The following is a 57,671-nucleotide window of genomic DNA, read 5'->3' on the forward strand; positions in this document are numbered from 1 at the left end:
ACAGAAGTACCCGTTTATTTAGAAGAAAAAGTAAAGTATCAAAGAAAGTATGAATAGGCTTTTTTTTATATAGAAAACACCCTTCATATTTTATAATTTGAAGGGTGTTTTTTTTGAAGCTATTTAATGTAGTCAGTTTTTATCTGTATTCTGGATTTTCAAATTCCCAACGTTCTCCATCATCCCATTCTTTTCGAGAGTTTCCATAATTATTGTAGCCACCATTTTTCTTTAACATCAGTGCTAAGTGAAGTAAATTATAAGTCATAAAAGTTGTGTTTCTATTTGTAAAATCACTATCGAAACCAACAGGTTTATCTAATTTTTCTCCTTTCCACTCTTTATCACCATAACTTGGTCCAGGACCAACTTTTCCAATCCATCCAGAATCTGCTTGTGGCGGTATGGAGTATCCTACGTGTTGAAGCGAATATAATATTCCCATTGCACAATGTTTTACGCCATCTTCATTACCTGTAATTATGCAGCCACCAACTTTACCATAAAAAACATACTGACCTTTATCATTAGTTAAACCACTTAAAGCATAAAGTCTTTCAATTAGCTTTTGGGCTTCAGAAGATTTTTCTCCAAGCCAAATTGGTGTTCCAACGATAAGAATATCTGCGTCTAGAACTCTCTTTGTTAATTCTGGCCACTCATCAATATCCCATCCATGTTCAGTCATATCAGGATAAACACCACTTGCTACTTGATGGTCTATTAGTCTAATTTCGTCTATTTTAACGTTTTCTTTAACCATAATGGCTTTTGAAACTTCCATTAATGTTTTGGTGTGGCTTTCTTGTGGTGATTTTTTAAGAGTACAATTTATGTAAATTACTTTTAAATTACTGAAATCTGTTTTTTGCATAATTTTAGTTTTAATAGGTTACAACGAACTATGATTAAGCTAAAAATAAGCAATTTTTAATAGACCTTATTGATTACAGTAATTTTTAACCTATCCTATTTTTTTTTCGAAGGCTAAGTAGTGAGTTGTATTCTCATTGAATAATGGAATAATCTTAACTTCACAATTATAAGCTGTTCCGTCTTTTTTGTAGTTTACAATAATTTCTTTAAAAGGGTTGACTTGCTCTATTTTTTCCTGAATTCTATTTTTTGTTTTTACAGAAGTTTCTTCTCCTTGTAAGAATTTAGGTGTTTTGTTTATTGCAAATTTTTTAGAATAACCAGTCATTGATGTAAATCCTTCGTTTACCCAAATTATGTTTTGATTTTTGTCAGTTACGATTAATGCTTCATAGTCATTTTCAGAAAAAGCAAGATTTAAGTCATTTTTCCAATTGAACTTTTTAGCAAAAGAAAGTACTTGTTCGATTTCCATTCTCTTTTTAGCTTCAATTAACCTTATATAATAATCATCCATAAAAATATCCCAACTGACTAATGGCGTCGTTTTTACTTTTGAAATTTCAACTTTTGGCTTTATTTCATTATATTCTTCTTTATTAAGACCAGATAGGTAAATATCCAAGCATTTCATTTCAGTAAGATTATTTTTCATAGTGTTATTCCTTAGGTTCAATATTATTGCAACGTGTATGTAAAAGCTTTGTAATGTGTTTTGAGTAGTGAATGCCACAAGTGAGTTAAAAGCCAAACGTCATATTTAAAATTACTCCTTTTTATATTTCTTATGTTCTATTTTCTTTTTCTCTAAAATTGCATAAAATTTTCGTGGCGAGATTTTTAAATCTTTTGTTATTTCACTCACTTTTTTCTTTCCTTTTTTATACAGTTTTAAATTTTTGTTTACTTCTTTGTCAAAATAGTATTTTTCCAATTTTTTAACAATTTGTAATTCAGTCAGATTTGAATCATTCGTATATTTTTCAATTTCCGATTTAATGTCTTTTAAATTACTCATATTTGTCAATTTTAATGGTTCTTCTCAATGAATTCTAAGGTTGTTTTTTTCATTGTTCTCCCAAATAACATCCTCAATTGTTGCTTTTGAATAGCATATTTTTTTCGATAGTTCTATTAAATTTTCTATTTCGTGCTGATTATCATAAGCCATTAATAATTCGTTCATTCTTGATAAAGAAAAAATCATAATAAGTGTGTGAAAATTTTGGCTTGTCGTTTATCTCGTTTTTTTCTATCTCACTTTTGAAATGAACACAAATTCGCTTATTTGTCTTAAGAATATAGTGTCCTCATATTTTTGACTATTCAATCTATCTATTCTTGTATTTCCTCATTTGTCATTGTACTGGTTAATGTTGGATAACTTATTACCCTTAAAGTTTTATTTTTTCTTTCAAATCAACAATCATCTTATCTTCAACTCCCAAATATCGCTGGCTACCTAAATATCTATTTTTATTAAATTCATCATAATTAGCTTCATCAGCGTTCATAGAACTCAAATGCACATTTCCAGCAGAATGGATAAATTCCATTTTATCATTTCCTAACCAAATTCCTACGTGAGTAACACGTTGTTTTGTGTCAGCAGTTGCTTTTTTACCAAAAAACATTAAATCTCCTTTTTCTAAACCTTCAAACTTTAAGTCTTTATCTACCGTTTTACCTGCATTTATTTGTTGAGAAGCATCTCTAGGAATGATAAAACCATTCATTAAATACACCATTTTAGTAAAACCACTACAATCAATTCCTTTGCTAGAAGTTCCTCCCCATAAATAAGGGAAACCAGTCATGGTTTTGGCAGCAGTTTCTATATTCTCTTTTGAAGCAACCACACTTTCTAACCAAGAATTGTATATAACAGCTTCATTTTTTTTAAGAAATGCTATTCTATTATCAGGATATTTTACTTCATAAAAATCATTATCTTCAGAAACATATTGCAATAATGCACCTAAAGTAATATCAGAAACAATTTTAGAATTTTCAGATTTATCAGCATAAGTATATCCATAAGTTTCTGTAAAAATTACTTTTTTAGCATTGTTCCAAGTATTAAATTCACTTTTATTCATTAATTGAATTCCGCCTCTATCTACCCAAGAAATGTATTTATCCGGAGTCTGAATTCTATAGAAATCACCTTTTTTATCCAATACTTTTACAGACATTCCAAGTAAACCTTGCGTGCCTAATTCGGCAGAATGTTTTGCGTTAGAACGAATATTAATAACCGAATTTCTTGCGACTGCATATTGTTGTAAACCAACTACATCATCAGGTAAAATTCTCACATTGTTGGTAAATTTTACATTTCTGTTTTTTAAACTATCTAATAAAATAGAAAAAGCTTCTTTAGAAGTAGTTTCTCCTTCTAAAATAAGTTGGTTGTCTACTTGCTCAAAATTTATATCAAACAATTCTACACGTTTGTCAGGAGCATAGGTTGTTTTTAACGTTGCGTAAATGTTTGTTAATTCGTCTGTAGAGTTGTTCTCCTTTTTACAAGATAAAGAAATAAGAAGTACAATTAAAAATAAGTGCTTTAAAGGTTTCATTCGTGTTGGTTTTGTGTAAAAATACAAAAAATGAGTATTAATTTGGAAGCTTTATAGTTCAATATTATTGAAACTTATTTAGGATTGTTTTATATTTGGAATAAATCAACTTTTATTAGATGCAGTATCAAAATTCGTTAGCGTTTGCCAAACAGCAAGATAAAGAAGATTCACTTTCTTATTTGCGAAATCAATTTCATATTCCGAAAGATAAAAACGGAAACGATTGGTTGTATTTTACAGGGAATTCTTTAGGCTTACAGCCAAAATCTACCAAAGAATACATCAATCAAGAATTAGAAGATTGGGCAAATCTAGGTGTAGAAGGTCATTTTGAAGCAAAAAATCCGTGGTTAAATTACCATGAATTGTTAACCGATAAAATGGCGAAAATTGTTGGGGCAAAACCAATTGAGGTTGTGGTAATGAATACACTAACAACTAATTTGCATTTGTTAATGGTTTCGTTTTACAGACCTACAAAAACCAAGTATAAAATTGTCATAGAAAGTGATGCTTTTCCTTCGGATAGATACGCAGTGCAATCTCAATTAGAGTTTCATGGATTTTCTAAAGAAGATGTAATTGAGTGGAAACCAAGAAAAGGAGAGGAATTATTAAATATTGATGATTTAGAAACGATTGTTGAAGAACAAGGTGATGAAATTGCTTTGTTATTAATTGGTGGTGTAAATTATTATACTGGTCAGTTTTTAGACTTAAAGCGAATCGCAGAAATAGGACACTCAAAAGATTGTGTTGTCGGAATCGATTTGGCACATGGAGCAGGAAACATTCAGCCAGATTTACATGAATCAGGAGTCGATTTTGCAGCTTGGTGTACCTATAAATACTTAAATTCAGGACCGGGAAGTTTAGCAGGCTTATTTGTTCATGAAAAACACGCAAAAAATAAAGACTTACCTCGTTTTTCTGGTTGGTGGAATCATAATAAAACTACGCGTTTTAATATGAGAATGCCTTTTGATGTGATGGAAGGAGCAGAAGGTTGGCAGTTATCCAATCCGCCAATATTATCTATGGCAGCAATTTTGGCTTCATTAGATATTTTTGAAGAAGTTGGTATGGATGCTTTGCGTCAGAAATCAGAAAAATTAACTGGTTATTTCGAGTTTTTAATCAATGAAATTGGTTCTGATGATATTAAAATTATTACACCTTCAAATCCAAAAGAACGTGGTTGTCAATTATCCATTCAAGTTAAAAATGCCGATAAAAGTTTGCATACAAAACTAACAGAAAAACATATTATCACAGATTGGAGAGAGCCCGATGTTATCCGTTGCGCGCCAACACCAATGTATAACACTTTTGAAGATGTGTACAGAATGGTTTCAATTTTAAAAGGATTGTTATAAAATGAGTGCTTTTAATAAATTGATTAAAGGAGAAGATATTTTAGTGAAATTAAAAACTAAAAGTGATATTGGTTTTTGGCAATATCAAGTATTTGGAATTCTAAGTTTGTTTATGGAAAAAGGAAGCGACTATTTTATAATAACCGATAAAAGAATTTTAATCTGTATTAGAGAAGATATAAAAGTTAATTTTATTTATAAAGACTTCTCTAAAATAAAATTTAACACAAAAAATGACTTATTAAATTTTATAAATGAAGATAATGAAATACAAAAAATATCATTATCTAATCTTAAATTGGAATATGATGATTACCAATTTTTAAAAAATAAGTTACATTAGTTTGAAGAATAAATGATGAATAAAACAGATAAAATATTAATAATTGGCGCAGGTTTATGTGGTTCTCTTTTAGCTTTAAGATTAGCACAAAGAGGTTATAAAATTGAATTATACGAAAGCAGGCCAGATTTAAGAACTACAGATATTTCTGCAGGTAGATCTATCAATTTAGCATTGTCAGATAGAGGTTTTAAGGCATTACGTTTATGCGGAGTAGAAGAACAAGCAAGAGAATTTTGCATACCAATGTATGGACGATTAATGCACGACAGAGCTGGGAATACTTTTGCTTCTAATTACTCTGGTAGAGAAAATGAGTATATCAACTCCATTTCTCGTGGCGATTTAAATGCATTGTTATTAAACGAAGCAGAAAAGCATATAAACGTTAACATTCATTTTAATAAAAAATGTAAAAATGTTGATATAGAAAATAATACAGCACATTTTAAAGATTACAAAACCAAGCAAGAATTATCTATAAAAGCAGATGTAATTTTCGGAACAGATGGTGCAGGTTCTTCACTAAGAAAAAGCTATTATTTAGAACGTAAATTTCTGTTTAGCTACTCTCAGAATTATCTAAATCACGGTTATAAAGAATTAGAAATCCCTGCGGATAAAAATGGAAAGCATCAAATAAGTAACCAGCATTTACACATTTGGCCTCGTGGTGATTTTATGTTAATTGCCTTACCAAATTTAGACGGAAGTTTTACGGTTACACTTTTCTTAAGTTATAATGAAGGCGAATTTAATTTCGAAAACTTAATATCAGAAGAAAAAATAACACAGTTTTTTGAGCAAGAGTTTCCAGATGCTTTAGCAATCATTCCTAATATAAAAGACGAATTTATAAACAACCCAACAGGTGCTTTAGGAACCGTAAAATGTTCGCCATGGTCTTATAAAAATAAAACGGTTTTATTAGGCGATTCTGCGCATGCAATTGTACCGTTTTACGGACAAGGTATGAATGCTTCGTTTGAAGATGTTACTGTTTTCGATGAAATTTTGAATCAAGGTTTAGATTCTTGGAAAACTGTTTTTAAGACTTATGAAAAAGCAAGAAAACAAGACACAGATGCTATTGCAGATTTAGCGATTGATAACTTTCATGAAATGAGAGATCATGTGGCAAATGCTATTTTTAAGGAGAAAAGAAAGATAGAAATGGATTTAGAAAAGACGTTTCCAACAGAGTATTTCTCCAAGTATTCCTTAGTCACTTTTAATGCAAATATAGGGTACAATGAAGCCATGAAAAAAGGTAGAGCGCAAGACAAAGCTTTATTGAATTTAATTGCAGGAGATGAAGTTCACACGCATTTAAACATGACAAAAGACGAGTTAAAAGTTATTTTAGAGAAAGTAAAAACAGAAACAAATAACATTTTAGAAGAAGATAAAATTGCAGGGATGTAGTTTTTTTAGAAGCTATTTCCTGCTTTACGCACTCGCTTTTTTTATTCAAAAAAGAATAAAAAAGAGCTCAAACAAATGCTGCAATCAGGGCTAAACCAATTCATAAGAGCTATTAATTGTAGGTAATAAATAGACCATTTATAAAGTAAATGAAAAAATATATAGTTTTATTAAGAGGAATAAATGTATCAGGAAAAAATATTCTTCCATCGGCAGAACTGCGTGATTTATTAAACGATTTAGGTTTTAAAAACGTACAAACATACATTCAGAGTGGAAATATTATTTTAGAATCAGACGAAGGTAAATCTGTAATTTGTAAGAAAATTAATGAAGGAATTCAAACTAAATTTGGTTACGATGTTCCTGTAATTGCAAGAACAATTCCTCAATTTAAAAAAGCATTTGCTAATTACCCTTTTCCAACAGACAACACCAAAATAGTTGCCTTTGTTTTCTTAAACAAAAAAGTATATGAAACAAAAATAGACGTTAAAGGTATTGATAACGATCAATATTTAATCGATAATGATATGGTATTTATTCATTGCGAAACTGGCTTTGCTAAAACAAAACTTTCTAATAAATTATTTGAAAGAAAGTTGAATGTAAGTGCGACAACTAGAAATTATAATACCACATTAAAGTTATTAGAGTTGGTAGAAAGTAATTAAAATCGGTATGAAATATACAATTATTGGAGCAGGGATTGGGGGACTGGCGACAGCTTTGGCTTTTGAACAAAAAGGAATTGAATACCAAGTTTTTGAAAAAGCACCTGTTTTAAATGAAGTTGGTGCCGGAATTTGGTTAGCGCCAAATGCATTACAGGTTTTAGAAAGTTTAGGTACTTTAGAAGACGTAATTGCCAACGGAAATTTTATTGATAGAATTACCATTGGTAAACAAGATTTATCTCCAATTTCAGATAGTAATCAAGATTTTATAAAGGATGTTTTTGGCTGCACAACCGTTGCAATTCATAGAGCAGCGCTTCAAAAATTACTGTTTGATAAAATTCCTAAAGAGAAAATATTTTTAAACAAAGGATTTGAATCTTTTAAAGAAGTAGCAGCTAATAAAATTGAAATTACTTTTAATGATGCATCTAAAACAATAACCGATTTTTTAATAGCTGCAGATGGCATCAACTCTAAAGTTAGGCAACAATTATTTCCGGAAAGCAAGAAAAGATATTCTGGTCAGACTTGTTGGAGAGGTATTACAAATAGGGTTTTAGATGACGATTTATTGCATAGAGGGTTTGAACTTTGGGGCAATAAAATTAGATTTGGAATTTCTAAAGTCTCAAAAGATAAAACCTACTGGTTTGCAGTTGTTTTAGCAACAGAAAATGAGCAAGTTGAGGTTAGTTTGGTAAAAGAGAAGTTGTTGAAAATGTTTTCTGATTTTGTTCCTTTAATAACTGATTTAATTGCTGCAACAGATATTCATCAAATTATAAAAAGTGACATTCACGATTTAAAACCGCTTAAAAAGTGGCATAAAAATAATATTTGTTTAATTGGAGATGCAGGGCATGCCACCACGCCAAATATGGGACAAGGAGGCGCACAAGCAATTGAAGACGCGTTTTATTTAAGTAATTTAATAGCAGATAATAAAGGCAAAAATGTTTTTGAGTTGTTTCAACAAAAAAGACAAAAGAAAGTAGATTTGGTGGTAAATCAATCTTGGATTACCGGTAAAATGGCACATTGGAAATACGGAAGAGGTTTTCGAGATTTTATCTTAAAAAGTGTTCCTAAATCTATTATAAATAAGAAAATGATAGCGTTATATCAGCTAGAAAAATAAGTTATGAATACAGAAATAAAAGAAAAAATAATAGCAGTTTGTGAGGATAAAATAGCTAAAAAAGGAACCAATGTTGGTTTGTCTTTTTATGCATTTTTCAAGAATAAAAATGATAATCCGGTTTTGTTAATGGAAGTTGCAAAATGGTGGATAGAAACGCACAAATTAGATCATTTTGAAAAAGCTATTAAGATTAAACAGATGGTTTTAGATAGTAAATAGGAGATTGGAGACAAGAACAAAGAGGCAAATTGCATAGATAATAAATAGATACCATAAAATGATATAGTTCTCGATTGGGCTCGATCAGACATAACAATAAAATATGAATTTAGGATTACAAAACAAAAAGGCTTTAGTTTGTGGAAGTACGCAAGGAATAGGAAAAGCAACTGCAATTTTATTAGCGGAAGAAGGCGTAAATGTGACGTTAATTGCTAGAAATGAAGAAAAGTTAAAAGCGGTTTTAGCCGAATTACCAAATAAGAATCAAAAGCATAATTATTTGGTGGCAGATTTTTCTAACCCAGAAGAGTTGCAACAAGTTTTAGAAACTACAGATTTAAAGTTTCATATTTTAGTAAATAATACAGGCGGTCCAAAAAGTGGAGATTTAATTTCTGCAACTTCATCAGATTTAATTAATGCGTTTCAAATGCATGTTATTTGCAATCAGATTTTGGTACAAACTTTAGTTCCGTTTATGAAAACAGAAAAATTTGGTAGAATTATTAATGTGATTTCTACGTCTGTAAAAGAGCCTATTCCTGGTTTAGGAGTTTCTAATACGATTAGAAATGCGGTTGGTAATTGGGCAAAAACATTGTCTACAGAGTTGGCGGCGTTCCAAATTACAGTAAATAATGTATTGCCTGGTTTTACCGACACTGCTCGTTTAGATGAGATTATTAAACTAAAAGCTAAAAAAGAAAATACAACTGAAGCTGAAATGGTTGCGATTATGAAGAATTACGTGCCAGCAAAACGCTTTGCAAAATCCGAAGAAACTGCTGCAGCTGTTGTTTTTTTAGCAAGTGAACAAGCAAGTTATATTAATGGAATTAACCTTCCTGTTGATGGAGGTAGAACCAAGAGTTTATAAAATTAACGGATTTTGCGTTAGGGATTAAAACGGCATCCTTTTTGCTTTTTTGCAAAAAGATATAGTGAAAAGCCCGACCTTTAGGGAACGCCATAATAGTAATAAGAATTAAGAATAAAGATTTTAAAACGAAGACATTTTAGACTAACTTTATAAAGTATAGATTTTTGTTTTAAACATCTAAATACCTAAACAATATGAGCAATTTAGTACAGCCTTTAAATTTTAAAAAGTGGATTGATGAACATCGTCATTTATTAAAACCACCAGTTGGTAACAAGCAGGTTTGGGATAATGGCGAGTATATTGTAATGGTTGTTGGTGGGCCAAATAATAGAAAAGATTATCATTATAATGAAACTCCTGAGTTTTTCTATCAGGTAGAAGGAGACATGATTCTAAAGATCATTGATGATAAAGGCAAGCAAATTGACGTAGAAATTAATGAAGGTGATATTTATTTGTTGCCAGCAAAAGTGCCACATTCTCCGCAAAGAAAAGAAAATACGGTTGGTTTGGTTATAGAATATCCGCGTTCTGAAGGGATGTTAGATGCTCTAGAATGGTATTGTGAAAACTGTGGAAACCAGTTGTATAGAGAAGAATTTGCATTGGGAAATATTGAAACAGATATGCCCGTTATTTTTGATAGATATTATTCTGATAAACAAAAATGTACTTGTGATAATTGTGGTACAGTAATGGAAGCTCCGAAAAAAGTTAAATAAATCGTGTTCGTCATTACGAGGAAGAATGACGAAGTAATCTCTTATTAAAAGATTGCCACGGCTTGTGCCTCGCAATGACAAAAAATATGGAAAAAAGAAAACTACGCATAAACGGACATTCACATTTATTACCTTATCCAGAAGAAATTCCTGATTTTATGAAGGAAAAGGAGATTTTTTGGGTAGATGATGAGCGTAAACACATGTTACAAAAAGGGTGGAGAAGACCTGTAACGCATTCTAGTTTTTTCTTAGATGAAAAATTACTTTGGATGGAGAAAAACAAGCTAGATCATGCGGTTGTGTTGAATCTTTCTCAGTTATACGGGAATGGTTTGCGTTTAGAAGAAATGAAGAAAGCGTTGCGTTTTCAGAATGATTTTAATGCAAAAGTGCAGCGAGAACATCCGTCTAAATTTACCTGTGGCTTTGTAGTGCATCCTGGTTTTATTTATGGTGCTTTAGATGAAATAAAACGTTGTGTAGAAGAATTAGGCTTAAAAGTTTTGTGTTTACCAACACATTTTATGGACTCGATAGGGCAATGGCGTTGTGTTTTTGACGAAGAAAATGATGCTATTTTTGAATTAGCTGACAAGTATAAACTGGCTATTGAAATTCACCCGTATGATGGTGATAAAATGATAAAATTAGAAAATACCAATTGGCGTTTTCATTTAATTTGGATGTTGGCACAATGTGGTGATGCCTATCATTTTTATACCTTAAACGGAATGCAAGAGCGTTTTAAAAATATTAGAACGTGTTTTGCACATGGAGGTCAATTGGCACAAATGAATTTAGGAAGAAGAATTCAGGGTTTTGATGGTAGACCTGATTTGTTTGAAGGTAAAACGCATCCTAGAAAAGCCGTTGGTCATAAAAATATCTTTTTTGACACGTTAGTGCACGATACAGATTCTTTAAAATTAATGTTTAAAAGACAAGGCACAAGTCAGGTTTTAATGGGCTTAGACGATCCGTATCCGTTAGGAGAAATGGAAAGTGATGCACAGTCTTCTTATCCTGGTAAAATATTAGATTTAGCAATACGTGAGAATATTATTACTGAAACAGAAAAAGGACAAATTTGGGAAGATAATGTGTTGCAGTGGTTGTTTGGTGATGATGAGGTTGCTAAGCAAGAGTTGATAAAAAAGATACTCTCTTAATAAGTTGACAGTTTACAGTTGCAGTATTCTGTTAATAATTAACTGAAAACTGCAACTGAAAACTGAATACTATTTCTCACACTGTTTTAAAAGGTTTTCAGCTCTTTCTAGCATAAACTTTGGGTAGAATTCAATATCAATTTTTTCTTTTTTACCTAGCTCAATGGCACGTTTAATTTCTGCACAATATGGTTTTGTAGATTTTCCGAAGAAACGAGCAGACCCCATATTCCATTCTGCATTTCCTAAAATAACTCTAGGGTTGTTGGGTGCAATTTGTAATGCTTTTGCATATAGTTGACTGGTTTCTCCTGATAAAGTCATCCCGTACTTTTGTCCATCAAAAGCAATATAACCGAGGTTTAATAGTGCTTGGGTAATTATAATTTCTGGATTATTTTCTGAATTTGATTTGGCGACATCTAAAAATTCTTGAGCCTTTGTTAATTTCGATTTTAAAACAGTTTCATCTGTTAAACCGAAGCTACTTAAAATCTCTACCGTTGCGGTATAATAAGCTGGCATCCATTTTTTGGGTTCAGCCTTAGAGATTCTTTCAAATAATTGAGAAGCTTCCGTCATGTTTCCTTTTTGCCAGAGTCCGAATGCTTTTTGCATTCCTTTTTGATATTTTGTTTGCGCAGAAATTCCTGTCGCAATGAAAATTGCGATCATTAAAATAGATTTTTTCATCTTAAAAAGTTTTAGGTAGTTGGGTTATATTTTAATTTCAATTGTTTTGTTTGCTGTTAATTGAAATTTAGCATCATCGTATTTTGGAGGTCCCATAAAGCCTCTTGCGTTGTTTGAGCAACCATAGTCTTCTTTAGGAATTTTAAACATGTTCGTGTCCATTTTTTTGTTATCATTTTCATCATGAACAAATGAAACGGCATATTCACCTTTTGGTAAATTTTTAAAAATGACTATAGATTTTTTATCTTTAATATTTGCGGTATCTGCTTTATATTGCTTTTTTAAGAAATGGTCTTTCTTGTTGTAAAGACCAACTAATAACATTCCTTTATCAGAATTTAAACCAGCAATGTTAATGGTTAAATCTGCGGTTTCTTCTTGGGCATTAGTAGATAAGATTCCACTAAAAACGATGGCTAGTATTAAAAGTAATTTTTTCATAATTGTTTTTCTTTTTTATTGATATTTCAAATATCTGATGTTTCTACGTAAAATACACAAGAATAATACCGAATTGTTGTTTTTTAATTCTGAGTTGTGGTTTAAGCTTTATTTCAAAGAAGAGAAGTATAAACGATGGGAAATCTTTTTTTATGAAGGGATTCCTTAATAGCCCAAAAAGCTCATTTCGGAATGACAAATTACTACAAATTATCTAACTGATTTGTCTTTTTATTATCACTAATTGTCCAGAAGAAACCTACAAAAAAGAAACTATCAGCATTTGGTATAATGGCTTGTCGCTCAAAATTTCCATTCGGTTCTGCGCTGTTTTTATAGTTGTAACCAAATACATTCTGAGTTCCTAAAACATTGTTTACAGAGAAATATAAAATCTTTTGTTGATCTATTAAATAGGCCCAATTTACACTTAAAGAGTTATAGTTTTTAGTCTGATTATTTAAAAAACCAGTTTCATTTGGGTTGGTGTAATTTCTGCCAGAAGCAAAACTGTAACTAAATCCAACTTGACTTTTCCAATCTGCTATCCAATGTTTAGCCACCACAGATAAATTGTGCTTTGATGCAAAATTAGGAGTTGCAGCAGTTGGATAATTTTTATAATCTCTTTTGGTGTCTAGATAGGAGTAAGAAACCCAATAATCAGTATTTTTTATTTTACCATCTTGTCTCCAGAAAATATCAAATCCTTTTGCGTAACCATTTCCGTTATTGTCAAATTTACTTGTAAATATTGGTCGGTTATCGTCATATTTTACCAAGTCTTTATATTCTTTTAAATAGGCTTCGATTCTAAAAATTTGACCTTGTTTTGTATGTTGATAATTGGCAATTAAATGCGAGGTGTTTTCGGCTTTAAAATCTTGACTAAATTTTAAATATTCATTTTTAGGATTCTGATAAAACTGACCATAAGCCAAGGAAAATTGTGCATTTTTATTCACTTTATAAGCAATAGAGGTTCTAGGAGAAATTGTAGATTCATTTAATAACTCAGAATGTTCTGCACGGACTCCTATTTTTGTTGCTAAATTTTTAGAGAAGAAAATATCTGTTTCTACAAACGAAGCAAAGATGTTATTTTGAAACCCATATTCTATTTCATTGCTATTATTAGCAGTGTAACCTTCGTTAAAATTGGTCATAAAATATTCTGATCCAAAACTTACTTTAAATCGATTAGAAAACTGTTTTTTTAACTTCACTTTTAAGTGCATGGAGTTTTCATTGTCAGTTACTAAATCGTCAATAATTTTAAGGTTAGAATGATCGTTGGTGAAACTAAACCCCGTTTCTATTCTCCAATTATCTCCAAATTTATTCTTGTAAGAAGTATTAAAGTAAAGATTTCTATTTTTTAGCCCGAAACGAAATCCATCCACAAAATTAATATCATCTTGTATGACATCGAAATCTGTATAACTAAATGCGCCGTATAATTTTAATAAAGATTCATTCTTAAATTTATGTCTATACACCATCTCTCCACTTAAGGATTGTACTGGTTTTTTCCATGGATTTCTATCAGGAAAAGCTTCTTGATAGGGTGCTAAATTGATGTAAGAAGTATTTACACTAAATGAATTGTTTCCCCAAATTTGTGTATTACCAACACCCAAGCCTAAAGTCATAAAAGACAAATCTGTTTTTTCTTCTGTAGGTTCATCAATGGTATTTAATTGTAAAACGCTCGATAATGCTTGTCCGTATTCTGCAGAATATCCACCGGTAGAAAAAGAAATTCCTTTAAATAAGAAAGGAGAAAAGCGTCCACGAGTAGGAATGTTTCTTGCGGATGGAGTGTAAGGTGTAAAAACACGAATTCCATCAACAAAAATCTGAGTTTCTTCTGCTTCTCCACCACGCACAAATAACCGTCCATCTTCATCTACTGTAGAAGTTCCGGGAAGTGTCTGTAAAGCGCCCATAACATCGCCTAAAGCACTTGCTGTAGTTACAATGTCTAGTGGTTTTAGAACGGTAACTTTTGCTTTTTCTCCTGCTTCAAACGTTCCAGCGTTTATAACAACAGCGTCTAAAGAATTTACATCATCTCTTAATTTAATTTTTAAATTTTTGAGAGATGAAACATCCGCTGTTTTTATAAAGGGTTCAAAAGAAATAAAAGAAATGATTAAAGTTTGTGTTCCTTTTTCATCGGTTTTGAAAAAGAATTCTCCTAGTTCATTCGTTGAGGTTCCATCATACGTTCCGTCTAAATAAACATTTGCTCCATTGATAGGTTTGCTTTTAGAATCTGTTACTTTTCCGGAAATGGTGGTTTGTGCAGTTAATGAGAATTGGCAGCTTAATAATATTAAAAGTAGAATATGTTTCATCTTGTTTGGTTTGGTGCTACAAAGATGTGGTGTTATTTATGTTAAAAATAAAAACAAATACTGAGTTGTAATTTTTGAATGATGAGTTGTAAAACTTTTATAAAATAAGTATAACTGCTTTTAATTTTCTTAATAAACGCTTTTTAAATGTGATGAATATCTTTTTTCCTAAATTTAGGAAAGCCTTTTAAGGTCTTATTAGTTATGCCGTTTTAGTTTGTTGAAAATGAGTGACCCATCTTAGGTAGGCTTTGTTATGAAAGGATTAGTGCCCATCTTTTCTTTATGTTTACTTAATACTATAGCTTCAATTTCACGTACCCGTTAATATTTAATTAATGTTTTTAACAGTAAGGTTACTCAAGATTAAGGGAACCGTAATGCTTAGTTAATATTTGAGAAGGCTTCAAAAGATATTTTTGTGATCAATTAATTAACCTTTATAAATTAAATGATGAACAAGTACTTTAAATTATTTTTATTCCTTTTTGTTGTAACTTCTGTAAGTACAGTTTTTACGAGTTGTAATCCTGAAGACGGTGTGGATGGTATTGACGGTGTTGATGGCGTTAATGGATCGGACGGTGAAGATGGTGAGGATTTTACACCTTCTCCAGAAATGTTTTCTAACAAATCTTCTTTAGCTCCTTTAGTAACAATAAATTCAGACTTTAGTTCAGTGGAAGCTTTTTCTTTAATAAGTTCTACCGATGTACTTTCTAACGGTTTTCGTTTAGTTGGTGCACAAGACGGTGCAGGGTTTTTAAAAGATGGAGATGAGTATATCTATGTTGTAAATGCAGAAGACGATTACGCAGTTTCTAGAATTCGTTTTGACAAAGACTTGAATCCTATAGAAGGAGATTGGTTATTAAATAGTGGTGTTGCAGATTATGCAAGACAATGTTCTGGAACTATGTGGGAAGCAGCTATACATGGTGGTGATAAAGATATCTTTTTATCGGCTTCAGAGAGTTATGCTTATGACGTAAAGGGTATAGACCCTTGGATTGAAACTCCTACACCTACAGCAGATTTTGGTTTAGATGCATTAGGAGAATTCTCTTGGGAAAATGCAGTGCCTTTGCCACAAGGAGCATATGCTGGTAAAACAGTAATTGTTGGTGGTGATGATGATTCTAGTGGTTCTGAAGGACAAGTTATTATGTATGTTTCTGAAAATGGTGATGCCGATTTAGAAAACGGAAAAGTATATGTTTTAAGATTTAAACAAGTATCTGATGGTGCTGGAGGAACAATGGATGTTGCTGCGAATACTGTTTACAACGAAGGAAGTTTAGATTTTTCTAAATCGTATGATGTAGAATTTGTTGAAATTGTTGATGGTGCTAGTTTAACTAAAAACGAAATGGAAACAGCTTGTACAAATGTGTTTGCTTCTCAGTTTATGAGAGTAGAAGATGTAGATTATAGAAAAGGTAGCGATGCTAACGCAAGAGACGTATTTTTTGCCGTAACAGGAAGAGGTCCAGGAAGAGGAACTTATAATGATTGGGGTACCGTTTATAAAATTGAATTAGATGCAACCAACCCATTAGAAGGTAAATTAACACAAATTATTAGTGGTAATACAGATACTAATAATAAAGACGGTAATGTATCAGAATTACAAAGTCCAGATAATATTTGTGTAACAGAGAACTTTATTTATACGCAAGAAGATCCAAACTCTTTTGCAAGAAATCATGCTGCTCAAATTTATCAAAGTGATTTAAGTGGAAACAATACAAAAGTTGTTTTAGCATTAAAAATTGAAAATAATTTAGCCCCATCTGGTTCATCTGGTTTTTCTGGGGAGTTTGGTGCATTAACAGATATATCTGATAAAGTTGGAGTTCCAGATACTTTTATTTTAAACCTACAACCACATTATTGGCAAAGTGATGATTTCGTTTCAAGCAGTTTACCACATAACCAAGGTGGGCAAATTGTTTTATTAAAAGGATTGGAAAGATAATACACAAACTATATTTTTAATACTAAGAATCTTCATTTTTACAATGAAGATTCTTTCATTTTTTAGAACTTTCAATATGATTAAATATTTTAAATCGTTATTTTTTTTATTAATGGGTGTTCTTTTTATGTCTTGTAATCAAGATAAAAAAGAAATGATTCCTATCGTTAATTGGTCTTTTGCACAAGAGTACTATGCTCAAAATTTAGATGTTGCTTTGCTGTATATCGATAGTTTAGAGGTTTCAGGAATGCATGGAGAAAAATCAAAAAAGTATTTTGAATTATCTAGAGCTGCATTTAAAAAAGCAGAGCCTTATGCATCTTATTTAAACCCAGAAGTTGGCCACAGAGCTAACGGACCAGCCTTACCAATTTATAAGGAAGATACAGGTAAAATAATAAAACCAGTAGGTTACCAAAAAATAGAAGAAAGTATTTTTGATAATGAGACGTCAGAAGCCGATTTTACACAAGAATTGTATGTGCAAAAAGGCTTACTTTCTAATCTTAAAAAAGGGATTATAAAACGACCATTAAATCCGCAACGTTTTTTTATAGCAACACATCAACAACTTTTAAGGATTATAAGTTTAGCTATTTCAGGGTTCGATACACCCGTGAGTCATTTAGGAATTAAAGAAACAATTATTTCTTTAAAAAGTTTGCAAACTGTTTATGAGCAAACAATACAGAGTGTTGTAAAAGAAAAAAATAAGGAATTAGATGCTGCTTTTAACAGTAATATTGAAAGCGCTATTTCGTTTATTAAAAAAAATGAAGATTTTGATACTTTTGATCGTTTTACATTTACAAGAGATTACATGAACTCGATTACTACAAATTGGGTTGAAATAAGAAAAGTGAGTGCGCTTTGGAAGCCCATAAATACAACGCCTTTTAATTTTGATGCGCCTACCTTTTTTGAAGAAAATAGTTTTAGTTTAAATTATTTTACGCCAGCTATCAATCAAAATCCAACCAATAAACAAATAGCTTTAGGTAGAAAATTATTTTCAGACCCTAAACTTTCTAAAAATGGAAAGATGGCTTGTGTAACTTGTCATTTACAAGACAAAGGTTATGCAGATAATGTCGATTTTAATATTGATAATCAAGGGAATCCTTTAGAACGAAATACTCCAACACTTATAAATACCGCTTTTCAACAAAGTTTCTTTTTAGATGGAAGATCAAATACATTATTAGATCAAATTTCAGCTGTTTTTACAAACGATAAAGAGTTTAACTCTAATGTGCATAAATTTTCTAATGCAATTTTAAAAGATTCGACGTACACGCCTCTTTTTAAAGATGCTTTTGGCAAAGTGTCATCTAATAATACAGATGTTATAAAAGCAATTTCATCTTATGTTTCAACTTTAAATGGTTTCAATTCTAAATTTGATAAAAATATGAGAGGAGAAGAAAATAATTTTTCTAATGAAGAAAAACTTGGCTACAATTTATTTATGGGAAAAGCTTTATGTGCCACTTGCCATTTTATGCCATTAACAAATGGTACAGTGCCTCCTTTTTTTACAGAAACAGAGAAAGAAGTTATTGGAGTTCCGGAAACAGCAGAAAATAAAAAATTAGATGATGATTTAGGGTTTTATTGGAGCTTTAAAGAAGAACTGCACAAAGGAATGTTTAAAACACCCTCTATTAGAAATATTGAATTAACTGCTCCGTATATGCACAATGGTGTTTACAATACTTTAGAGCAGGTTGTTGAGTTTTATAACCTTGGCGGTGGCGGCGGATTAGGTTTTGATTTAGAGCATCAAACCTTACCTTTTGATGAATTGAATTTAACTGCAGAAGAACAAAACGCAATCGTTGCTTTTATGAAAACGTTGACGGAAACACTTGATGAAAACCATGAAGAGTCTAAATAGTAATTAAGTGTATTTTATTTCTTTATATCTTCTTTAGAATACTTTTTTTGATTAGTCAAAAGAACTTTCTAAAGAAGATTTTTTTGCAATAGCACTTGTATTAAATGCGCATGTTTTATTTCGAAATTTTATCAGTTTTTATCTTTTGAAGGTAGTAGAATAGAAGTCCGCTTGCAAAATAAAGAAGAATATCTACAATATCTGTGGTATATCTTGCTAAGTATTTAGGGAAAATAAACTCGAATAAAAGACTATATATAAAACAAACGTATAGAATTATAGGGAAACTCAACGTGTAACTTTTATCGTTTTTAGACCATTTTAAAATTTGTAAACTGATGTATAAAACAATCGGAATGATTAAGAAATCATTCACATAAAAACTAATAAATTTAGGTAAAGGAAAGGAAAGATATTGAAGAAGATAGATTGTACTTCCTGTTAATAAAGAAATCAAAAAATAGTAAAAGAGTATTTTTTTCATCTTAACCCGCAGCAACCATTGCAATAAACCAAGCCAAACCAGCACCAATAATACTAACAATTGTAAATGCAGAATACAAAATCCAACCGGTAATTTTATACAAAATATTAGGATGTTTTTTTAATCTTTCTGTTAAATTGGGGTTTTCTCTTTCATGAATAACCTTGTCAATTTCATTTTGTTTTACAACATTGGCTTTGAGTTCTCTTTTCTTTTGATGAGAAATTAGGGTGTTGCAGTTTGTGCAATATTCTTTATTGGTGTTAAAAACCCCACAGTTCGGACACTTTATGATTCTTTTTTCTGCCATTTATTTTCTAAAACTAAAGCTGTTTTTATTTTTATAAGGTCTAATAATTAAACGGGTTTCTCTATCGAAACGAATATAATTATATACCCAATTTAGAAAAACAATCGCTTTGTTTCTAAATCCGATTAAAGAAAACAAATGAACAAACATCCAAACAAACCAAGCAAAAACTCCTTGAAATTTCCAGTTTTTTAAATCTACAACGGCTTTATTACGTCCAATAGTTGCCATAGCTCCTTTGTCTTTATAAATAAATGCCTTCTGTTCTTTGTTGTACAATTTTGCCAATATATTTTTTGAAACTAACCGACCTTGTTGAATAGCAGGTTGTGCCATCATTGGGTGTCCGAAAGGAGTTTTTTCTGAAGACATACAAGCAACATCGCCAATTGCATATACATTTGGGTGCCCTAAAACTTGATTGTATTCATTTACTTTTATTCTAGCAGCTCTTTCAATAATACATTCAGAGTTTAGACCATCAATCATTTGTCCTTTTACGCCAGCAGCCCAAATAACGGTTTCCGCCTTAAAATGATCTTCTCCATTTGTGGTAACTATTTTTCCATTATAATCTAAAACACGTAAGTTTTTCCAAACATTTACACCTAGTTTTATTAGAAAATCTTCTGCTTTTTCAGAAGCCTTAGCACTCATTCCTTTTAACAAACAATCAGAACTTTGAATTAAGTTAATCTGCATTTGTCGAATGTCTAAATCAGGATAATCTTTAGGCAAGATTCCCTTTTTCATCTCTGCTAAAGCACCAGCTAATTCTACACCTGTTGGTCCACCACCAACAATTACAAAATTCATCAAAGCGTTTCTTTCTTTAATATTAGAGGTTAATAAAGCTTCTTCGAAGTTTTCTAAAATTAGACTTCTAATATTTAAAGACTGCGGAATGGACTTCATTTCCATCGTATGTTTTTGGATGTTTGTATTTCCAAAAAAGTTGGTTGTAGAGCCTGTAGCTATAATTAATTCATCATACTCTAAGTTTCCAATAGCAGTTTCAATAGTATTGTTTTCTGGATTTATTTTTTCTACTTCAGTCAATCTAAAATAGAAATTTTCCACATCGTTAAAACGTTTTCTTAAAGGAAAGGCAATAGAATCTGGCTCTAAACCACCTGTTGCAACCTGATATAATAAAGGTTGAAATGTGTGGTAATTGTGTTTGTCAATTAACACAACTTGCAGTTCTTGCTCTTCTAACCCTCTAGCTGCAGCTAAACCGGCAAAACCACCACCAATAATTACAACTCTTGGGAAACTAGTTTGTGGTATGTTCATATAGTATATTTTAACATCAAAAATACAATATGTTTACGTAAAAAAAGAGAACAGCCTAAGACTAATTCTTAAACTGTTCTGTTTTTATTAAACTGTGGTTGCTACTCTTTCTCTCATTAATTTTGCAGAAGCAACTAAATTTTCTAAAGCCAATTTTGTTTCTGGCCAATCTCTTGTTTTTAATCCGCAGTCTGGGTTTACCCAAATGTTTTCTTGAGGTAATAAATTTGTTGCTTTTATGAGTAAGCTTTCTATTTCATTTATGTTAGGTACTCGTGGTGAGTGAATGTCGTAAACTCCTGGTCCAATTTCATTAGGATATTTAAAATTGACAAAAACATCTAGCAGCTCCATTTCAGAACGAGAAGTTTCTATGGTAATTACATCGGCATCCATATCAGCAATATTTGCAATAATATCGTTAAACTCAGAATAACACATGTGTGTGTGAATTTGGGTTTCATCTTTAACAACACTTGCCGATATTTTAAACGCATTTACCGCCCATTTTAAATAGGCTGCCCAGTTATCCTTTCTTAAAGGCAAGCCTTCTCTTATTGCAGGTTCATCAATTTGAATAATTTTTATGCCTGCTTTTTCTAAATCGGCAACTTCGTCTCGTATGGCCAATGCGATTTGATTACACGTTTGTGTTCTTGGTTGATCATCTCTAACAAAAGACCATTGTAAAATTGTTACAGGCCCTGTAAGCATTCCTTTTACGTATTTTTGAGATAAACTCTGCGCATATTCTGTCCATTTTACAGTCATAGGGTTTTCTCTAGACACATCACCAAAAAGAATAGGAGGTTTTACACACCTTGTACCATAACTCTGCACCCAACCAAAACTAGAAAAAGCAAAACCAGCTAATCTTTCTCCGAAATATTCTACCATGTCATTACGCTCAAACTCACCATGAACTAAAACATCTAAGCCAATATTTTCTTGAAATTTGATAGCACTAGTTATTTCTTCTTCTAAAAAGGAGTTGTATTTTTCTTCGGATATTTGCTTTCTTTTATACTGTAACCTTAAAGATCTCACTTCTTTAGTTTGTGGAAAAGAACCAATAGTTGTGGTTGGAAAAAGAGGTAACTGTAATTCTTGTTGCTGTTTTTTCTGTCTTTCTGCAAAAACACTTTTCCTTAAACTATCTGCCTCTGTTAATGCATTTATACGTTGTTTAACTTTGTTGTTATGTATAAGTGTAGATTTTTCTTTGTTGATAAAAGCGAGTCTGTTGGCTTCGATTTCTTTAATGTCTGATGCTTGTAAATTATCTTGAGTTATTTTTTTAAGCAAAACAATTTCTTGTAACTTCTGTTTAGCAAAAGCCAACCATTGTGTTACTTCTTCTAGAATGGAACCATCTTTTTCGTTATCTAAATCATACGGACTGTGCAATAAAGAACATGAAGAAGAAATCCAAAGGTTATCACCTTTAATTGCCTTTGCTTTGTTGATGATTTCTATGGATGTATCAAAATTATTTTTCCAAATATTTCTTCCATCAACAATACCTAGAGAAAGTATTTGCTCTTTATTTTGATGCTTTAAAATAGTATCTAATTCATCTAAACCTCTAACTAAGTCTACATGTAGAACATCAACAGGTAAAGATAATGTTAGATTTAAATTATCGTTTAGATTTCCAAAATAGTTAGCTAAAATTAATGTAATCTTAGGAAATTTAGCTTTTAAAAGAGTGTAAGTTTTAAAATAAGCCTCTTGTTCTTTAAGTGTTAAATCTAAAGATAAGTAAGGTTCATCAAACTGAATATTCGTTACTCCTTCGTTTTGTAATTCTTCAATTAATTGAATATAAGTAGGTAATAAACGATCTAATAACTCTAATCTATGAAAGCCGTTTTCCTTTTCTTTTCCAACCAATAAATAAGTTAAAGGTCCAATTAATACAGGTTTTGTATTGATGCCTATTTGTAAAGCTTCGCGATATTCGCTAATAATTTTACAAGAATTCAATTCAAATTGTTGCTCTTTTTCAAACTCAGGAACCAAATAATGGTAATTAGTATCAAACCATTTAGTCATTTCCATTGCAACAATATCAAAACTATCTTTTTGAAAACCACGCGCCATTGCAAAGTATAAATCGACAAAAGATACCTTATTTTTTAATTCTCTAAATCTTTTAGGAATACAATTTAAGGTTAACGACATATCTAAAACTTGGTCGTATAAAGAAAAATCATTTGAAGGAATAAGGTCTATTCCTATTTCCTTTTGATTCAACCAGTTTTTCTTTTTAATGTCGCTGGCAACTTTTAATAGCGTTGTTTCATCTATATTTTCTTTCCAGTAACTCTCAATTGCTTTTTTTAGTTCTCTTTTTTCTCCAATTCTTGGATGCCCTAAAATAGTAGTTTTCATTGTTATAAGTTTTAATTACTGTACAAACCTATAACTTATAAATAAAAATAATGTATTTTGATTCATATTCAGAATATAAAACTATTTTTGAGTCAAAGACAGTGTAAAATACTTTTATGTACTGTAGTTAAACTTAAAAAAGAAAAATATTCTATGTATCAAGTTGATGAAATTGATTTACAACTACTTCGTTTATTGCAAAAAGACGCAGATATTACTACAAAAGAACTTGCTCAACGTGTAAATCTTACAAATACACCTGTTTTTGATCGCATAAAACGATTAAAAAAAGAAGGTTATATAAAAAAAACAACGGCTGTTTTATGTAGTGAGAAGTTAGATGTTTCTTTAATTGTATTCTGTAATGTGAAGTTAAAGGAACATACCAAAGAAATAGGAAATCAGTTTGTAAAAGATATTATGTTTCTTAAAGAGGTAACAGAATGCTATAATACTTCTGGCGATTTCGATTTTTTATTAAAAGTGATGGTAAAAGATATGAAACATTATCAATCTTTTGTATTACAAAGTTTGGGGTCTGTTAAAGGTATTGGAAGTGCTCATAGTACATTTGTGATGGGAGAAATTAAGAATAACCACGGAATTCCTTTATAATTCTCGTTTTATTTGTTGTAATGTTTTATCAATTTTTTATTTTAGATAAAATTGGGTTGAAATTCTCAATAAAAAGGTTGCTTCTTTTTTCTGTTCCGTTATAAGTTGTATGGTAAGGGTGGTTTAATATTAAACTATCATTAACTACAAATGTTTTCGGGTTTCCAATTAGCTTTAAACCTGTTTTTTTATAAAAATTTATAATATCAGTATTAAACCTATCATCATATTCAGACTCTGCAATAGGAGGGAATGTGATAAATAAATGAGCTCCTTTTTTTTCGATTTCTTTTTTTGCTTTTAAAATATTTTTTTTAAATTCTGTGCTTATTACATGATTGTAATTATATTTTTCATACCTACTTATTTGACTAGCATTCCAAGTTCTTTTTTCATTTTTGTGATGAATATAATCACCTCTTGAATTGTATTTTTTTAAATCGTTGTATAAGTTTGGTTTAAAAAAGGATTTTAATTTTCTGTAAGAAAGTAAAACATTCATTTTAGGAATATTGTAAATAAACTTTATTTTTTGTTTAAAATTTTGATATTTAAAAAAAGAAGAATTATTGTATACCGAAGCTAATTGTGCTGTTGAGATAGAGTTGTCTTGGTCATAATAATTATCAAATTCAGGTCCATAAACAACAATATCTCCTTTTTTTACTTTGTCTGATATATAATTTAAAATAAAGTTAGATTTATGCGATAAAGTAAAAGAGGTATTAAATACTTCTCTATTTAATTTTTTTGAAACTAACTCGGAGTCAAAAGAATTCCCCATGCTAGAACCAGCAATAACGTAAATAGGTTTTTCTATTGTGTTGTTAAAAAAGCTTGCTTTTTTTGTTTCCATTGGAGTAATCCAACTTCCAAGACTCAATAAAATATAAATTATAAGATTAATACTTATAATTATGCTAGATATTAGGAATATTTTGGTTCTAAATTTTTTCATTAAAATTGAAAATATATAAAATCTACTACTTTGTTAGAGACTGTGTAGAATAAGATTGATTGAACAATTATAAAATAGAAAGTATAACGTAAAACTTTATTTTTAATTTTTAAAGTCTCTGTTTTTCTAGAAAACCATTCTAATAATATAAATAGTAAAATTATAAAGTTAAACTTTTCTATTGAACTATTTGTTTGAACAGTATTATAGAAAATTCTAGTTATATAATCTATTGCTGTAGTAACTGTTTCTGCTCTAAAGAATATCCATGCAAATGTTACTAAAATAAATGTTGTTAGCATTTGTAAGAATTCTTTAATAGATGGTAAGTATTTTTCTTGAGCAACAATGCCTGTATTTTTTCTATTTTTATTGGTTAATAATAAAGGTAAAAAAAAGAGTGCATTTAGTCCTCCCCAAAATATAAAAGTCCAATTTGCTCCATGCCAGAAGCCACTAACTAGAAAAATAATAAATACGTTTCTAATTTGTTTAAATTTATTTCCTTTTGAACCTCCTAACGGGATATAAAGATAATCTCTAAACCAAGTAGAAAGAGAAATATGCCAACGCCTCCAAAACTCAGCAATATCTCTAGAGAAATAAGGGTAATTAAAGTTTCTCATTAAGTTAAAACCAAATAGTCTAGAGGTTCCAATAGCGATATCCGAATAACCTGAGAAATCCCCATAAATTTGAAAAGCGAAATAGATGGCGCCTAATATTAATGTTAAACTAGATTGATGTTGATAATCTCCAAAAATTTCATTAGCATACATTGCACAGTTGTCTGCTATTACTATTTTTTTGAATAGTCCCCACAAAATGAGTTTCATTCCAGAAGCTGCTAAATCATAATTAAATGATCTTTTTTGGTAGAACTGAGGTAGTAGATTGGTGGCTCTTTCTATTGGTCCTGCCACGAGTTGTGGGAAAAAAGATACAAAGCTAGCAAAAGCAATAAAATCTTTTGTTGGTTTTAATTTTTTACGATATACATCAATTGAATAACTTAATGTTTGAAAAGTGTAAAAAGAAATACCGACAGGTAATATAACTTGTAAAGAACTTTTATGCATTGTAACACCAAAGTTAGACCATGCATCTACCCAATTGTCAATAAAAAAGTTGAAGTATTTAAAAAAGCCCAGTAAACCTAAATTAAATGCTAAACTTAACCACAAGAGAAGCTTCCTTTTTTGTTGGTTATTTGTTTTGTCTAATCTTACACCAATACTATAATCAACTAAAGTACTTAGTAATATTAAAGATAAAAACCTCCAATCCCACCAGCCATAAAAAATATAGCTAGCTACTAATATTAATAAATTTTGTACTTTTAATTTTTTTAAGACAAACCAATATAGTGTAAAAACAGTAGGTAAAAAGAGTAAAAACTCTAATGAATTAAATAGCATAAGATAGCAGACCTTTATTGCAAAAGTACATTTTTATTATTTTTGTTCTCTTTTTATTTGTTGTAAAGTTTTATTGGTGTTGATGAATTCTGTAATTACTTTATAACGAGTAATGTCTATATCATCTTCAAAATAGCTTGCCCATTTTGTTTCTTTAAATAAAATGGAAATCTGTTTTATTTTTTGTTGCGCTTCTGTTAACGTAAAAAGGGGATTATTTGTTTCATTTTCTTTTTTAGGTTGAATTATCGCTGCTTTCTTATCAAAATCTACATCAATAAAAAATATTTTTTCAGTTGAATTGATAGAGTAGAAGTCTGCCCATTTTGCAAAACCAATTACTATTTGTTGGTTTTTATAATCTTCATTTGCAATTAATTTCCACCTGCAATTGGCAACACGTCCCCAATGATTCGATTTTCTATACACACCTTCTTTGGTATAAAAATACATGCTTTCAGATTTACTTTTATAATTGGTGTCTTCAGGGAATTCAAAGTTTTCTATTTGTTTGAATTCACAAAAAGTATGTTTAAAGAAGTTAGTTTTGTTGTATTGCTTCAAAAGTTTTTTATGATTTAGATCCTTCAGGTTTTTAAAACCTGAAGGATCTCTTTGTTGTTGCAAATTTAACAAAGGAATTTGAATTATCATAGCGATTAAGTAGCCTCACTTGTATATTTTAAAACAAAAAAACGCAATCAAATTAATGATTGCGTTTTAGTATTGTAAGAAAATATGTTTTTCTTTTAGAAGATCCCTCTTTTCATCGGGGTAAGTTCAATAGTGAATTTTGATTTATCAAAATTTTATTTCACTTATTTAACTTCTTCGAAATCTACATCTTCAACATTGTCTCCTTGAGCATCTGCTTCTGGTTGACCTTGTTGTTCAGATCCAGGATTTGCTCCTTCAGCACCACCTTGTGCAGCATACATCTCTTCAGATGCAACTTTCCAAGCTTCATTGATAGTTGCCAATGCAGTATCAATTGATGCTAAATCTTTAGATTCATGTGCAGCTTTTAATTCAACTAAAGCAGCTTCGATTGGTGCTTTTTTATCCGCAGATAATTTATCACCAAATTCTTTTAATTGCTTTTCTGTTTGAAAAATCATAGAATCTGCTTCGTTGATTTTTTCTGCAGTTTCTTTTGCAGCTTTATCAGCATCCGCATTTGCTTCTGCTTCTTCTCTCATTTTCTTGATATCATCTTCAGATAATCCAGAAGACGCTTCAATTCTAATCTCGTGAGATTTGTTTGTTCCTTTGTCTAAAGCAGAAACTTTAATAATACCATTGGCATCAATATCAAAAGTTACTTCTACTTGAGGTACACCTCTCTGTGCTGGTGGTAAACCATCTAAATGGAAACGACCAATTGTGTTGTTATCTGCAGCCATCGCTCTTTCACCTTGTAAAACGTGAATTTCTACTGATGGTTGATTGTCTACAGCTGTAGAGAATACTTGAGATTTTTTTGTAGGAATAGTAGTGTTTGCATCAATTAATTTTGTGAAAACATTCCCCATAGTTTCAATACCTAAAGATAAAGGTGTAACGTCTAATAACAATACATCTTTTACATCTCCAGATAAAACTCCACCTTGAATTGCAGCTCCTAAAGCAACAACTTCATCAGGGTTTACTCCTTTACTTGGTGTTTTTCCGAAGAATTTCTCAACAGCTTCTTGTACCGCAGGTATTCTTGTAGATCCACCAACCAATACGATTTCATCGATATCAGAGATTGTTAAATCTGCATTTCTTAAAGCAGTCTGACAAGGCTCGATAGTTCTTTTTACTAAATCGTCAATTAATTGCTCAAATTTAGATCTAGATAAAGTTCTTACTAAGTGTTTTGGTCCGCTAGCAGTAGCAGTAACATATGGTAAGTTAATTTCAGTAGAAGCAGAAGAAGATAATTCAATCTTCGCTTTTTCTGCAGCTTCTTTTAAACGTTGTAAAGACATTGGATCTTTACGTAAGTCTAAATCTTCATCCGCTTTAAACTCTTCTGCTAACCAGTTAATGATTTTTTCATCAACATCATCACCACCTAAATGTGTATCACCATCTGTAGCTAATACTTCAAAAACTCCGTCTCCTAATTCTAAGATAGAAACATCATGTGTTCCACCACCAAAATCAAAAACAACAATTTTCTTATCATCGTTAGATTTGTCTAAACCATACGCTAAAGCAGCAGCAGTTGGCTCGTTTATAATTCTTTTTACAGCTAAACCTGCAATTTCACCAGCTTCTTTTGTAGCTTGACGTTGTGCATCGTTAAAATATGCTGGTACTGTAATAACTGCTTCAGTAACCTCAGTTCCTAAATAGTCTTCAGCAGTTTTTTTCATTTTTTGTAACACCATTGCAGAAATTTCTTGTGGTGTATATAAACGACCATCAATATCTACTCTAGGTGTATCATTATCTCCTCTTACTACTTTATAAGGAACTCTTCCTGCTTCTTTAGAAGACTCAGAAAATTTGTTACCCATAAAACGTTTAATAGAATAAACAGTTTTTGTTGGGTTTGTTACAGCTTGTCTTTTAGCTGGGTCACCAATTTTACGTTCTCCTCCTTCTACAAAGGCAACGATAGATGGTGTAGTTCTTTTTCCTTCTGCGTTAGGGATTACAACTGGCTCATTTCCTTCCATTACAGAAACACAAGAGTTTGTTGTACCTAAATCAATTCCAATTATTTTACTCATAATATTTATTTTAATAAATTTTAATTCAATTTTACATTTTCTATTAGGCAAATGCTGTGCCAACCCCTTTTTGACTAGCAAATGTCAGTTATTTTAAAAAAATATTTTAAATTGATGTGACATTATGACATAAAGTGTATCTAATATATTGGATAGGAAGAATATTTGAATATAATTTTTAATTCCTTATATTTGGATAGTTCTATTTCAGACAAAGTAAATCTATAAGTTATAAATCTAAAATTCTAAAAAAAATCATGAGTAAATTTGACGAAAAAGTAGCACAGTATTCTAAGTTTATGGACGATAAAGGTCTAAAATATGATTCAGACTTATTAAAAGCTGTAACAAAAGGACTAGGGCCATCTATTTATAAAAAAGATGCCGAAACCGTATCTGGTTCAGATGCAAAAGAATTGTTAACTGTTAAAAATAATTTTTTAATTAAAAAGTTAGGTCTAGCGGATGGTCCAAAATTAGATGAAGCGATTAATAAAGTTGTGGAAACAATTGGTAAATCTGAAAGAAATAAATATAGAGCTGTCGTTTACTATATGTTAGCGGTAGAATTTGGTAAGGAATCGATATATAACTAATATAAAATATATTTTTGATAATAAAATCCAACTCATTGAGTTGGATTTTTTACATTTACCGCTATTCTTAATTAAACCTTACGAATGTCGCAATTTATTAGTGTTTTTGATATGCTCAAAATAGGTGTTGGTCCCTCAAGTTCTCATACACTTGGCCCTTGGCGAGCTGCCGAACAATGGATCCTTCAATTAAAAGAAAATAATAACTTTGATTTGGTTGATGCTATTCAGGTAGATTTATATGGGTCTTTGTCTTTAACAGGAAAAGGACACGCTACCGATTTGGCAATTCAGTTAGGTTTAAGCGGTGCAGATCCAGAATACTTACCTATAGAAAACATTGCTACTATTATTGATGATATTAAAGATAAAAAAGTACTTTCATTAAATGCAGAAAAGGAAGTGCCTTTCTATAAAGAATCAATTGTTTTTAATAGAGCCTTTTTACCTTTTCATGCAAACGGAATTACTTTTAGAGGTTTTTTTAATGGTGATGAAGTTTCTACACAAACGTATTTTTCTATTGGAGGAGGTTTTATTGTGCAAGAAAATGATCATTTAGAAGAAGAAATAGAAATCAATAAAAAGAACTTTCCTTATCCAATCAATAGAGCTTTACAGCTTGAAGAATATTGTGAAAAAGAAAATTTATTAATTTCTGATATTGTTCTTTTAAATGAGTTAGAATTAAATTCTGCAGAACATATAGATAAAGAATTGCACAGAATTTGGGATACGATGTTAGAATGTATGCATACAGGCTGTCATACAGAAGGAAGGCTTCCTGGAGGTTTAAATGTAAAAAGACGTGCTTTTGATACGCATAAAAAATTAATAAAAGATACCAGTTATACAAACCCTAAAGAATGGCTTACTGCCATTAGAAGTACAGAAGTAAAATTTAGAGAGATTTTAAAATGGGTAAGTTGTTTTGCCCTTTCTGTAAATGAAGTAAATGCCGCTTTGGGTAGAGTAGTTACAGCGCCAACAAACGGAAGTGCTGGCGTAATACCTGCTGTTTTAATGTATTATATGGTGATAGAAAATCACGAAGCAGATTTTAGTCACGTTAAAAAGTTCTTATTAACAGCTGGCGAAATAGGGAGTATTTTTAAGAAAAATGCTACAATCTCTGCAGCAATGGGAGGTTGTCAGGCAGAAATAGGAGTGTCTTCTGCAATGGCAGCAGCTGCTTTAACAGAATTATTAGGCGGTACAGCAGCACAATGTTTGTCGGCTGCAGAAATTGCTATGGAACATCATTTAGGTTTAACCTGCGATCCTATTGCAGGTTTGGTACAAGTGCCTTGTATAGAACGTAATTCTATGGGTGCTATAAAAGCAATTCATGCCGCAGAAATTGCCTTAGAAACAGATCCAAAAGAAGCTTTGGTACATTTAGACAGTGTAATAGATACAATGTGGGAAACCGCAAAAGACATGAACAAAAATTACAAAGAAACGTCGGAAGGTGGTTTGGCAGTTACGGTTAGAATTGTAGATTGTTAATCATTTTGTAGGCAGTTTACAGTCTGTTTGTAACTGTTTACTGAAGACTGTTAACTGCGTACTGAATACCCTAAACTATTTTTACCTTGTAAAAACCAAATCATTTCCAGAAGACAATTCTTCAGAGAAACGGTATTTATCAACATTAAAACCTTTTAAATCTTCTATAGTTTTAACGTTGTTATCTATAATATAGCGCACCATTAGACCACGAGCCTTTTTAGCGTAGGTCATCACAATTTTATATTCTCCGTTTTTAAAATCTTTAAAAACAGGTGTAATCATTGGTACTTTTAAAACCTTTTTAGGAATTACTTTAAAGTATTCTGTACTTGCTAAATTTACTAATAATTCACCATCTTCTAATTCGTCATTCAAAGCATTGGCAACAGTATCGTCCCAAAATTTATACAAATTATCTTTGGTACCTACTTTTAAACGAGTTCCCATTTCTAAACGGTAAGGCTGAATTAAATCTAAAGGTTTTAATAAGCCATACAAACCAGATAGAATCCTTAAGTTATTTTGTAATAATGGTATTTTCTCTTCTTCAATAGAATTCACATCAATTCCTTGAAAAACGGCACCTGTAAATGCATAAATAGCTTGTTTTGCATTTTCGGTTGTAAAAGGAGTTGACCAAGATTGATTTCTATCATAATTTAAAGCAGACAAATCATCAGAAATTTTCATCAATTCAGATAAGTTTTTCTTAGAAAGTGTTTTTAGTTTCTTATTTAACTTTTCAGATTGGTCTAAAAAACGAGGTTGCGTATGCAAACTTGTTGGTACTTTACTTTCGAAATCTAAAGATTTTGCTGGTGATATTATGATTTTCATTGTATGCTTTTTATTGTAGTGTAAAAATACAATGGATAAGATAAATCGCAAACTTTTTAATAATGTAATAACTGATACTTAAATAATAATTGTTTATATCTGTTTTTTAGTTAGTTTTAAGTCTTAAAATCGACCAAGATAACATGGGCAAATCTTTACTTTTTTTACCGGATATTTCAGGATTTACAGAATTTGTTCAAACCACAGAAGTGGAACACAGTCAGCATGTAATTTCAGAATTATTAGAAGTTTTAATAGCAGCAAATACAGAAGAGTTACAGTTAGCAGAAGTAGAGGGTGATGCTTTATTTTTTTATAAAGAAAATGATGTGCCGTCTTTAGAACGATTATTGGCTTTGTCAGAACATATATTTACCGCGTTTTATAGTCATTTAAAATTATTAGAAAAAAATAGAATCTGTCCTTGTAGTGCTTGTTCTTCTGCTCCTAAATTACAATTAAAAATTATTGCACATTGTGGCGAATTACAGTTTTTAACGGTTCAGAATAATAAAAAACCCTTTGGTAGTGAGGTTATTGAGGCGCATCGTTTAATGAAAAATTCTGTTGATAGCGATAATTATGTTTTGTTTAGTAAAGAGTTAGCAAATACTATTGGTTTGTCTGGCAATTATCAATCAAAATTATACAAATTTGAAGAAGGGACTGATATTTATGATGGTAAGCGATTAGATTATTTATTTTCTGTTATTGATAATAATAACTTAAAATTGAGATCATTTCTTACTGCTAATAAAGTTGTTTTTAACAAACCACCAAGTTTTATTCTAGAGAAGGAGTTTCCTGTTTCTGCTGCAGAATTGTTAGAAACTTTAACAAATTATGGGTACAGAAGTAAATGGAAGGAAGGTGTTGATGAAATTATATTTAATGTAAATGAAGTAACAAGATTAGGTTCTGAGCATGTGTGTGTGGTTAATGAAAAACATTTAGATTTTGTGGTAATCACTAAAGAAGTGAAACCAGGACAGTTGGTGTATGGAGAAATGACTAAGAGTCCAGTTCCTTTAGATGCATTATATCAATTTTATATTATAACATCATTAAGTGCTGATCGTTGTAAGTTGGTTCTAGAAACGTATTTAGAAGCAAAATCACCTTTAAAAAAGTTGGCTATTTTCTTAATAGTAAAAGCTGTGTTTAAGAAAAATGTAGCAAAAGGAATAGATACATTATTTGAATTACTAAGTTCTAAAAATGCAGTAAGTGAAACGATGTATGCAAAATAGATTTTGCGTATAATTGTTTGAATATAATTGAATTATAAAATAAAACAGCGATTTGTATCAAAATACAAATCGCTGTTTTATTTTATAAAATGGAAAGTAAAGCTATTTACTCTAAATCTACATCTTTAGAATTCTCAGAGTAGGTTCTCCATTTTTCTAGACATTCTGTAATATCTGTAGGTACTTCAGAATTAAAACGCATAAATTCTCCCGTTTTTGGGTGCGTAAACCCTAATGTTTTAGCATGTAGCGCTTGTCTAGGTAACACTTTAAAACAGTTATTTACAAATTGCTTGTATTTGGTAAATGTTGTTCCTTTTAAAATATCATCTCCACCATAACGCTCATCGTTAAAAAGTGTGTGTCCAATATGTTTAAAGTGTGCTCTAATTTGGTGCGTTCTTCCTGTTTCTAATTTACATTGCACTAATGTTACGTATGTTAAACGCTCTAAAACTTTATAATGTGTAACTGCATGTTTTCCAAAATCACCATCAGGAAAAACAGACATTTGTAAACGATTTTTTAAACTACGTCCTATATTTCCTTCAATAGTACCTTCATCTTCTTCTACATTTCCCCAAACTAAAGCATAATATAAACGCTCTGTAGTTCTGTCGAAAAACTGTTTAGATAAATGAGCTAAGGCAAATTCGGTTTTTGCAACCACTAATAAACCACTAGTGTCTTTATCAATTCTATGCACCAAACCTGGTCTTTCGTTAGAATTGGTTGGTAAGTTTTCTATATGATGAATTAAGCCATTCACCAAGGTACCAGAATAATTTCCGTGACCAGGATGTACTACCATACCTGCAGGTTTGTTCACTACAATTACTGTGTCATCTTCATAAACGATGTCTAAAGGAATGTCTTCTGCCACCAATAAATTTTCTGCTGGTGGATATGCTAAAACAACTCTAACTACATCGTTTGGTTTTACTTTATGATTCGATTTTACAATGGCATCATTCACCAAAATATTTCCTGCTTTTGCAGCTTGTTGAATTTTATTTCTGGTGGCGTTTTCTACAAAATTCATCAAAAATTTATCAACTCTTAAAGGTTCTTGCCCTTCACTAGCTGTAAATCTGTGATGTTCGTATAAATCGTCGTTTTCTATATCTTGAGGTTGATTTTCTTGCAAAATTTATTTTTTAAGTCGAAGTGGATATTCATCGAATATCAACCTTTAACAGTTTAATTTTTTATTTTTGAATACTAAATACTGAATACTAGTTTCCGTTTCCGTCACCTAAAACTAAGTCTACGATAGAGTTTAGAGGTAATTTATCTCCGTGATTTAGAATTTCTCCTTTGTAGCGTAATCCACGTACAACATCTTTACCAATATCTCTAACAGAAATTGGGTTTGTACCAATATTAAAACCAATAGAGCGTAAATGAGAAGTAGCTTGTCTTTTTGTTCTTCCGTTTAAATCTGGAACAGTAACATCTCTATATTTAGAAGGATTTAAGGTTAAGTAAATTTTACGTTTTTCTTTTACAAAATCTCCTGTTTCTGGAGATTGCTCAATTACAGATTTTTTTGGATAATCTGGATTATAACTCGCGCTATCTATAACAATAAAATCTAGATTTAATTCTTCTAACTTTAGTTTTACATTTTCTAAAGACATTTTATGCAAGTTAGGAACTTGAATTTTTTGATCGTGATTGGTAGAATAGCCTAACCAATATTTTAAAGCAAAAATAAAGACCAACAAACCTATACCTGCAATAATAACTTGTATAAAGAAGGACTTACTTTTAATAAATTGAAAAACACTCATTTTTTGATTTTTAGAACGCACAAAGATATAAAAACTAAACGTTGCTATTTCTATAATTATTTTGATAAATTTGTTTTATTATTTTAGAATTTATGAAACAGAATATTGCAATTGTAATGGGTGGTTATTCATCCGAAGTTAATATTTCGCTTACCAGCGGAAATGTAGTGTACAAGCACTTAAATAAAGAGAAATACAATCCGTATAGAGTCCATATTTTAAAAGATAAATGGGTTGCTTTAGATGATGATAATCAAGTATATCCTATAAATAGAAGCGATTTTTCTTTTTCATTGAATGGTACTTCTGTTATTTTCGATTGTGTTTTTAACGCAATACATGGCGCGCCCGGAGAAAACGGAACCTTGTTAGCGTATTTTAATTTGATCAATTTAAAACACACTTCTGCACCTTTTTATCAAATGGCATTAACATTTAATAAGCGAGATACTTTAAGTGTTGTGAAAGAATATGGCATTAAAACGGCCGTTTCTGTGTACTTAAATAAAGGAGATGTTGTAGATTTAGATGCTATAATTAACAAAGTAGGGTTGCCTTGTTTTGTAAAACCTAATAATGCGGGATCTAGTTACGGAATTTCTAAAGCGCACACAAAAGCAGAAATGTTACCTGCTCTAGAAAAAGCATATAAAGAAGATTCAGAGATTTTAATTGAATCTTTTTTAGACGGACCAGAAGTTTCTGTTGGTGTAATTCATTATAAAGGAAAAACTACAGTATTACCAATTACAGAGATTGTTACAGAAAATGATTTCTTTGATTATGAGGCTAAATACGAAGGGAAATCTCAAGAGATTACTCCTGCTAGAATTTCTGATGAAGAAAAAATGAAAGTAGAAGAAATAGCAAAAAAGGTATATAAAATTTTAAATATGTCTGGTTTTTCACGTTCAGAATATATTTTAGTCAACGGAGAACCACATTTCTTAGAAATGAATACGGTACCAGGTTTAACCGAAGAAAGTATCTTACCACAACAAGCAAAAGTGGCAGGTATTTCTTTAGAAGAGTTATTTGAAAGTGCGATTGAGTCGGCTTTTATATAGAAACAAGATTTTTTAGAATCACGAGACATGCAGATCACTGTTATGGGGTTTGATGCAAGATGATGTTGAACCACGAAGCAAGATGATCACTGTTGTGTGGTTGAAATAGTTTGTTTTTGAAACAAGACGTAAAAACTAATTTATGTATATTGTAGAAACCAGAATAATTCTTGGTTATCGGTTCAAAAATATCATGATTCAAAAAAATCTAAAAACATCAAATAAAAAAAATGAAAAGAGCAATTTTTCCAGGATCATTTGATCCAATAACATTAGGTCATTTTGATATCATTGCAAGAGGTGTAAAATTGTTTGATGAACTAATTATTGCCATTGGTGTAAATGCGGATAAAAAATATATGTTCACTTTAGAAGAACGTAAAAAATTTATTGAAGACTGTTTTGCACACGAACCAAAAATAAAAGTGGTTACTTATAAAGGGTTGACAGTTCATTTTTGTCAAGAAAATAATGTCGATTTTATTTTAAGAGGTTTAAGAAATCCCGCAGATTTTGAGTTCGAGAAAGCAATAGCGCATACCAATAGAGATTTAGCACCTATAGAAACCGTTTTCTTACTAACCGCAGCAAGCACCTCTTATATTTCTTCATCTATTGTAAGGGATGTAATTAGAAATGATGGAGATTACACAAAATTAGTTCCTAAAACAGTAAGAATTAAATAAATATGTGTAGACCACCTTTTAGAGTATTTTTTTTAGTTACTATTTTACTGTTGCTATTTTCTTGTGATCAATTATCCAAAGAAAAAAAAGATTTTACAACGCTTTTCGAAAAGTCTAACGGAACCGAAACGCCAGAATACAAAGACATCATTTCATATTATAAAGGTTTAGCTGAAGCGCATTCTTCTATATCTTTATTTTCATTCGGACAAACAGATTCCGGAGAACCTTTGCACCTGGTTGTTTATAATAGAGAAGGAGTTTTTAATGTGGATGAAATTAAAAAATCATCCAAAAATAGAATTCTCATCAACAACGGAATTCATCCCGGAGAATCCGACGGAATTGATGCATCCATGTTGTTGCTTAGAGATATTGTAGAAAATGATTCTTTAATAGAAAAGTATAAAAATACTGTTATTTGTGTAATTCCTGTGTATAATGTTGGCGGTTCTTTAAATAGAAATTCGCACACAAGAGCCAATCAAAATGGCCCAAATGTATACGGATTTAGAGGGAATGCAAGAAATTATGATTTAAATAGAGATTTTATAAAACAAGACTCTAGAAATTCAGCAGCTTTTGCAGCAGTATTTCATACTGTAAATCCGGATGTTTTTATAGATAATCACGTAAGTAATGGAGCTGATTATCAATATGCAATTACTCATTTATTTACCCAACACAATAAACTAGGCGGTAAGTTAGGTAACTTTTTAGAAACCAAAATGCGTCCGAGTATAGAGAATTCACTAGAGCAAAAAGGAATTTCAATTACACCTTATGTAAATGTTTGGGGTACTACGCCAGAAGCAGGTTTTTCTCAGTTTTTCGATTCTCCTAGATATTCAACAGGATACACAACCTTGTTTAATACTTTAGGATTGATGGTAGAAACACACATGTTAAAACCTTATAAAGTAAGGGTAGAACAAACGTATGAATTGTTGTTTTCTGCGTTAGATTTTACAGAAGATAATGCTGATAAAATTAAAGAATTAAGAGCGAATGCTGTTGATGAGGTATTGGCACAGAAAACCTATCCTATCACTTTTAAGGTTGATACTGAAAACCCTACAGAATTACAATTTAAAGGCTACGAGGCAGAGTATATCGATAGCAAAGTAACTACAGGAAAACGTTTGTTTTATGATACTACAAAACCATATACAAAACCTGTGAAATATTATAATAATTTTGTGGAGACTCAGTCTGTAGAAATTCCGAAAGGGTATATTTTAGAACAAGGTTGGCATAAAGTTGTAGAGCGATTAAAAAACAATCAAATAGAATTTACGCGTTTTAAAAACGATACAATCATAACGGTTAAAGTAGATCATATTGATAAGTTTGAAACTCGAAAAACAGCCTATGAAGGTCATTATTTACATTATAATACTACGGTAAAAACAGCAACTCAAGATTTTCAATTTAGAAAGGGAGATATTTATATTCCTACAAACCAAAATGGAGTTCGGTATTTGCTAGAAACGTTGGAAGCTGCAGCAGCCGATTCGTTTTTTAATTGGAATTTTTTCGACACTGTTTTACAACAAAAAGAAGGATATTCTGCTTATGTTTTTGAAGATATTGCAGCCTCTTTTTTAGCTGAAAATCCATCAGTAGAAAAAGAGTTTTTAGAAAAACGGAATACAGATACCGAGTTTGCAAATAATCCAAGAGCTCAACTAGATTTTATTTACAAGAAATCACCTCATTACGAACCAGCACATTTACGTTTGCCAATTTTTAAAATATTTTAAATTATGAAAGCACTACCAATCGTTTTGTTATCCCTATTTTTCTTCGGATGTAAATCTGAAAAAGTTAAAACAACAACAACAAACACAGATGTCAAGACTAATTCCTTTTATGTTGGTACGTATACTAATAAAGATTCTAAAGGAATTTATAAATACCAACTTTCTGAGAAAGGAGAATTACAAAAAATAGGCTTGGTTGCAGAAACGATAAATCCTACTTTTTTAACAAAATCTAACGATGATAAAACTCTTTTTGCAGTGGAAGAAACCAATGTAAACGGAACAGGTTTTATAAAATCGTATAAAATTGAAAGCGATTCTTTACTATTGATAAGTAACGAAAAATCTGGTGGAGCAGGTCCTTGTTTTGTTGCTATAAATGATGATAATTATTTGGTTACGGCAAATTACGGTGGCGGAAGTGTTGGTTTGTTAAAAGCAGATGCTTCTGGTAAATTGTCAGAATTATTAAATGTGCAACAACATATTGGTAAAGGAACAACAGACAGACAAAAAGGTCCTCATGCACATTCTGCTTGGTTTCATCCAGCAAAAAAAGAAGTTATTTCTGTAGATTTAGGAACCAATGAATTGTTTTTTTCTAAGATTGATGAAGATAAACTTGTTTATACAAAGCAAAAGTCTTTAAAAATGGCAGAAGGAGCAGGTCCAAGACATGTAACGTTTCATCCAAATAATAAATGGATTTATGTTTTAAATGAATTAGACAATACGGTTTCTTTGGTAAAAGAAAAAGAGGAAGCGTATTTTGTAGATTTTACAATTTCTACCTTGCCAGAAGAGTTTACGGAGTTTAGCAAAGCAGCAGATATTCATATTTCTAAAGACGGAAAGTTTTTGTATGCTTCCAATCGCGGACATGAATCTATTGTAATTTATGAAGTAAATGCTGAAGATGGAACGTTAACGATAATTGGTTACGAACCTGTTTTAGGAAAAAATCCTCGTAATTTTTCGTTGTCTCCAGATGAACAATTCTTATTAGTTGCAAATCAAGATACCGATAATATAATTTCGTTTAAAAGAGATATTACTACGGGCAAGTTAACTTTTGTAAGTGAGATTACTGCTCCAATGCCAGTTTGTATTTTATTTTAGCTTGTAGTAGTTACAATTCAGTTAATGCATTTTCTGACTGATTTTGTCAAAGACTTTTTAGCGTGGTAAAAATCTTTCGATAACCTCAGGAGTACATTGTGAATTTAAATTCAGATACATTATAACATACAACTTATGTTTACTATGTGTCTATTTTTTTAGAGAGTTATCGGATTATACTCAATGCTAGTGCGAGCTTCTCGCTCGTACTTTCTGATTTCTATTTACAAAAAAAAATATATAGATTGTTATCCGAGAATTATTGTCGATTGCACGAGCGTGACGCTCGCGTTAGCGGATATTTATATATGACATGTACAATTAAAATGGTTTTAATTTTATAACATACAACTTATGTTTACTATGTGTCAATTTTTTCAAGAGTTATCGGATTATACGCAATGCAAGTGCGAGCATCTTGCTCGTACTTTCTGATTTCTATTTACAAAAAAAAATATATAGATTGTTATCCGAGAATTATTGTCGATTGCACGAGCTTAGCGCTCTCGTTAGCGGATATTTATATATGACATGTACATTTAAAATGGTTTTAATTTTATAACATACAACTTATGTTTACTATGTGTCAATTTTTTCAAGAGTTATCGGATTATACGCAATGCTAGTGCGAGCGTCTCGCTCGTACTTTCTGATTTCTATTTACAAAAAAAAGCATAGATTGTTAACCGAGAATTATTGTCGATTGCACGAGTGTAACGCTCGCGTTAGCGGATATTTATATATGACATGTATAATTAAAATGGTTTTAATTTTATAACATACAACTTATGTTTACTATGTGTCAATTTTTTCAAGAGTTATCGGATTATACGCAATGCTAGTGCGAGCTTCTCGCTCGTACTTTCTGATTTCTATTTACAAAAAAAGCATAGATTGTTAACCGAGAATTATTGTCGATTGCACGAGTGTAACGCTCGCGTTAGCGGATATTTATATATGACATGTACAATTAAAATGGTTTTAATTTTATAACATAAAAACTATGTTTTCTATGTATTTATGTGGTCAATTTTTTTAATCGTTATCAGTTAAAACTCAATGGAGTGCTATTGTGAGCGTCTCGCTCGTACTTTGTCATGTATACTATGTGCCTATGTGTTCAGCTTTTTTTAAGTGTTGTTAGTTCGAGTATAGTTGAGAACAATTCGATATTTAACGAAGTAGAAAATTATTTTATTCGTAACTTGTAATCTCTAAAATCAATTTTAAAATAACACATGCTTTTAATTTTAATTAATTGGATTTATATTTTTATATCCTCCTTAAGCTTTGGTTTTTTATTAAAAAAACTATTTAAAATTGACAATCATAATTTTACCATCCACCATATTTTAGGATTATTCTCTATTACGCTATTTAGCTGGTCGTATGCTTTTTTCTTTCCTTTAGATATTGTTTTTTATGCAATAATGAATTGTATAAACATTGCAGGTATGTTTTATTTTAAAAGAGAATTTAAAATGCAATTGAACCAATGTAAGATAAGTTGGTTGTCATTTAGTAAAACATACAAATTTGGATTCCTTTTTATTTTTATCATTGCTTTGGCAATGTCTTCGGTTACACCTTCTATTTTTGATAATGAAAGTTATTATATACAAACCATTAAGTGGTTAAATGAATATGGTTTTGTAAAAGGATTGGGTAATTTACATATCTTTTTTGCCCAAACATCTAGTTGGCATATTTTACAAGCAGCGTTTACTTTTCCGTTTTTAGAAACGAATTTTAACGATTTGAATGGTTTCTTTTTAATCGTCTTTTCTTTTTACTGTTTTCAGCAGTTGTGTCAATTTAAGTCAACCAAAAAAATACATCAATTATATATAGGAAGTGTGTTGATTGGTTTGCCTTTTATGATATTTTTTATCAACGCACCATCTCCAGATTTACCGGTATTTTTAATCAGTCAGTTGTTGTTTTATCTTTTTATGAAATATTTTAATAAGATTGATTACTCTAATTTTATTCTCATTCTATTACTCACAATTTTCTTGTGTGTTATTAAAATCACAACGTGTGTATTGGTTTTATTACCATTAATTTTATTTGTAAAACATTATAAAGTGCTGAAAATTAATTTAGTGAGGCCAATTGTCTTCTCACTTTTTGTAGTTGGATTGTTTTTAATGAAAAACGTTGTTCTAACGGGCTACTTGTTATATCCGTTACAAATTTTAGATGTTCTAAATGTAGATTGGAAAGTACCAACAGCACTTATTCAATTGTTTAAAGTGGGTACGTATAATGCTGCTTTTGATTATCAAGATTTAAACAGTCTTTCTACTTATCAGTTATTTATTGCGTGGATAACCTCGTTTAAATTCAATGGAATTATCAATATCATATTTGTGGTTTTATTGGTGTCTTTTCCTTTTTTATGGTATTTAAAAAGCAAAGAAAAGTCAGTTTTTATTTTGTATTTAATTGGTGTTTTAAACTTTGTATTGGCTTGGGTTTTCTCTCCACAATATCGATTCTTCTTTTTTTACATGTTATTCTTTGCCATGCAAATTTGTGTTTGGTTTTTTAGAAAAGAAAAAATAATCATGCTGTTTACCTACTTGAGTTTGTTGCTAAGTTTGGTTCCTTTTTTAACCGAATTAAAATTAAGTAATTATACTACCATTAAAAAAACGAATATAAAAACAAGTCTGTTAAAACCAAAAAACATTTTACAACCAAATGTAAATTCTAGCATGAGTACCGACTTTGAGCAACATATAGAAAACGGATTTCATTACAATTCACCTACAAAAAAAAGTTATTTCTGGACAGTAGGAGATATTCCTTTACCTGCGGTTAATGTTAAACAAATTTCTTTTATAAAAGAGCACTATAAAATTGTTCCTAGTTTAAGAACAGGGGATTTTGAAGATGGTTTTAAGAGTGTTGATAGTGAGTAGTTGGTTGTTTTAATCGAAAAATCTATGTTCTATTTTTTAGATACTAAGTTGTGTGATTTTTCATAATAATTAAAATATTATTAACTAATAAATTATTTATAATAGAAAAAAAACTATATTTGGACAATATTTGTCTAAAACAATTTTGACCAATGAAGATATTAGGAGATACTCTAAAAGATGCTAGAGAAGGAAAGGGCTTAATCCTGCGAAAAGTGGCTGCTGAAGTAGATATTGATCAATCTCTCATAAGTAAATTTGAGAAAAATGAGAGAAAACCAACTTTGGAACAAATAATAAGACTTGCAAAGTTCTATGAGCTTTCTGAAAGTAAATTAATTATAAATTGGTATTCAGAGAAAATAGCGGAGGAACTTAAATACACAGAATCAACTTCTGAAATACTTAAAGTAGCTGAAGAAAAAATAAATTATTATAAAGCACAAGAAAATGGAAAATAAGAAAATGAAAGTTGCTGAATTATTTGCAGGTGTAGGAGGTTTTCGACTAGGACTTGAAAAAAGTAATTACGAAATTGTATGGAGTAACCAATGGGAACCATCTACCAAAGTTCAACACGCATCAATGGTTTATGAAAAACAGTTTGGAAAAGATAATCATTCAAACGAAGATCTTAATGAAGTTGTAACAAGGGATGTAGAAGAAATTCCTGATCATGACTTATTGGTTGGAGGTTTCCCATGTCAAGATTATTCTGTAGCTACAACTTTGCATAATTCAAAAGGATTAAAAGGAAAGAAAGGTGTACTTTGGTGGGCAATTCATAAAATTTTAGAAGATAAAAAAAACAAACCAAAATATTTGTTTTTAGAAAATGTTGATAGACTTTTAAAGTCTCCGGCATCACAAAGAGGTCGTGATTTTGCAGTAGTGTTGCAAAGTTTAAATGATTTGGGCGTTACCTAAAGGTCGGGCTTTCCGCACTCGCTTTTTTGTTCCTATCGTCTCAAAAAGAGCTCAAACAATTGCTACAATCCCTAACGCAAAAAGATATTCAATGAAAATTCAAGAAATATTAGATAGTTTAGATTTAGAAAATAAAAATATTGGTTTCCAACTTTCCAAAAGAAATGGATTTATCAATACCACTTGGCTATTGTATAAAAAAGAAAATGCATATTACTTTTTTGACATAAATCAAAAAATAGAATTTATTGATGCTTATAAATATTCAAAATCTGAAGCATTAATTGAATTTGAAAAATCAAATTTTGAGATTGACCTTTCTATAAATTAATTTGAAATTGAATCCTTTTATTTTTAATTATTTTTTCCAGTTCTGGTATTTTAAGCATTGCATAAGATGGAGATTTTTCATTTAAGCAAACAAAGCAAAATCTAAATCTATCACCTAATAACTTACCGAAATTAAATTCATTTTCTGTTGCACCAAAAAAGAAACCTTTTGGGTTATCAGGAAGATATTTTTTAGTTGTTTTTAATTCTATAAATAAAATCTCATCAAGATGAGTTTCTATGTAATCCTTTTCAAATTCAATTCCTTTCAATTTTGGAATATAAACCATATCAAATGACTGCAAAAAATTATGAGGAATATTAACTCTGTCCAAAAGTTCTTTTTTCATATCCTTATCAATCTTGAAAAAACCTGTTTGTTCTTCAATTAGATAGTTTATTCCTTGTTTTTCAGTAACATTATTAGATAATGTCAATTTAAATGAATGTTTTCTTGACATTATTCTTCGGTTTTAAGTTCGTATTTTTTTAGTAATTCTTTTGCATTATTAAACTTTAAAAGTTCATCAAGAGTTAAATTGAAGGCTTTAGCAAAAATCGCCATATTTGTAAGTGAAATATTTCGTTCAGCTCTTTCAATCATTCCAATATAAGTTCTGTGAAATCCAGTTTTATGTGATAATTGCTCTTGACTTAAATTTTCTTGAGTTCTTAAGTAGCGTATTCTATCGCCAAATTCTTTTAAAAGAAATTTATTTATCATAACTCGAAACTATACTAATTGTATGTTTCAATCAACCGACAATGTGTATCATTAAGTCTATACGGTTTTTGCGTTAGGGATTGCAGAGGAAATCCTTTTTTTGATTTTTCTTCAAAAAAAGATTGGAACGAAAAGCCCGACCTTTAGGTAACGCCCAAATAATTATAAAAAGGGAATTTTGGTCAAATATTAGAGAAGTTTTATTTTGGCTATGAACCAAACTCTGATGCAGAACCAGACTTTTTAGAAGCAGGTCTTGAGTTAAAGTCTACTCCTTTAAAAACTTTAAAAAATGGGGAATTTCGTTCTAAAGAAAGACTTGTTTTAAATATTATAAATTATTTAGAAGTCCATAAAGAAGACTTTGAAACAAGTTCATTTCTCAAAAAGAATGCACATTTACTTCTTGTATTCTATTTACACAATAAAGATTTAAACTTACTTGATTATATAATAAAGTTAGTAGATGATTGGAAGTATCCAATTGAAGATTTAAAAATTATTAAACAAGATTGGGAGCTAATTAACAAAAAAATCAAAGACGGTAAAGCTCACGAATTATCAGAAGGTGATACGTTTTATCTTGGCGCTTGCACAAAAGGTTCTACAGCTGCAAAATCATACAGAGATCAACCATTTAATAAAGATCAAGCTAAACAAAGAGCATATTCTTTAAAACAAGGTTATGTAAATCATATAATAGCAAATATTTCACAAGAAGAAACAGCTATTTATGGTAAAATAATTAAACAACCTGAAGTTTTAGATAAATTTGAATCAATTGAAGAGATTGTAATCTCAAAATTTAAACCGTTTTGTGGTAAATCAGCTAAACAGATAGAAGAGAAGTTGGGGGTAGAATTAAATCAAAATTCTAAAAGTTATTTTGCAAAACTTACCAATGCAATTCTTGGCCTTGAATTAGGGCAAAAGATAGAGGAATTTGAGAAAGCAGATTTAGAAGTAAAAACAATTAGAGTTGAACAAAATAACAAAATTGTACAATCCATTTCTTTTCCAGCTTTTAAATTTGAAGAAATCTATATTGAAAATTGGCGAACTAGTGAATTTAAAGACATTATTGAAAAGAAGTTTCTTTTCTTGTTTTTTAAAAAAGATGGTAACCAATTTCTGTTTAATAAAGTTAAGTTTTGGAACATGCCTTTCAAAGATAGAAATGAGGCAAGAAGAACTTGGTTAAAAGCAAAAAAGACAATACAAAGAGGGGAAATCTTCAATGATTATGACAGAGATAAAAAAGGAAACATTAGGCTTTCTAAAAAAGGAAATCCAATCAGAAAAAATAATTTACCTAAACTAAGAGATAGTAATGTTTGTCATGTAAGACCTCATGGATCTGACTCTACATTTACAAACCCATTGCCAGTAGAAGACAAAAAACTTAAAACAATGGAATATAGTAAACAATGTTTTTGGTTGAATGCAAATTATGTTAAAGAAGAAATCTATCTAAAATAAATTATGAATTTGAATTTTAATTAACAATCTAAATATAAAGTGTGGTTTTTTATTTATTTGAAAAATATTTTAAAACTTTCAGAAAAATAAGTCAAAAAAGCTCAACTTTTAAAAGTTGAGCTTTTTTATGAGGTATTTTATATCCCTTAAAACTTATATTCCCCCAAAGGTTTTGGGAAATCTTCTGGATTGGCTGCTAAATGATAACGAGGATCATCAATATCTTCTAAAATAACCTCAGAAAAAACAGGACTAGATTTATATAATAGTAGTTTACAGTCTTCACTTAAATGTTTTAGCGTTACTTTTTTACCAGCTGCTTGGTATTTTTCAACCAAATTAAAAATTGCTTCTATGGCAGAATGATCGGTAACACGTGCTTCTACAAAATCTATTTCTACAACTTCTGGGTCGTTTTTGATATCAAACTTCCCGTTAAACTCCGTAATACTTCCAAAGAAAAGAGGTCCCCAAATTTCGTAAATTTTTGTTCCGTCTTCTTTAAAACGTTTTCTAGCTCTAATTTTCTTAGCACTTGTCCAAGCGAAGGATAAAGCAGAAATTATAACCCCAACAAATACTGCAATGGCTAAATCAAAGAATACAGTTACTGCAGAAACAATGATTAATACAGCAGCATCAGACATTGGTATTTTCTTTAAAATTCTAAAACTAGACCAAGCAAATGTTTCTATTACCATCATAAACATAACACCAACAAGAGCTGCAATAGGTACTTGTTCTATATATTTATCAGCAAATAAAATAAAAGTCAATAGCGTTAAAGCCATCATTATACCAGATAAACGTCCACGTCCGCCAGCATTAATATTAATTACGGTTTGTCCAATCATACCACATCCACCAGTACCACCAAAAGCACCACTTACAATGTTTCCTGCACCTTGTGCAATACATTCTTGATTTCCGTTTCCTCTAGTTTCTGTTAATTCATCTACTAGATTCATAGTCATTAAGGTTTCTATTAAACCAACCGATGCTGCTAAAAATGCATACGGAGCAATAAATTTTAAAGTATCTAAGTTAAAAGGAAGGTTGCTCCATAATTCTAAAACATTTAAGTTTTTAGAAAGTTCTGCAATACCATTTAAACCAGCTCCACCACCGTCTCTAATAAAATCTCCAACATTAATAGAGTTTAATCCGCTAAAAATAGAAACTAAAGTAACAATTAAAATAGCTGTTAAGGCTGCTGGTATTTTTGTTGTAATTTTAGGTAAACCCCAAACAATTAACATGGTTAATAGTACCAAACCAATCATTACATATAAGGTGTTGCCTTGCATACTGTATTTTACAACACCAGAATCTTTTACAGAATAAAAGCCTTCGTCAGAAACATTAAAAACAACTTTTTTAGTATTGATATCAAAAACTTGACCTTCAGAAATTAAAAATAACTCTTCGTTTGTAGTACTGTTTTTAACGATATTATCATCAATAGTAAATATTACTGTGTTAGAAACTAGATCTTTTACTTGGTTGTCAGATACATTGTAAACCAATTCTTTAGATTCTGTTTTACGCATATTTTGTCCGTAGAAATCTTTTTTGTTTTCTTTAAACATCCCTAATTGTGCCATAAAAATAACAATCGCCAATCCGTTTACAAACCCCATCATTACTGGATGCGGAATTAGACGTACAAATTTCCCTAACTTAAAGAGGCCTGCAAAAACTTGTATCACACCCATTAGCACTACGGCAGCTAAGAGATAAAAATAACCCATGTTTTCAACAGGGGTGTCAAATAGTAAGCCTTTTGCATGTCCTTCTTGTATCATATGAACAAAAATAACAGCTACAGCACCTGCTGCACCAGAAATTAAACCTGGTCTTCCACCAAAACTCGCTGAAATAATTCCTACTACAAAAGCACCGAATAATGCCACAATAGGACTTATTTGTGCTACAAAGGCAAAAGCTACAACTTCTGGTATCATTGCTAAAGAAACGGTTATTCCTGCAAGTACATCATCTTTTGCGTTTGGTAATATTTTTCTAATAAATTCAGTCATAATTTGGTGATTTTTAAAGTCGGCAAAGATAGACGGTTTTTTTAAAAAACTATCTTTCTTATGAGTATTGTTAATCCATACAAATGTATTTATCAGATAAGTACGCTACCAATTTATGAATACGAACTAGTTAAAAAAGAAATGTTTAACGGAGCTAAGGTGAAAAATAATAAAAAAAGGCAGTTTAACTTTCAGGTTTAGTCTAGAATAATTGTTAGTACTTTATTAATTAGTGGTTTCTAAATAGGTGTTATACACTAATTGAATATTTGCATAGGTGTTTTTTAAAGCAGTCTTAATTGCTGTTTTATTTTTAAAAACAACTTCGGTAATACCTTCTTCTAATTGAGGGGTTAGTTTTTCTGAATAATTAGAAGTCATTAAGTACCAATAAGTTTGTTTTAATTTAATTCCTTTATGAAAATAAATATGATAGGTAGTAATTAATGGCTTGATAAGTTGTAGGTTAGAAATGCCACATTCTTCTTCTACCTCTCTAATTGCAGCTGTTTCTATGGTTTCTCCCTTTTCAATCCATCCTTTTGGTAAATCCCAAACACCGTTTCTAAAAATAAATAAAACTTCTTTTTTAGGGTTTAGCACTAATCCGCCAGCGGCGGGAATAAGCTTCATATTTGTTAAAAAAGATTTCCAATCATTCTCTAAGTCAGTAGAGTATAAATTAACACCTTGTAATTCTTTATTGTTCAGTTTATGAAGGATTTCATCAATAAGAACATTCTTAAAATTGTAAACAGGAAAAATATTTTCTTTTTTTGAAGAAGAAGTGATAATTATTGGCGTATCATTTACAAAAACTTTATACATTTGCGGTATGATTTTAAACAAAGATACGGCAAAAAAAACAGCTGAACTTTTGTTGCAAATAAAAGCAATAAAGTTAAGCCCAAATGATCCCTTTAACTGGGCGTCAGGTTGGAAGTCTCCAATATATTGTGATAATAGAGTTACGCTATCTTATCCTCCAGTTCGTGTTTTTTTAAAAGAAGAAATATCAAGAATTGTAGAATTAGAATATGGTAAACCAGATGTAATTGCTGGTGTTGCTACAGGTGCAATCGCTATTGGGGTTTTAGTTGCGCAACAATTAGGAGTTCCTTTTATTTATGTTAGGCCAGAGCCAAAAAAACATGGTAGAAAAAACCAAATTGAAGGGCACTTAGAAAGCGGACAAAATGTTGTTGTAATTGAAGATTTAATAAGTACTGGTAATAGTAGCTTAAATGCAGTAGAAGCTTTAAAAGAAGCGGGTGCTGTTGTAAAAGGTATGGTTGCTATTTTTTCTTATGGATTTGATATTGCAAACAAGAATTTTGAAGAAAAAAATGTAGGATTAACTACTTTAAGTAATTACGAAAACTTGTTAGAACAAGCTTTGGATAGTAATTATATTACAGATAAAGAGTTAATTACATTAAATGATTGGAGAAAGAATCCAAGTGAGTGGAAACAATAAAGTTTAAAAAATGAATATAAACGGAAATACAGTTACTATTGACAAATCTGCTGAAGAAGTGTTTGCATTTTTTTCTGATTTAAAGAACTTTGAGCAATTAATGCCAGAAAATATTCAAAAATTTGAAGTTGATGGTGAATCTTTTATATTCGGTTTACCTGGTATGCCAGAAATTAGACTCGTTTTAAAAGAAAAAACACCGTTTACTAATATTACGTTAGGTGCTGCAAGTAGTAAATTGCCTTTTACTTTAGCTGCAGATCTTAATGAGATTACAGAAAACAAAACAGAAGTAAGCTTAAAATTCGATGGTGAATTTAATGCAATGATGGCAATGATGATTAAAAAACCATTAACAAAATTTGTAGATACACTTACCGAAAATATAGGGAAACTTTAAAGGAAAGAAATTTCTTTAAGTCCAAATTCTTTGATGACATCGTCTTCTAATTGAACTTGTAGCTTTCCGAAATCTGAAATTCCAGAAATCATTCCCATAAAAATTTCATCCTTACTATTTTTAAACATAGTAGGGATATTTTTTTTATACAATACGTCTAAATATTTTTCTTCTAAAAGGTTAAAACTTTTTGAAGTTAAGCGTTTTATATTTTTTTTAATTTCTTCTAAAATAGCTTTTAGTAAAATATCTAAATCATATTCTAGACCGGTTTCTAATTTTAAAGAAGTAGCGTTGTTTAAGTATGCTGGAAAAGTTTCTTGATTTATATTTAACCCAATTCCTACAAAAGAATTTTTAATACGGTCGCCAGAAAACGTGTTTTCTATTAAAATGCCACAAATTTTCTTGTTTGCTGACAGAATGTCGTTAGGCCATTTTATAGACGGTTTTGGTAAATTATTAGCAAATAAAACATCATAAATAGCTAAAGAGATTGCAAAGTTTAAATATTTTTTTTGAACTACTTTTAAATCTTTAAAGCTAATAAAGACACTGAATGTAAGGTTTTTGTACGGTTCGGATACCCACTTGTTTTGTTGCTGACCTCTCCCTTTTATTTGGTTTTGAGTAACAACAGTTGTAAAATTCTCTAGTGTAGAATTTTGAGCTAAATCCTTTAAAAAAGAATTCGTAGAATCGGTGGCACTAAGTTTGATTGTTTTCAAGTGTTAAATAAAGTGTAAACTACTGTAATAATACACAAAATACTCGCAAAAAAATAATAACTTTGCGTTAAATATAGAAAAAAGTTAATGACAAATAAAAAAGTAAGTACAGATGATTTAATTGCTTTAATTATTAAAGGGATTGATGAGGTAAAAGGAGAAAATATTCAATTATTAGACTTACGAGATATAGAGAATACTGTATGCGATTATTTTATAATCTGCTCGGGGAACTCAAATACACAAGTAAATGCAATTTCTGGTTCTATTCAAAAAATAGTTAGCAAAGAACTTAAAGACAAACCTTGGCATATAGAAGGTCAAACAAATTCTGAATGGGTTTTAATGGATTATGTAAACGTTGTGGTGCACATTTTTCAAAAACAAGTTCGTGACTATTATGATATTGAAAGTCTTTGGGGTGATGCAAAAATTACAGAGATAAAATCAGTTTAATCTTTTTATTTTTTAAATAAATGAGTGATTCAAAAAAAGATAGTAATTCTAATATGCCTAAATTTAAGTTTAACGCGTATTGGATATATGGTGCAATATTTGTAGTAATAATGGCATTCCAGTTTTTTAGTAGTGGAGATTTAGCTACTAAAAGTATTTCTAAAAATGAGTTTAATGACATTTTAAAAGACAATGATATTTCTAGAATTGTTGTTTTAAATAATAATTTAGCTCAGATTTATATTAAAGAAGAAGCACAAAAAAAACAGCGTTATAGTAAGATTATAAATTCTGCTTTTTATACACAAGGCTCTTCTTTTTATGACTACAATTTTGGGGATTTACAAAATTTCGAAAATAATATTGAAAAAGCGAGACAGGCGAACGAGTTAGACTTTGATATAAAAAATGAAAATAAAACAAGTATTTTTGATACTATTTTAGGTTTTTTACCTTTTATAATATTAATTGCTGTTTGGTTGTTTTTTATGAAAAGAATGTCTGGTGGCGGCGCTGGATCTGGTGGTGGAGGTCAAATCTTTAGCATTGGTAAGTCTAAAGCTAAGTTATTTGACAAAGACACAAAGGTAAAAACTACGTTTGAAAATGTTGCCGGATTAGAAGGTGCTAAAGAAGAAGTACAAGAAATTGTAGACTTTTTAAAGAACCCAGAGAAATATACTTCTTTAGGAGGTAAAATTCCAAAAGGAGCTTTATTAGTAGGACCTCCTGGAACAGGAAAAACATTATTAGCCAAAGCAGTTGCAGGGGAAGCAGATGTTCCTTTTTTCTCATTATCTGGTTCAGATTTTGTTGAAATGTTTGTAGGTGTAGGTGCTTCTCGTGTAAGAGATTTATTTAAAAAAGCTGCAGAGAAATCGCCTTCTATTATTTTTATTGATGAGATAGATGCTATTGGTAGAGCTCGTGGAAAAAATAGTATGACTGGTGGTAATGATGAGCGTGAAAATACGTTGAATCAATTATTAACAGAAATGGATGGTTTTGGTACAGATGTAAATGTTATTGTGTTAGCAGCAACAAACAGAGCAGATGTTTTAGATAGTGCATTAATGCGTGCTGGTCGTTTTGATAGACAGATCTATGTAGATTTACCAAACATCAACGAAAGAAAAGAAATTTTTGAAGTACATATTAAACCTTTAAAATTAGCGGAGGATGTTAAGATTGAGTTCTTAGCACAACAAACGCCTGGTTTTTCTGGAGCAGATATTGCAAACATGTGTAACGAATCTGCATTAATTGCTGCCAGAAATGGTAAAAAAGCAATTCATCATCAAGATTTCTTAGATGCTGTAGATAGAATTGTAGGTGGTTTAGAAAAGAAAAATAAAGTAATTACACCAAAGGAGAAAAAAGTAATTGCTTTTCATGAAGCAGGTCACGCAACTATTAGTTGGATGTTAGAGCATGCTGCACCATTGGTAAAAGTTACTATTGTACCAAGAGGACAATCTTTAGGAGCTGCTTGGTATTTACCAGCAGAAAGAATGATTGTACAGACAGAGCAGATGTTAGATGAAATGTGTGCTACCATGGGAGGTAGAGCTGCAGAAAAAGTAATGTTTGATAAAATATCTACAGGAGCTTTAAGCGATTTAGAAAAAGTGACTAAGCAAGCAAAAGCAATGGTTACTGTTTATGGTTTAAATGAAGCGGTTGGTAATGTAACGTATTATGATTCTTCTGGAAATGATGGATTTGTAAAACCTTATAGTGAAGAAACTGGGAAAACAATAGACCAAGAAATTTCTAAAATTATTGAAGCTCAGTATCTAAGAGCCATTCATATATTAGATGAAAATAAAGATAAATTAACGACTCTTGCAGAATTATTATTGGAAAAAGAAGTTATTTTTAAAGACGATTTAGAAAAGATATTCGGTAAAAGACCTTTTGAAGAGCCTCTTGAAGTAGAAATCGTTGATGAGAAAAAAGACATTCCTCCAGTAGAATTAAAAACTGAAGAATAATAAATGAATTTTTTTAAAAAGCTATTCAATATACCCAATAAAGAAGAAAATGACATCCAAAGACAAGAAGTAGATCTTTCTTTGGATGATCTTTTTGTACATAATTTCCTTGAAAAAGGAGGTAAGTTTTTATATTGTTTAAAAGAAAGTGAAGTTGTAGAGAATTTAAAGAACATTTTAAAAGAGAATAATTGGAATCAATTAACACTTTTAGATGACAAGTTATCTTCCTTTTTAAACAGACATGAGGTGGCAATGAATAGAAATTTCAATTCAAATTTTCCTGTTTTCTTGAATTGTGAGCATTTGATTGCAGATAATGGAGATATTTTATTTTCATCGAAACAATTAAAAAGTATTAAGTTGTCAGAAATGCCTCAAAATTTTATAGTTTACGCAACTACGAGTCAGTTGGTTAAAGATATGGGACAAGGGTTAACTGGTATTAAAATTCATCATAAAAATGATTTGCCTACCAACATTTCTGCCATAAAAAATTATAACATTCATAAAAATGATGATAATTTCTTAAACTACGGAAACAGTAACTCAAAAAACTTATATTTGCTGCTATTAGAAGATTTATAATATGAGTAACCTTTTAAAAAGGAGTCTTTCAGGCATAATTTACGTTTTAATTTTTATATCAGCGATTCTTTTTTCTAAAGAATCGTATGTTGTTCTAACAACTATTTTTGGATTGTTGTGTGTTTGGGAATTTTCTAAACTCATCAACTTTAAAGGAATGATAGGGTATATTTTCTTTTGCTTAACGTTATTTTTAATGTTAAAAAGACCAGAAAGTTATGCCGTAATTATTATTTTAGGAATTACCATTATTTCCTCGTTATCTTTAATTTATTACTTATTTACTAAAAAAGAAATCTCATTTTCTAATGATAGGTCTAAATCTGGTTTACTAATTAGGTATCCTATTTTTTCAATGATCTTTTTAATCCTTCTACCTATTTATAAAGATGGTTATAATCCTCATTTAATTATTTCTATTTTAATTATGATTTGGGTAAATGATAGTTTTGCTTTTTTAGTGGGTAAAAATTTCGGAAAAAGAAAGTTGTTTATTTCGGTTTCACCCAAAAAGACACAAGAAGGTTTTTTAGGTGGTTTGGCTTTTGCTTTAATAGCAGCCTTTATAATTAGTAAATTTAACACCGATTTTACAGTGGTAAATTGGTTAGTGATAGCTGTTATTGTTAGTGTAATTGGTACGATTGGAGATTTAGTAGAGTCTAAATTTAAAAGACAAGCCAATATTAAAGATAGTGGTACTATTATGCCTGGGCATGGTGGTATTTTAGATAGATTGGATAGCTTGTTATTTGCAGCACCATTTGTATATTTGTATATTAATTTTATAATTTAAGTATGATTCGTTTTCACAAAGAAGGGTATAAAATAATTGTTATTACCTTTATAATAACAATTGTAGGTGTATTGCTAGCCGATAATTTAATAGATATACCTTGGCTTGTTAAAGTAATTCAAGTTGTATTACTTGCTTTTTTAGTAATTGTGCTACAATTTTTTAGAAATCCTAAAAGAGTTGCTGCTTTAAATGATAACATAATAGTTGCACCGGTAGATGGTAAAGTGGTTGTTATAGAAGAAGTAGAAGAACCAGAATACTTTAAAGGAAAAAGATTACAAGTGTCTATTTTTATGTCTCCTATTAACGTACATGTTACTAGATATGCCATGAGTGGAGTTGTAAAATATAGTAAATATCATCCAGGTAAATACTTGGTAGCATGGCACCCGAAAGCATCTACAGAAAACGAAAGAACTACCGTAGTGGTTAATAATGCCGCTTTTGGTGATGTTTTATATAGACAAATTGCCGGAGCTTTGGCAAAGAGAATTGTCAATTATGCAAAAGTTGGCGATACAGCAGTACAAGGAGCAGATGCAGGTTTTATAAAATTTGGTTCTAGAGTAGACCTTTTTCTTCCATTAGGTACAAAGCTAAATGTATCTTTAAATGATACAGTAAAAGGTGGAGTTCAGATAATTGCAGAAAAATAATAACGTATGGAATCTGATTTAGATAAAGAGTTTAATGAAGCTTTCTATAGGATTTCTATGTTAGAAGAATCGATTGCTCCTGACATTATGCTAAAATTTTATGCTTATAACAAGCAAGCTAATTTTGGAAATAAGTTTTCTTTTAATGATGAGCATAACGTTAGAAGTGCATTTAAGTTAAATGCATGGATGCAATTAAACGGCATGAAATCTGACGTAGCAAAACAAGAATATATTAATTTAGCAAAAACAGTTTTAAATACTAAACAATAACATTATGAAAAGAGTCGTAGTTTTATCATTATTAATGATTGTAGCATTTAATTTTTCATCTTGTAAATCAGATAAAAAATCTGATGAGAAAAAAGAAGATACAATTAAAACTAAAACAAGTGCAGTAGCTTTTTCTTTAGAGAAGGCACAAAATGAAATAAACTTTGTAGCTTATAAGACTACAGAGAAAATACCTGTAGGAGGTCAGTTTAATAAAGTAGACATAATTTCTGGAGGAGAAGGAAGTTCTATTAAAGAAGCTATTAATAATACTGAGTTTTCAATTCCTGTAAGTAGCATTTTTACGAAAGATACTAGTAGAGATTTTAAAATTCAAAAATTCTTCTTTGGTATGATGGACAATACAAAATTACTTTCTGGTAAATTATTAATAACTGATGAAACCAATGGTGTTGCAGAAATTAAAATGAACGGAGTTACAGAGAATGTAGCTTTTACCTATACTATAGAAGGGAAGGTTTTTAAGATGGAGGCTACTATGGATATTACCAAATGGAATGCATCTGAGGCTTTAGCATCATTAAATACAGCTTGTTTAGAATTACACAAAGGAGCTGATGGAGTTTCTAAGACATGGAGTGATGTGGCTTTAAATATCACTTCTACTTTCTAAGAAGCATTATAAATTATTCAACGCTTTTTTAAGTGTTTCAAATCGAAAAGAATATCCGTTCTTTTCGATTTTTTTTGCAGAAATTTTAATTCCTTCGAGTAATATTTTTGCCATATCACCAAATACAAGTTTTAAAAGAAAACCTGGAACACCAATTCCTATGTAAGGTCTTTTTATGATTTTAGCTAACTCTTTAGTAAAGGTTTTACTAGTGTGATGTTCTGGAGCAACTGCATTAAAAACACCTTCTAAATTATCTTCAACTGCTTTAACGTATATGGCACATAAATCATCTAAATGGATCCAAGGCAAAAATTGTTTTCCAGAACCTAAAGGAGTTATAATAGGTGTTTTCATTTTATCTAATGCACCACCTTTATCCGTTAAAACAACACCGGTTCTTAAGATTGTTACCGGAATGTTTTTTGTTGAAAATTGATGTGCTGCGTTTTCCCATTTTTGACATACATCACCTAAAAAATCATTAGCTGCTTTATCGCTTTCCTCGTATATTTTATCATTAGTGATCGCTCCGTAATAACCAACTCCAGATGCAGAAATAAAACCTTTTAATTCGATTTTTAATTCGGTTATTTTATCAAAAAGTAAATTTGCAGTTTTTACTCTACTATCAATTATTACCTGTTTTCTTTCTTCTGTCCAACGTTTGTCGGCAATTCCTGCTCCGGCTAAATGAATGATATAATCAGAGTTTACAAGCGCTTTTTCATCAACATAATTAGAAGAGATATCCCATTTAAATTCGTTTTTATTTTTGGGACCTCTACTTAAAATTACAACTTCATGATTTTTATCAATTAGTAATTTTGATAATCTTTTGCCGACTAAACCTGTACCACCTGTTATAATTATTTTTGCCATAATGTAAAGATAATTATTTTTTGTTTAATGTTTTTAAAATATTATAAAACAAATTTATGCATACATATAATAAAGCAATGTTAATGTTTATTTTTCATCCGTATAAAACTGTACTTTTATAGTGATGAAAAATAATAACAAAAGAAAAGGTTTTGTTTTTAAAACCTACGAAGCGGAACATCAATCTCCTTTCGAAAAATTATTTGAAATTTTTAAGGAACTGATAACGCATACCTCTGGCGATTTTGATGAAGCCATAGATTGGCTACGTTCTTTAGATAAAGAATACAAGCTGACTGATGAAAATTATACCATTGATGATTTTATTGAAGATTTAAAGAAGAAAGGCTATATAAAAGAGGAGGTAAAAGGTGACGGGACTGGAGGTACTAAAATTACTCCGAAAACTGAACGTGCTATTCGTCAGCAAGCGTTGAATCATATTTTTGGAAAAATAAAAAGGAGTGGTGCTGGTAATCATAAAAGTAAATCTCCAGGAATAGGAGATGAGCATACCGGAGATTTAAGGGCGTATCAGTTTGGGGATGCATTGGATAAGGTTTCAGTTACAGAAAGCATCAGAAATGCTCAAATTAATAACGGAATTGATAATTTCAACTTAACCGAAAACGATTTGGTGGTGGAAGAAACCATGCACAAAAGTCAAATGAGTACGGTTTTAATGATTGATATTAGTCACTCTATGATTTTGTATGGAGAAGATAGGATTACTCCTG

Annotated in this window: 57 protein-coding genes and 2 pseudogenes (2 of these 59 only partly in view); 35 read left to right on the forward strand and 24 right to left on the reverse strand. The window is 30.5% G+C overall.

Features of this window, described 5'->3' with window-relative positions:
- Positions 1-57: the end of a M23 family metallopeptidase gene (locus H0I28_RS00755; protein ID WP_218760085.1), read on the forward strand. The gene continues 795 nt to the left of window position 1, outside the view; 57 of the gene's 852 nt are visible here — the last part of the coding sequence; its start codon lies off the left edge, out of view; the stop codon is at positions 55-57.
- Positions 58-139: 82 nt separating this feature from the next.
- Here the strand turns inward: H0I28_RS00755 and H0I28_RS00760 are convergent, their stop codons facing one another.
- The 5 genes from H0I28_RS00760 to H0I28_RS00780 form a co-directional block, all read right to left on the reverse strand.
- Positions 140-874: a flavodoxin family protein gene (locus tag H0I28_RS00760; protein ID WP_218752358.1), complete on the reverse strand. Its 735-nt coding sequence runs from the start codon at positions 872-874 to the stop codon at positions 140-142.
- A gap of 90 nt (positions 875-964) precedes the next feature.
- Complete coding sequence (locus tag H0I28_RS00765) at positions 965-1,531, reverse strand: PAS domain-containing protein (RefSeq protein WP_218732811.1); 567 nt, start codon at positions 1,529-1,531, stop codon at positions 965-967.
- A gap of 111 nt (positions 1,532-1,642) precedes the next feature.
- Positions 1,643-1,894: a hypothetical protein gene (locus H0I28_RS00770; protein WP_218760086.1), complete on the reverse strand. Its 252-nt coding sequence runs from the start codon at positions 1,892-1,894 to the stop codon at positions 1,643-1,645.
- Positions 1,895-1,918: 24 nt separating this feature from the next.
- A complete protein-coding gene (locus H0I28_RS00775) occupies positions 1,919-2,083 on the reverse strand; it encodes a hypothetical protein (protein ID WP_218760087.1) in 165 nt (54 codons plus the stop codon).
- Between the two features lie 187 nt (positions 2,084-2,270).
- Entirely contained in the window at positions 2,271-3,458 is a 1,188-nt protein-coding gene (locus H0I28_RS00780) for an SH3 domain-containing C40 family peptidase (RefSeq protein WP_218760088.1), read from the reverse strand.
- Positions 3,459-3,577: 119 nt separating this feature from the next.
- Here H0I28_RS00780 and kynU point away from each other — a divergent pair, with 119 nt between their 5' ends.
- The 9 genes from kynU to H0I28_RS00825 all read left to right on the forward strand — a co-directional run bounded on the left by kynU (position 3,578) and on the right by H0I28_RS00825 (position 11,425).
- Entirely contained in the window at positions 3,578-4,837 is a 1,260-nt protein-coding gene (gene kynU / locus H0I28_RS00785; protein ID WP_218760090.1) for a kynureninase, read from the forward strand.
- Between the two features lies 1 nt (position 4,838).
- Complete coding sequence (locus tag H0I28_RS00790; protein WP_218760092.1) at positions 4,839-5,180, forward strand: hypothetical protein; 342 nt, start codon at positions 4,839-4,841, stop codon at positions 5,178-5,180.
- A 15-nt stretch (positions 5,181-5,195) separates the two neighbouring features.
- Entirely contained in the window at positions 5,196-6,605 is a 1,410-nt protein-coding gene (locus H0I28_RS00795; RefSeq protein WP_218761534.1) for an NAD(P)/FAD-dependent oxidoreductase, read from the forward strand.
- Between the two features lie 149 nt (positions 6,606-6,754).
- Positions 6,755-7,279 carry a DUF1697 domain-containing protein gene (locus tag H0I28_RS00800; RefSeq protein WP_218760094.1) on the forward strand — a complete coding sequence of 175 codons (525 nt, stop codon included), beginning with the start codon at positions 6,755-6,757 and terminating at the stop codon, positions 7,277-7,279.
- 7 nt (positions 7,280-7,286) lie between these two features.
- The gene (locus H0I28_RS00805) at positions 7,287-8,423 is read left to right on the forward strand and encodes an FAD-dependent monooxygenase (protein WP_218760096.1); all 1,137 of its coding nucleotides are present in this window, start codon (positions 7,287-7,289) and stop codon (positions 8,421-8,423) included.
- Positions 8,424-8,426: 3 nt separating this feature from the next.
- Entirely contained in the window at positions 8,427-8,645 is a 219-nt protein-coding gene (locus H0I28_RS00810) for a DUF6500 family protein (protein WP_218760097.1), read from the forward strand.
- 103 nt (positions 8,646-8,748) lie between these two features.
- Positions 8,749-9,525 carry an SDR family oxidoreductase gene (locus tag H0I28_RS00815; protein WP_218760098.1) on the forward strand — a complete coding sequence of 259 codons (777 nt, stop codon included), beginning with the start codon at positions 8,749-8,751 and terminating at the stop codon, positions 9,523-9,525.
- A 197-nt stretch (positions 9,526-9,722) separates the two neighbouring features.
- Entirely contained in the window at positions 9,723-10,253 is a 531-nt protein-coding gene (locus H0I28_RS00820) for a 3-hydroxyanthranilate 3,4-dioxygenase (RefSeq protein WP_218732820.1), read from the forward strand.
- Between the two features lie 86 nt (positions 10,254-10,339).
- Positions 10,340-11,425 carry an amidohydrolase family protein gene (locus H0I28_RS00825; RefSeq protein WP_218732821.1) on the forward strand — a complete coding sequence of 362 codons (1,086 nt, stop codon included), beginning with the start codon at positions 10,340-10,342 and terminating at the stop codon, positions 11,423-11,425.
- A 69-nt stretch (positions 11,426-11,494) separates the two neighbouring features.
- Here H0I28_RS00825 and H0I28_RS00830 read toward each other — a convergent pair whose 3' ends face one another.
- The 3 genes from H0I28_RS00830 to H0I28_RS00840 all read right to left on the reverse strand — a co-directional run bounded on the left by H0I28_RS00830 (position 11,495) and on the right by H0I28_RS00840 (position 14,922).
- Positions 11,495-12,118, reverse strand: coding sequence for a M48 family metallopeptidase (locus H0I28_RS00830; protein ID WP_218752367.1), 624 nt, complete (start codon positions 12,116-12,118; stop codon positions 11,495-11,497).
- A 24-nt stretch (positions 12,119-12,142) separates the two neighbouring features.
- A complete protein-coding gene (locus H0I28_RS00835; RefSeq protein ID WP_218752368.1) occupies positions 12,143-12,562 on the reverse strand; it encodes a DUF2141 domain-containing protein in 420 nt (139 codons plus the stop codon).
- A 203-nt stretch (positions 12,563-12,765) separates the two neighbouring features.
- Positions 12,766-14,922: a TonB-dependent receptor gene (locus H0I28_RS00840; RefSeq protein ID WP_218760099.1), complete on the reverse strand. Its 2,157-nt coding sequence runs from the start codon at positions 14,920-14,922 to the stop codon at positions 12,766-12,768.
- Between the two features lie 451 nt (positions 14,923-15,373).
- Here H0I28_RS00840 and H0I28_RS00845 point away from each other — a divergent pair, with 451 nt between their 5' ends.
- Together H0I28_RS00845 and H0I28_RS00850 are read left to right on the forward strand one after the other, a co-directional pair.
- Positions 15,374-16,900 (forward strand): PhoX family protein, encoded by a 1,527-nt coding sequence (locus tag H0I28_RS00845; protein ID WP_218752370.1) that lies wholly within the window; start codon positions 15,374-15,376, stop codon positions 16,898-16,900.
- Between the two features lie 76 nt (positions 16,901-16,976).
- A complete protein-coding gene (locus tag H0I28_RS00850; protein WP_218760100.1) occupies positions 16,977-18,800 on the forward strand; it encodes a cytochrome-c peroxidase in 1,824 nt (607 codons plus the stop codon).
- Between the two features lie 485 nt (positions 18,801-19,285).
- Here H0I28_RS00850 and H0I28_RS00855 read toward each other — a convergent pair whose 3' ends face one another.
- The 3 genes from H0I28_RS00855 to metE all read right to left on the reverse strand — a co-directional run bounded on the left by H0I28_RS00855 (position 19,286) and on the right by metE (position 23,284).
- Positions 19,286-19,594, reverse strand: coding sequence for a hypothetical protein (locus tag H0I28_RS00855; RefSeq protein ID WP_218732828.1), 309 nt, complete (start codon positions 19,592-19,594; stop codon positions 19,286-19,288).
- Positions 19,595-20,890 carry an NAD(P)/FAD-dependent oxidoreductase gene (locus H0I28_RS00860; protein WP_218760101.1) on the reverse strand — a complete coding sequence of 432 codons (1,296 nt, stop codon included), beginning with the start codon at positions 20,888-20,890 and terminating at the stop codon, positions 19,595-19,597.
- A gap of 87 nt (positions 20,891-20,977) precedes the next feature.
- On the reverse strand, positions 20,978-23,284 hold the full coding sequence (metE, locus tag H0I28_RS00865; RefSeq protein WP_218760102.1) for a 5-methyltetrahydropteroyltriglutamate--homocysteine S-methyltransferase: 2,307 nt from the start codon (positions 23,282-23,284) through the stop codon (positions 20,978-20,980).
- A gap of 153 nt (positions 23,285-23,437) precedes the next feature.
- On the opposite strand from metE, the gene H0I28_RS00870 reads away from it, so the two are divergent.
- Positions 23,438-23,899 (forward strand): Lrp/AsnC family transcriptional regulator, encoded by a 462-nt coding sequence (locus H0I28_RS00870; RefSeq protein ID WP_165733172.1) that lies wholly within the window; start codon positions 23,438-23,440, stop codon positions 23,897-23,899.
- Positions 23,900-23,927: 28 nt separating this feature from the next.
- Here H0I28_RS00870 and H0I28_RS00875 read toward each other — a convergent pair whose 3' ends face one another.
- From H0I28_RS00875 to dnaK, 4 genes are all read right to left on the reverse strand, one after another.
- Positions 23,928-24,755, reverse strand: coding sequence for a hypothetical protein (locus tag H0I28_RS00875; RefSeq protein ID WP_218760103.1), 828 nt, complete (start codon positions 24,753-24,755; stop codon positions 23,928-23,930).
- A gap of 101 nt (positions 24,756-24,856) precedes the next feature.
- Positions 24,857-26,275 (reverse strand): MBOAT family protein, encoded by a 1,419-nt coding sequence (locus H0I28_RS00880; protein WP_218760104.1) that lies wholly within the window; start codon positions 26,273-26,275, stop codon positions 24,857-24,859.
- A gap of 36 nt (positions 26,276-26,311) precedes the next feature.
- The gene (locus H0I28_RS00885) at positions 26,312-26,839 is read right to left on the reverse strand and encodes a hypothetical protein (protein WP_218760105.1); all 528 of its coding nucleotides are present in this window, start codon (positions 26,837-26,839) and stop codon (positions 26,312-26,314) included.
- Positions 26,840-27,093: 254 nt separating this feature from the next.
- Positions 27,094-28,998, reverse strand: coding sequence for a molecular chaperone DnaK (dnaK, locus tag H0I28_RS00890; RefSeq protein WP_218760107.1), 1,905 nt, complete (start codon positions 28,996-28,998; stop codon positions 27,094-27,096).
- A 257-nt stretch (positions 28,999-29,255) separates the two neighbouring features.
- Between dnaK and H0I28_RS00895 the strand changes: the two genes are divergently transcribed.
- Together H0I28_RS00895 and H0I28_RS00900 are read left to right on the forward strand one after the other, a co-directional pair.
- Positions 29,256-29,594, forward strand: a complete 339-nt coding sequence (locus H0I28_RS00895) for a DUF2853 family protein (protein ID WP_218732835.1) — start codon at positions 29,256-29,258, stop codon at positions 29,592-29,594.
- An 84-nt stretch (positions 29,595-29,678) separates the two neighbouring features.
- On the forward strand, positions 29,679-31,103 hold the full coding sequence (locus H0I28_RS00900; RefSeq protein ID WP_218760109.1) for an L-serine ammonia-lyase: 1,425 nt from the start codon (positions 29,679-29,681) through the stop codon (positions 31,101-31,103).
- An 81-nt stretch (positions 31,104-31,184) separates the two neighbouring features.
- On the opposite strand, the gene yaaA is transcribed toward H0I28_RS00900, so the two are convergent.
- Positions 31,185-31,943: a peroxide stress protein YaaA gene (yaaA, locus tag H0I28_RS00905; protein ID WP_218760111.1), complete on the reverse strand. Its 759-nt coding sequence runs from the start codon at positions 31,941-31,943 to the stop codon at positions 31,185-31,187.
- 143 nt (positions 31,944-32,086) lie between these two features.
- Between yaaA and H0I28_RS00910 the strand changes: the two genes are divergently transcribed.
- Positions 32,087-33,193 carry a DUF2652 domain-containing protein gene (locus H0I28_RS00910; RefSeq protein WP_218760112.1) on the forward strand — a complete coding sequence of 369 codons (1,107 nt, stop codon included), beginning with the start codon at positions 32,087-32,089 and terminating at the stop codon, positions 33,191-33,193.
- A 106-nt stretch (positions 33,194-33,299) separates the two neighbouring features.
- Here the strand turns inward: H0I28_RS00910 and H0I28_RS00915 are convergent, their stop codons facing one another.
- Entirely contained in the window at positions 33,300-34,340 is a 1,041-nt protein-coding gene (locus H0I28_RS00915) for an RluA family pseudouridine synthase (protein ID WP_218732839.1), read from the reverse strand.
- Positions 34,341-34,428: 88 nt separating this feature from the next.
- Positions 34,429-34,986, reverse strand: a complete 558-nt coding sequence (locus H0I28_RS00920) for a PASTA domain-containing protein (protein WP_218732840.1) — start codon at positions 34,984-34,986, stop codon at positions 34,429-34,431.
- Positions 34,987-35,078: 92 nt separating this feature from the next.
- On the opposite strand from H0I28_RS00920, the gene H0I28_RS00925 reads away from it, so the two are divergent.
- From H0I28_RS00925 to H0I28_RS00960, 8 genes and pseudogenes are all read left to right on the forward strand, one after another.
- Positions 35,079-36,053, forward strand: a complete 975-nt coding sequence (locus tag H0I28_RS00925) for a D-alanine--D-alanine ligase (RefSeq protein ID WP_218760114.1) — start codon at positions 35,079-35,081, stop codon at positions 36,051-36,053.
- Positions 36,054-36,283: 230 nt separating this feature from the next.
- Entirely contained in the window at positions 36,284-36,739 is a 456-nt protein-coding gene (coaD, locus tag H0I28_RS00930; protein ID WP_165732860.1) for a pantetheine-phosphate adenylyltransferase, read from the forward strand.
- A gap of 2 nt (positions 36,740-36,741) precedes the next feature.
- Positions 36,742-38,502: a M14 family metallopeptidase gene (locus H0I28_RS00935; RefSeq protein WP_218760116.1), complete on the forward strand. Its 1,761-nt coding sequence runs from the start codon at positions 36,742-36,744 to the stop codon at positions 38,500-38,502.
- A 3-nt stretch (positions 38,503-38,505) separates the two neighbouring features.
- Positions 38,506-39,621 carry a lactonase family protein gene (locus H0I28_RS00940; protein WP_218760118.1) on the forward strand — a complete coding sequence of 372 codons (1,116 nt, stop codon included), beginning with the start codon at positions 38,506-38,508 and terminating at the stop codon, positions 39,619-39,621.
- 1,238 nt (positions 39,622-40,859) lie between these two features.
- Positions 40,860-42,548: a hypothetical protein gene (locus H0I28_RS00945; protein ID WP_218760120.1), complete on the forward strand. Its 1,689-nt coding sequence runs from the start codon at positions 40,860-40,862 to the stop codon at positions 42,546-42,548.
- A 152-nt stretch (positions 42,549-42,700) separates the two neighbouring features.
- Complete coding sequence (locus H0I28_RS00950) at positions 42,701-43,009, forward strand: helix-turn-helix domain-containing protein (RefSeq protein WP_218760122.1); 309 nt, start codon at positions 42,701-42,703, stop codon at positions 43,007-43,009.
- Positions 42,999-43,466 (forward strand): annotated as a pseudogene (locus tag H0I28_RS00955) (DNA cytosine methyltransferase); the annotation flags it as partial. The gene H0I28_RS00950 and the pseudogene H0I28_RS00955, both read left to right, overlap by 11 nt.
- Positions 43,467-43,566: 100 nt before the next feature.
- Positions 43,567-43,806: a hypothetical protein gene (locus H0I28_RS00960; protein ID WP_218760124.1), complete on the forward strand. Its 240-nt coding sequence runs from the start codon at positions 43,567-43,569 to the stop codon at positions 43,804-43,806.
- On the opposite strand, the gene H0I28_RS00965 is transcribed toward H0I28_RS00960, so the two are convergent.
- Complete coding sequence (locus tag H0I28_RS00965; protein WP_218760125.1) at positions 43,796-44,266, reverse strand: hypothetical protein; 471 nt, start codon at positions 44,264-44,266, stop codon at positions 43,796-43,798. The genes H0I28_RS00960 and H0I28_RS00965 overlap by 11 nt on opposite strands.
- A complete protein-coding gene (locus H0I28_RS00970; protein ID WP_218760126.1) occupies positions 44,266-44,529 on the reverse strand; it encodes a helix-turn-helix domain-containing protein in 264 nt (87 codons plus the stop codon). The genes H0I28_RS00965 and H0I28_RS00970 overlap by 1 nt, the downstream gene beginning before the upstream one ends.
- A 180-nt stretch (positions 44,530-44,709) precedes the next feature.
- Here H0I28_RS00970 and H0I28_RS00975 point away from each other — a divergent pair.
- A pseudogene (locus tag H0I28_RS00975) lies at positions 44,710-46,008 on the forward strand (Sau3AI family type II restriction endonuclease); the annotation flags it as partial.
- 146 nt (positions 46,009-46,154) lie between these two features.
- Here H0I28_RS00975 and H0I28_RS00980 read toward each other — a convergent pair.
- Together H0I28_RS00980 and H0I28_RS00985 are read right to left on the reverse strand one after the other, a co-directional pair.
- Positions 46,155-48,047, reverse strand: a complete 1,893-nt coding sequence (locus H0I28_RS00980) for a SulP family inorganic anion transporter (protein WP_218760128.1) — start codon at positions 48,045-48,047, stop codon at positions 46,155-46,157.
- Positions 48,048-48,272: 225 nt separating this feature from the next.
- A complete protein-coding gene (locus tag H0I28_RS00985) occupies positions 48,273-48,875 on the reverse strand; it encodes an NUDIX hydrolase (RefSeq protein WP_218760130.1) in 603 nt (200 codons plus the stop codon).
- A gap of 7 nt (positions 48,876-48,882) precedes the next feature.
- Between H0I28_RS00985 and pyrE the strand changes: the two genes are divergently transcribed.
- Together pyrE and H0I28_RS00995 are read left to right on the forward strand one after the other, a co-directional pair.
- Positions 48,883-49,524 carry an orotate phosphoribosyltransferase gene (pyrE, locus tag H0I28_RS00990; protein ID WP_218732849.1) on the forward strand — a complete coding sequence of 214 codons (642 nt, stop codon included), beginning with the start codon at positions 48,883-48,885 and terminating at the stop codon, positions 49,522-49,524.
- A 10-nt stretch (positions 49,525-49,534) separates the two neighbouring features.
- Complete coding sequence (locus H0I28_RS00995) at positions 49,535-49,924, forward strand: SRPBCC family protein (RefSeq protein WP_218760132.1); 390 nt, start codon at positions 49,535-49,537, stop codon at positions 49,922-49,924.
- On the opposite strand, the gene H0I28_RS01000 is transcribed toward H0I28_RS00995, so the two are convergent.
- Entirely contained in the window at positions 49,921-50,652 is a 732-nt protein-coding gene (locus H0I28_RS01000; RefSeq protein WP_218732851.1) for a biotin--[acetyl-CoA-carboxylase] ligase, read from the reverse strand. The two genes, H0I28_RS00995 and H0I28_RS01000, sit on opposite strands and share 4 nt — an antisense overlap.
- 87 nt (positions 50,653-50,739) lie before the next feature.
- On the opposite strand from H0I28_RS01000, the gene rsfS reads away from it, so the two are divergent.
- The 7 genes from rsfS to H0I28_RS01035 are packed head-to-tail and all read left to right on the forward strand — an operon-like array spanning position 50,740 to position 56,052.
- Entirely contained in the window at positions 50,740-51,108 is a 369-nt protein-coding gene (rsfS, locus tag H0I28_RS01005; protein ID WP_165732849.1) for a ribosome silencing factor, read from the forward strand.
- A gap of 20 nt (positions 51,109-51,128) precedes the next feature.
- Positions 51,129-53,102, forward strand: coding sequence for an ATP-dependent zinc metalloprotease FtsH (ftsH, locus tag H0I28_RS01010; protein WP_218760134.1), 1,974 nt, complete (start codon positions 51,129-51,131; stop codon positions 53,100-53,102).
- A 3-nt stretch (positions 53,103-53,105) separates the two neighbouring features.
- Positions 53,106-53,690: a hypothetical protein gene (locus H0I28_RS01015; RefSeq protein WP_218732853.1), complete on the forward strand. Its 585-nt coding sequence runs from the start codon at positions 53,106-53,108 to the stop codon at positions 53,688-53,690.
- Position 53,691: 1 nt separating this feature from the next.
- The gene (locus H0I28_RS01020) at positions 53,692-54,486 is read left to right on the forward strand and encodes a phosphatidate cytidylyltransferase (protein ID WP_218732854.1); all 795 of its coding nucleotides are present in this window, start codon (positions 53,692-53,694) and stop codon (positions 54,484-54,486) included.
- 2 nt (positions 54,487-54,488) lie between these two features.
- Complete coding sequence (locus tag H0I28_RS01025) at positions 54,489-55,145, forward strand: phosphatidylserine decarboxylase family protein (RefSeq protein ID WP_218760135.1); 657 nt, start codon at positions 54,489-54,491, stop codon at positions 55,143-55,145.
- 6 nt (positions 55,146-55,151) lie between these two features.
- Complete coding sequence (locus tag H0I28_RS01030; RefSeq protein WP_165732844.1) at positions 55,152-55,418, forward strand: acyl-CoA-binding protein; 267 nt, start codon at positions 55,152-55,154, stop codon at positions 55,416-55,418.
- Between the two features lie 4 nt (positions 55,419-55,422).
- A complete protein-coding gene (locus tag H0I28_RS01035) occupies positions 55,423-56,052 on the forward strand; it encodes a YceI family protein (protein WP_218760136.1) in 630 nt (209 codons plus the stop codon).
- Between the two features lie 6 nt (positions 56,053-56,058).
- On the opposite strand, the gene H0I28_RS01040 is transcribed toward H0I28_RS01035, so the two are convergent.
- Positions 56,059-56,934, reverse strand: a complete 876-nt coding sequence (locus H0I28_RS01040) for a TIGR01777 family oxidoreductase (RefSeq protein WP_218760137.1) — start codon at positions 56,932-56,934, stop codon at positions 56,059-56,061.
- 124 nt (positions 56,935-57,058) lie between these two features.
- On the opposite strand from H0I28_RS01040, the gene H0I28_RS01045 reads away from it, so the two are divergent.
- Positions 57,059-57,671, forward strand: the 5' portion of a protein-coding gene (locus tag H0I28_RS01045; protein ID WP_218732858.1) for a VWA domain-containing protein. The gene runs 512 nt beyond the window's last position; the window shows 613 of its 1,125 coding nt (coding positions 1-613); its start codon is at positions 57,059-57,061; the stop codon falls past the right edge of the window.

The sequence above is a fragment of the Polaribacter sp. AHE13PA genome (assembly GCF_019278505.1).
Taxonomy (GTDB): Bacteria; Bacteroidota; Bacteroidia; order Flavobacteriales; family Flavobacteriaceae; genus Polaribacter.

Excerpts from the sequence above, each read along its gene's own strand:
- coaD (WP_165732860.1), top strand. The coding sequence starts at position 36,284 with ATGAAAAGAGCAATTTTTCCAGGATCATTTGATCCAATAACATTAGGT.
- H0I28_RS00925 (WP_218760114.1), top strand. The coding sequence starts at position 35,079 with ATGAAACAGAATATTGCAATTGTAATGGGTGGTTATTCATCCGAAGTT.
- H0I28_RS01025 (WP_218760135.1), top strand. The coding sequence starts at position 54,489 with ATGATTCGTTTTCACAAAGAAGGGTATAAAATAATTGTTATTACCTTT.
- H0I28_RS00960 (WP_218760124.1), top strand. The coding sequence starts at position 43,567 with ATGAAAATTCAAGAAATATTAGATAGTTTAGATTTAGAAAATAAAAAT.
- H0I28_RS00770 (WP_218760086.1), bottom strand. The coding sequence starts at position 1,894 with ATGAGTAATTTAAAAGACATTAAATCGGAAATTGAAAAATATACGAAT.
- H0I28_RS00950 (WP_218760122.1), top strand. The coding sequence starts at position 42,701 with ATGAAGATATTAGGAGATACTCTAAAAGATGCTAGAGAAGGAAAGGGC.
- H0I28_RS00920 (WP_218732840.1), bottom strand. The coding sequence starts at position 34,986 with ATGAGTGTTTTTCAATTTATTAAAAGTAAGTCCTTCTTTATACAAGTT.
- H0I28_RS00840 (WP_218760099.1), bottom strand. The coding sequence starts at position 14,922 with ATGAAACATATTCTACTTTTAATATTATTAAGCTGCCAATTCTCATTA.
- yaaA (WP_218760111.1), bottom strand. The coding sequence starts at position 31,943 with ATGAAAATCATAATATCACCAGCAAAATCTTTAGATTTCGAAAGTAAA.
- H0I28_RS01020 (WP_218732854.1), top strand. The coding sequence starts at position 53,692 with ATGAGTAACCTTTTAAAAAGGAGTCTTTCAGGCATAATTTACGTTTTA.
- rsfS (WP_165732849.1), top strand. The coding sequence starts at position 50,740 with ATGACAAATAAAAAAGTAAGTACAGATGATTTAATTGCTTTAATTATT.
- H0I28_RS00820 (WP_218732820.1), top strand. The coding sequence starts at position 9,723 with ATGAGCAATTTAGTACAGCCTTTAAATTTTAAAAAGTGGATTGATGAA.
- H0I28_RS00800 (WP_218760094.1), top strand. The coding sequence starts at position 6,755 with ATGAAAAAATATATAGTTTTATTAAGAGGAATAAATGTATCAGGAAAA.
- H0I28_RS00850 (WP_218760100.1), top strand. The coding sequence starts at position 16,977 with ATGATTAAATATTTTAAATCGTTATTTTTTTTATTAATGGGTGTTCTT.
- H0I28_RS00775 (WP_218760087.1), bottom strand. The coding sequence starts at position 2,083 with ATGATTTTTTCTTTATCAAGAATGAACGAATTATTAATGGCTTATGAT.
- H0I28_RS01035 (WP_218760136.1), top strand. The coding sequence starts at position 55,423 with ATGAAAAGAGTCGTAGTTTTATCATTATTAATGATTGTAGCATTTAAT.
- H0I28_RS00900 (WP_218760109.1), top strand. The coding sequence starts at position 29,679 with ATGTCGCAATTTATTAGTGTTTTTGATATGCTCAAAATAGGTGTTGGT.
- H0I28_RS00845 (WP_218752370.1), top strand. The coding sequence starts at position 15,374 with ATGATGAACAAGTACTTTAAATTATTTTTATTCCTTTTTGTTGTAACT.
- H0I28_RS00880 (WP_218760104.1), bottom strand. The coding sequence starts at position 26,275 with ATGCTATTTAATTCATTAGAGTTTTTACTCTTTTTACCTACTGTTTTT.
- H0I28_RS00825 (WP_218732821.1), top strand. The coding sequence starts at position 10,340 with ATGGAAAAAAGAAAACTACGCATAAACGGACATTCACATTTATTACCT.
- H0I28_RS01040 (WP_218760137.1), bottom strand. The coding sequence starts at position 56,934 with ATGGCAAAAATAATTATAACAGGTGGTACAGGTTTAGTCGGCAAAAGA.
- dnaK (WP_218760107.1), bottom strand. The coding sequence starts at position 28,998 with ATGAGTAAAATAATTGGAATTGATTTAGGTACAACAAACTCTTGTGTT.
- H0I28_RS00790 (WP_218760092.1), top strand. The coding sequence starts at position 4,839 with ATGAGTGCTTTTAATAAATTGATTAAAGGAGAAGATATTTTAGTGAAA.
- H0I28_RS00970 (WP_218760126.1), bottom strand. The coding sequence starts at position 44,529 with ATGATAAATAAATTTCTTTTAAAAGAATTTGGCGATAGAATACGCTAC.
- H0I28_RS00835 (WP_218752368.1), bottom strand. The coding sequence starts at position 12,562 with ATGAAAAAATTACTTTTAATACTAGCCATCGTTTTTAGTGGAATCTTA.
- H0I28_RS00935 (WP_218760116.1), top strand. The coding sequence starts at position 36,742 with ATGTGTAGACCACCTTTTAGAGTATTTTTTTTAGTTACTATTTTACTG.
- H0I28_RS00965 (WP_218760125.1), bottom strand. The coding sequence starts at position 44,266 with ATGTCAAGAAAACATTCATTTAAATTGACATTATCTAATAATGTTACT.
- H0I28_RS00980 (WP_218760128.1), bottom strand. The coding sequence starts at position 48,047 with ATGACTGAATTTATTAGAAAAATATTACCAAACGCAAAAGATGATGTA.
- H0I28_RS00760 (WP_218752358.1), bottom strand. The coding sequence starts at position 874 with ATGCAAAAAACAGATTTCAGTAATTTAAAAGTAATTTACATAAATTGT.
- kynU (WP_218760090.1), top strand. The coding sequence starts at position 3,578 with ATGCAGTATCAAAATTCGTTAGCGTTTGCCAAACAGCAAGATAAAGAA.
- H0I28_RS00765 (WP_218732811.1), bottom strand. The coding sequence starts at position 1,531 with ATGAAAAATAATCTTACTGAAATGAAATGCTTGGATATTTACCTATCT.
- H0I28_RS00780 (WP_218760088.1), bottom strand. The coding sequence starts at position 3,458 with ATGAAACCTTTAAAGCACTTATTTTTAATTGTACTTCTTATTTCTTTA.
- H0I28_RS00940 (WP_218760118.1), top strand. The coding sequence starts at position 38,506 with ATGAAAGCACTACCAATCGTTTTGTTATCCCTATTTTTCTTCGGATGT.
- H0I28_RS00795 (WP_218761534.1), top strand. The coding sequence starts at position 5,196 with ATGAATAAAACAGATAAAATATTAATAATTGGCGCAGGTTTATGTGGT.
- ftsH (WP_218760134.1), top strand. The coding sequence starts at position 51,129 with ATGAGTGATTCAAAAAAAGATAGTAATTCTAATATGCCTAAATTTAAG.
- H0I28_RS00860 (WP_218760101.1), bottom strand. The coding sequence starts at position 20,890 with ATGAACATACCACAAACTAGTTTCCCAAGAGTTGTAATTATTGGTGGT.
- H0I28_RS01015 (WP_218732853.1), top strand. The coding sequence starts at position 53,106 with ATGAATTTTTTTAAAAAGCTATTCAATATACCCAATAAAGAAGAAAAT.
- H0I28_RS00910 (WP_218760112.1), top strand. The coding sequence starts at position 32,087 with ATGGGCAAATCTTTACTTTTTTTACCGGATATTTCAGGATTTACAGAA.
- H0I28_RS00985 (WP_218760130.1), bottom strand. The coding sequence starts at position 48,875 with ATGTATAAAGTTTTTGTAAATGATACGCCAATAATTATCACTTCTTCT.
- H0I28_RS00830 (WP_218752367.1), bottom strand. The coding sequence starts at position 12,118 with ATGAAAAAATCTATTTTAATGATCGCAATTTTCATTGCGACAGGAATT.
- metE (WP_218760102.1), bottom strand. The coding sequence starts at position 23,284 with ATGAAAACTACTATTTTAGGGCATCCAAGAATTGGAGAAAAAAGAGAA.
- H0I28_RS00805 (WP_218760096.1), top strand. The coding sequence starts at position 7,287 with ATGAAATATACAATTATTGGAGCAGGGATTGGGGGACTGGCGACAGCT.
- H0I28_RS00855 (WP_218732828.1), bottom strand. The coding sequence starts at position 19,594 with ATGGCAGAAAAAAGAATCATAAAGTGTCCGAACTGTGGGGTTTTTAAC.
- pyrE (WP_218732849.1), top strand. The coding sequence starts at position 48,883 with ATGATTTTAAACAAAGATACGGCAAAAAAAACAGCTGAACTTTTGTTG.
- H0I28_RS01030 (WP_165732844.1), top strand. The coding sequence starts at position 55,152 with ATGGAATCTGATTTAGATAAAGAGTTTAATGAAGCTTTCTATAGGATT.
- H0I28_RS00945 (WP_218760120.1), top strand. The coding sequence starts at position 40,860 with ATGCTTTTAATTTTAATTAATTGGATTTATATTTTTATATCCTCCTTA.
- H0I28_RS00815 (WP_218760098.1), top strand. The coding sequence starts at position 8,749 with ATGAATTTAGGATTACAAAACAAAAAGGCTTTAGTTTGTGGAAGTACG.
- H0I28_RS00810 (WP_218760097.1), top strand. The coding sequence starts at position 8,427 with ATGAATACAGAAATAAAAGAAAAAATAATAGCAGTTTGTGAGGATAAA.
- H0I28_RS00895 (WP_218732835.1), top strand. The coding sequence starts at position 29,256 with ATGAGTAAATTTGACGAAAAAGTAGCACAGTATTCTAAGTTTATGGAC.
- H0I28_RS00875 (WP_218760103.1), bottom strand. The coding sequence starts at position 24,755 with ATGGAAACAAAAAAAGCAAGCTTTTTTAACAACACAATAGAAAAACCT.
- H0I28_RS00995 (WP_218760132.1), top strand. The coding sequence starts at position 49,535 with ATGAATATAAACGGAAATACAGTTACTATTGACAAATCTGCTGAAGAA.
- H0I28_RS00870 (WP_165733172.1), top strand. The coding sequence starts at position 23,438 with ATGTATCAAGTTGATGAAATTGATTTACAACTACTTCGTTTATTGCAA.